Origin of the sequence: Methylocella sp., assembly GCF_041905455.1 — a bacterium.
In the GTDB taxonomy this organism is placed as follows: domain Bacteria; phylum Pseudomonadota; class Alphaproteobacteria; order Rhizobiales; family Beijerinckiaceae; genus Methylocapsa.
The window spans coordinates 55408-112647 of sequence record NZ_JAYRLA010000001.1 but is presented as its reverse complement, the minus strand read 5'-3'; the positions used below and the strand labels follow the sequence as shown (position 1 = coordinate 112647).

The window sequence follows — 57240 nt, the reverse complement described above, 5'->3', positions numbered from 1 at the left end:
TTGCCCTTGAGCTCCTCGGCGATCTCCTCGAGCGCGGGCGCGATCATCTTGCAGGGGCCGCACCATTCGGCCCAGAAGTCCACGACCACGGGGCCGTTGGCGCTCACCACGTCGGACTTGAAGTTCTCATCGGTGACTTTGACGGTCGACATCATCCATTCCCGCTTGCAGCGGCGTCCCCGCCCGGACTTCGGAGATCCGCATGATTTAGATCAATCAACCTAAGAACCGCCCCCACCTGCGTCAAGGAGCGGCCGCCCGCTACAGCGCCGCCAGAGCCGCGTCGAGCTCGGCGACGGCCAGCTCGTCCACGCGCGGCCCCTGCGTCCATACCAGGAGAAAGCGCGGCGCGAGGTTCGGCCAGAGCGGCGCCAGCGCGGCGCGATAGAGCGCCATCTGCGCCAGATAGGCGGGGGGCAAAGCCTCGCGCGGCGGCGGGGCGCCGGTCTTGTAGTCGGCGACGAACAGCGCGTCCGGCGTCGTCGCGAGGCGGTCTATGCGCCCGACGACGGCGACCTCGCGCCCGTCCGGCAGCGCCGCGGTCCCGGCGACCGCGGCCTCCGCGCGCGAGGACTCTCCGAACAGCGGCGCGAGGTCCGGCGCCTCGATCACCTTGAGCGCGTCGGCGACGAGCCGCGCGCGCGCTGCGCCCGAAAGGTCGCCGGCGCGCGCGTCGAGGAAGGCGCGGCCCGCCGCCTCCCGCTCCGCGCGGGGGAAACGCGGCAGATATTGCAAGAGGACATGGGCGAGCGCGCCCGCCCTCAGGCTCCTGCGCGCGCCGGCGTCGAGCGCGAGGCGGCGCGTCTCGGCGCTCGCCAGCGCGTTCGAGGGACGGATCGGCGGAGGCGCTTCGGTCGAGGCGTCGAGGCGCCGCGTCAGCCAGGCGGGCGCAGGCGTGTCGGGCGCAGGCGCGGACGCGGACGCCAGCGGCGCGCCGGCGCGGCCGGGATCGACGAAGCGCAGCACCTCCTCGCCCTCGCCCCACGGCGCCGGCGCCGGCGAAAAGCGCCCACGGTCGGCGCCGATCGTGTCCGCGACCATGGCGGCCCAGTTGAGCGCCGGCGGCGCCCGCTCGCCGTGGAAGCCGGCGACATAGAGCCGTTCCTCGGCCCGCGTCAGCGCGACATAGAGCAGGCGGCGATATTCGTCCTCGGCCAGGTCGCGCCCGCGCGCCCGCGCCTGCGCCGCGCGCGCGCAGTCGTCGGCCTTGCGCGGCGACCACAGCACGGCCCGCTCGCCGGGCGCCTCGGGCTCCAGCGCGAAGATCCTGGCGTCGTGCTGGGCGGACAGGCCGTTGCAGGCGTCGGGGAGAAAGACGACCTTGGCCTCGAGCCCCTTGGCGGCGTGGACGGTCATCACCCGCACCATGTCGGCGCCCGCGTCCATGTCGCGCTTGACCGAACGGTCGAGGGCGTCGAACTGGGCGAGGAAGCAGGAGAGCGAGGGCGCCGCCTCCCGCTCATGGTCGAGGGCGAGGCGCAGGAACTCGTCGATGGCGTCGGCCGCTTCGCCGCCGAGCCGCGCCTCGAAGGCGCGCCGGCCGCCCTCCTCCGCCAGCAGCGGCGCGTAGAAGTCGAACGGCCGCAGCGCCGACCGCCTCCGCCACGCGTCGATTTTTTCACGCGCCTGCGCATGCCTCGGCGCGGGCGAGGCCGCGAGCGCATCGTAGAGGGCGCCGGCGCGGGACGGAGCGAGCGCGATGAGATCGTCGTCGTCGAGGCCGACGAGCGGCGACTTCAGGACGCAGGCGAGCGAGAGGTCGTCCTGCGGCAGCGACGCCGCGCGCCCGGCCGCGGCGAGGTCCTGCGCGACGATGTGTTCGCCGAGCGTCAGGCGGTCGGCGCCCGCGACCGGCGCGCCAAACCGCTTCAAGGCGCGGATCACCGTCTCGAAGAAGGAGCCGCGGCGGCGCAGCAGGATCAGCACGTCGCCGGCGCGCACGGGCCGCGACGCGCCGTCCGGCCCCTCGTGGACGCGGTCGGGCGCGCCGGGCGCGATCATTCCGGCGACGCGGCGCGCGACGCGCTCGGCGACGATCGCCGCGGGCTCGCGCGCGCCGACCGCGTCGAGCGGCAGGCGCCAGTCCTCGCGCCCCTCCTCCTTCTTCGAACCGACGAGCGGCCAGATCTCGACGAGCGCCGGCAGCCGCGCCTTGACCGCCTCGTGGCCCATCCAGGGCTCGGCCGGCGCGACGAGGCCGCGCCGGTGGCCCTCCGGCTCGAACACGCCGTCGACGCAGGCGAGCACGCCGGGCGCGGAGCGGAACGAATGGGTGAGCCGCACATGATGGAACGCCTCGCCGCCGTCGCGGAATTTCTTCTCGAGCGCGCGCCGCGTCTCGTCGAAAAGATGCGGGGCCGCGCCCTGAAAGGAGAAGATCGACTGCTTCTCGTCGCCGACGGCGAAGAAGGTGCACTTGCCGGAATGCGCGCCGCGCCCGACGGCGAACTCGCTCATCAGGCTTTTCAGGATGGTCCACTGCGCCTCGCTCGTGTCCTGCGCCTCGTCGACGAGGATGTGGTCGATCCCGGCGTCGAGCTTGTAGAGCACCCAGCTCGGCCGCGAGCGGGCGAGCAGGGCGAGCGTCTTGCCGACGAGGTCGTCATAGTCGAGCAGCGCGCGCTCGGCCTTGAGGCGGCGGTAGCGCTCGCCGACGGCGTCGGCGAGGCCGGCGAGGGCGACCGAGCGGGCGAGCGCCCGCGCGGCGCGAAGATCGTCGCGCAGGCGCTCGAGCCGCGCCTGCTCGTCGTTCAGCGCTTCGAGAACGTCCGGCTTCCGTTTGGCGAGATCCCCGGTCAGCAGCTTCTTCCTCGGCTCGCCTTTCTCGGTGAAGAAAATCCGCAGATAGCCGTCGAGGCAGCCCTGCGCGTCGCCGGCGGAACGCAGCCGTTGCGCTTCGAGCAGACCTTGCGCCCGCTCGACGTCGCTCTTGAGGCCGGTCGCCAGAAACGCGGCGAGGTCGGGCCAGCGCGCGGGCGCGATCCCGTTCTCGACCATCTCGCGCATGACCGCCGTCTCGTCGCGGCCCGGCGGCAGCTTCAGCGCCGCGCGCAGCGCGCGTTCATGGTCGCGCGGCCAGTCCTCGCGCAGTTTTCCGCGCAGCGCGAGCGCCTCCTTCAAAAGCCGCTCGATCTCGTCCTCGGCGCAGTCGCGCGCCACGACGTCGACCCATGCGCCGAGGCGGGCGTCGTCCGCCGCCCGTTCGAGGACGTCGCGCCGCGCTGCGGCTAAAAGGTCGGCCTGGCGCTCCTCGTCGGCGACCTCGAAGCTCGACGGCGCGTTGGCCTCGAAGGGAAACAGATGCAGCACCCGCTCGCAGAAGGCGTGGATGGTCTGGATCTTGAGCCCGCCCGGCGTCTCGACCGTGCGGGCGAACAGGCGGCGCGCCTCCTCGAGATCGGCGCGGTCGGGCTCCGGCGCGCCCGTCTCGAGGACCGCGCGGCGCAGCGCGGCGTCGTCGAGGCGCGTCCATTCGGCGAGGCGGTCGAAGACGCGCGCCGACATGTTGGCCGCCGCCGCCTTGGTGAAGGTGAGGCACAGGAGGCGCGAGGGCGGCGTCCCGCGCAGCAGCAGGCGCAGCACGCGCTGCGTCAGCACGTGCGTCTTGCCCGAGCCGGCGTTGGCCGACACCCATGCCGAGGCGTCGGGATCGGAGGCGTCCTTCTGCCGCGAGGCCGTCAACGAGGGCGCGTTGAGGGTCATCACGCCTCCTCCTCGGCGCCCGCGGCCGCCCATTCGCGCACGCGCGCGAGATGGTCGTAGACGCCGTAGCGCGCCTCGAATTTCGGGAAGGGACGCGGCGGATAAGGCGTTTGCGGGTCGCGGAACTGGCTGAGCACGCCGACGAGGCTGTCGAGATGGCGCTCGCAGACCTCCTCGAGGCTTTCCGGCGATCCGCCCTTGTCGTCCTTGAAGATTTTGTGCTCCCGGACCTCGCCGCCGCCGCGCCCGCCGAGCTTGACGTAAAGCGCCTCGACCTCGCCGGCGCAGGCGGTCCCGAAGCCGCCGCGCCGGGCCATCGCCGCCTCGAGGGTCAGCTGCGGCGCGAAGCCGACGCGCATCTCCCTGACGCCGGGCAAGGCGCCGGTCTTGAAGTCGACGACGGCGAGCCCGCCGTCGGCGCGCAGCTCCAGCCGGTCGGCGCGCGCGGTGAGCCTGAACGGCGAGCCGTCCGCGAGCCGCAGCTCCAGCGCGCCCGACGCCTCCACGAACAGATCTTTCAATCCCTTCCGGCGATCCGCCTCGAAGGCGAGATAGACGTCGATCATGCGCGCGAGGCGCGGCGCGACGAGGGCGCGGAACTCGGCGTCGTCGAGCTGCGCGCCAAGCTCCTCCCCGATCAGCTCCTCGACCCGCGCGCGCGCGCGGGTCGGCAGCGGCCCGGCGCCGGCCTCGCGCGAAAAACGCTCGATCGCCGCGTGGATGGCCGAGCCGAGGTCGGCCCGCGTGAAGCCGAGGCCGACCGGCTCGAGCGGGACGAGGCGGAGTATCTTCTCGGCGTAGATGGCGTAGGGGTCGCGCCGCAGCGTCTCGATCCGCGTGACGCTGAGCGCGGTCGGACGCAGCTCCAGCGGCGGGCGAGGCTGCGGCCGCACGGGCGCCGGCGGCGCGCAAGAGGACGCGTCATGCGGGCGGTCGATCAGGCGCGCGAGACGCAGGAGCCTTCCTCCCCGCTCCCGGCACGCGTCCCATCGCGCGCCGCCGAGGGCGGCGAGGCGCTGCACGAAGCGCGAGGCGACCGTCGGCGCGCCCGCGCGCTTGGCGGCGCGGCTCAGCACCACCTCTCTCCGCCCGAGCGCCTGGGTGAAGTCATGCGCCGCCTGGCCGAGCCGGCGCTCGGGCGGAGAGAGGCCGAGCTCGGCGCGCATCGGCCTGTTGAGGAAGCAGTCGGCCCGGGCCTGCGGCGGCCAGACCGCCTCGTCGAGGCCGCCGAGCAGCATCACGTCGGCGTCCATCAGCCGCGCCTCGATGAGGCCGAGGATTTTCAGCCGCGGATGGGTCCGCCCCGCCGCCGCAAGCCGCGTCTCGCCCGCGACATTGGCGAAGAAGCGCAGATAGCTCTCGGCGGAGAACGTCATGCGCGCCGTCGCGGCGAGGCGCAATTCGTCGAACAACGCGAGGAGCGCGGCGTCGTCGTCGCCGAGCGTCTCGTCTTCGCCCCGCGCCTCGTCCGGCGCGCGCAGCGCCGCGACGGCGGCCTCGTGCGCGCCCGCCCACGCCGCGAGGTCATGCTCGCCGTCGAGCGCCAGCATCGGCGCGAGGGCGCGGTTGAGCCGTTCAAGGAAATCGCGCAGGGCCTCGCCCTCGGCGGGCAGGACGGCGCGGCGCGCCGGATGGGCGCGCGGCCCGGCGGCGAAGCTTTCGGCCGCCGCGATCGCCGCCGCAGGATCGGCGAGCAGCGCGCCTCCCGGCGAGCGCAGCACGGCGATCTCGAGCAGCGGCGCGCGGCGGCGGGCCTCCTGCGCGCCGAGGCCGAGCGAGACGGCGCGGTGGGCGGTCAGCGCGGCGACGCTTTGCGCGGAGAGGCGGCTCGCGACGCAGGCGCCGGCGTGGCGGGCGAGCAGCCCCGCTTCGCTGGCGCCGAGCGGCGCGCCGCCGGAATCGTCGACGCGCACGCCCCAGCGCATCAGCTCCGCGCCGACGCGCCGCGCGAGCTCGCGGTCGGGCGTGACGAGCGCCGCCGTCGCGTCGGGGCGCTCCAGCGTCTCGCGCATGGCGAGGGCGAGGGCGAGCGCCTCCTCGCGCTCGTCGGCGGCCTCGATCAGGCTGACGCCTTCAAGGCCGCGCGCGACCTCCTGCGCCTCAGCGCCTGCGCGCCAGGAGAACCAGCCCTGCGTCGCCTCGGCCGGCAGCAGCGCCTGCGACACGAATTTCTCGCGCGCGACGAGCGCCGGCGAGGGCGCGCCGAGCTCGACCACCTCCTCGCGCGGGACCTTCAGCGCGTCGAGGAGGCGCACGAGCGCGGCCTGCGGATGCGACTGGCCGCATTCGAGCCCCTGGCCGAAGCCTCGCCCGAACTCCCGCCCCCGCCCGACGCGCCCGATCGCCGAAAAAGCCGCGCCAGACATGTGAAGGTCGAGCCCGGGCAGCACCACCGCGCCGTTCGGGGCGCTGGCGATGGCGTCGACGAGCCGCGCGCCCGCCCGGCTGACGCCCGCGACGCCGACGGCGACGACCGGCCCCTCGCCGGCGCCGCGCAGCCGCTGCGCCTGCGCCTGCGCCTCGATCAGCGCGAGCTGGCGCTTGGCCCGGTCGACGAGGCCGAGCGCGCCGAGAATCTCCGGCCATTGCGTGATGGCGATGTCGAGGAAATTCAGGGTGACGCGCCAGTATTCGTCATGGTCGCCGGCGAGGCCGTCGAGCTTGCCCCAGGCGACGTCCTCATTGGCCAGCTCGTCGATGAGGCGGGCGAGCTCGCCGGCCAGCGCGAAGGCGTCGACCGGCGAGGAGGCGACGAGCGGCGGCTCGCTTTCGTCGCATTCGGGCGCGCCGTCCGCTCCGACCCGCACGATCGCCCCGCGCAGCGCGCCCGACCAGGCGAGGATCAGCTCGGCGAGCCGCATCCGCCGCGCGATCGCCCCGACCGCCGGCGGCGGCGCGAGCGGGTCGTCGTCCTCGGCGAGGCCGAGCGCGCCGGCCTCGAAGATCAGCTCGGTCTCGGTCTCCTCGAGCGCGCCGAGCGGCAGGATGCGCGGCAGCAGCGCGGCGGGGCCGGGCAGCGCGCGGCTCAACTCGTCCGCGAGCGCGCGCGCCGCGCGCCGCGTCGGCGTGTAGACCGTCGCCTGCGCCAGCGCGAGCGGCCCGAGCGCCGCCGAGAAGCCCTTCACGACGCGGCCCTCGACGAAGGCCTCCGCGAAGGTTTTCAGGAACGGCGCCCCCGGCGCGATGGTGAAGACAGTCTTGCGCAACGCGCGGCCCCCTCGGAGGGACGCTTATCATGAGGCGCGCGGCGGGGGGAGGCTATCGGGGCGCAGGGTTGTCCACAGGCGGAGGAATGGATCGAGCGGCCTTCGCGCCGATTCCAGCCGGTCCGCCTTTAGGGAAAACAATCAGGCGGCGGCCGTTCGCGGCGGCGGCGCGCGGACGCGCCGCGCCACAACGCCGTCGCCTACGCCGGCAGGATGATCACCTTCGTCTTGACCGGCGTTCGCGAATAGAGGTCGATCATGTCCTGGGTGAGGAGGCCGGTGCAGCCGCTTGTGACGCCCCTCCCGATCGACTCGGGGTCGCTGGTCGCGTAGATCGTGCAGACCGTGTACTTGCCGTTCTGGTAAAGATAGAGCGTGCGGGCGCCGAGCGGATTGTCGAGGCCTCCCGGCATGCCGCCGGCGTATTTGCGCGCCTCGGGCTGGCGCTCCATCATCTCCTTGGGCGGAGTCCAGATCGCCCATTCCGCCTTGCGCCCGACGTAAGCGTCGCCGTTCCACAGGAACCCTTTACGGGGGACATTGGCGCCATAGCGGGTGGCGTTTCCATCGCCTTCGATCCGGTAGACATAGTAATTGTTGGGATCGATGATGATCGTGCCGGGCGCTTCCTTGCTATCGTAGCGCACGGTCCGACGATAATATTTCGGATCGAGCTTGGCGACGTCGACCGCCGGTATCGGGAATTTCTTGTCGGGCGTCGGTCCGTAGAGCTTCGCCGCCTCGGCGCGGAGCATGGCGTCGTCGGTCGTCGCGCAACCGGCGAGCCCAAGCGCGCCGAGACTGACGGCGGAGCCGAACAGAAACGACCGGCGGTTGAGAAGCTCCGACCGAAGCCCGGGCGCAGCTGCGTCGTTTCTCCCGCCGGCGTCGGCGATCTTGCCGTCCATGATCATGGTTTTTAAGTTTCCAAACCTGTCGCCGCCCGGAGACGACTCCGGCATACGCCCGCTGAACGTCTTCAGCCCGGCCGAGACTGCCGTCGCGCGGCTCGATTGGCAAGCTCAAGCCGTCGCCGGGCGGGCTCGCCATGCGCTAAAATGCGTTTATGCGGCGGCGCGGCCACACATCGCGCCGGCGTCGACAAAACATGCGGACGCCCCGCTTCGCAGGAGCTCTCGCCCGCTCAATGGCCAGCTTGACGCCCCCTTCGCCCGAGCCTACCTATGGTCCAGCCTAGGGGAGCCCCGCCAGGGGGCTGAGAGGCCGGCGGCGCCAGCTCCATCAGCGAGCGGCGGCCCGGCGACCCTTCGAACCTGATCCAGCTCGCACTGGCGTAGGAACGGCTTTCATGACCCCTTCCCTTCCGCCTCGCCCTCCGGCGTCGGCGTCTTCGCAATCGCCGCGCGAAAACCTTTCGCGCGCCGCGCGCCCTTGTCGCAGGGCGCGCGCATGACCCGAGTCGCCGTCGTCGGCGCCGGCGTCGCCGGGCTTTGCGCCGCGCTCGCCTTCGCGCGGGCCGGAGCGCAAGTCGAGGTTTTCGAGCGCGCCGCGGGGCCGGGGCTCGGCTGCTCCTTCCTCGCCGGCGGCATGATCGCGCCCTGGTGCGAGGCCGAGAGCGCCGAGCCCGTCGTCGTCGAGCTCGGCGTGGAGGCGCTCGACTACTGGACGCGCGAGGTTCCCGTCGCGCTGCGGCGCGGCTCGCTCGTCCTCGCCCCCGCCCGCGAGCGCGGCGAGCTCGGCCGCTTCGCGCGGCGCACGCGCGAATTCGAGCGCCTCGACGCCAGGCGGCTCGCCGAGCTCGAGCCGGACCTTTCCGGCCGCTTCGACGAAGCCCTGTTCTTTCCGCAGGAGGCCCATCTCGACCCGCGCGAGGCGGTCGCCGCGCTCGCCGCGCGCCTTGAGGCGATGGAGAACGTCGCCCTTCGTTTCGGCGCCGAGCCGCCGGACGGCGCCGGTTTCGACTGGACCATCGACTGCCGCGGCTTCTTCGCCCGCGAAGACGTCGCCGGCCTGCGCGGCGTCAAGGGCGAGATGCTCGTTCTGTTCACCCGCGAGGTGTCGCTGTCGCGGCCGGTCCGCATGACCCATCCGCGCCATCCGGTCTATATCGTGCCGCGCGGCGACGGGCGCTTCATGATCGGCGCGACGATGATCGAGAACGAGGAGGCCGGCCGCGTCACGGCGCGGGCGATGATGGAGCTTCTGGGCGCGGCCTATACGGTGCATCCGGCCTTCGCCGAGGCCGAGGTCGTCGAGACCGGCGCCGGCGTGCGTCCGGCCTTCTCCGACAATCTGCCGCGCGTCGTCCGCGACGGGCGCGCGCTGTTCCTCAACGGCCTCTATCGCCATGGATTCCTGCTCGCGCCGGCGCTGGCGCGGGCGGCCGTCGAAGTCGCGCTCGAAGGCGCCGACCCGCGGACGGTTCTGCTCGGCGCCGCAGGAGAAACGCATGCGCATCGAAGTGAACGGCAGGACGCTTGAGACCTCGGCGCGCACGCTGAAGGAGCTCCTCGCCGAGCTCGACCATGACGAGCGCGCCGTGGCGACCGCGCTCAACCGCGACTTCGTGCGCCGCGAGGCGCGCCAGGCGGCGGCGCTCGCCGAGGGCGACGCCGTCGAGATCGTGAGCCCGAGGCAGGGAGGCTAGCATGCAGGCGCGCCCGCCGGCCGATCCGCTCCGCCTCTATGGCGCGACGGTCTCCTCGCGTCTCCTGATGGGCACCGCGCAATATCCCTCGCCCGCCGTCCTCGAGGCGGCGGTCGCGGCGGCGCGGCCGGACATCGTCACCGTGTCGCTGCGCCGCGAATCGGGCGCGGGCCGCGCCGGCGAATCCTTCTGGGCGCTGATCCGCGGCCTCGGGCTCAAGGCGCTGCCGAACACGGCCGGCTGCCGCACGGCGAAGGAGGCGATCGTCACCGCGCAGATGGCGCGCGAGGTGTTCGACACGCCATGGATCAAGCTCGAGGTGATCGGCGAGGACGACACGCTGCAGCCCGACGTGTTCGGCCTCGTCGAGGCGGCGCGCGCCCTCGTCGCCGAGGGCTTCAAGGTGTTTCCCTATACGACCGAGGACCTCGTCGTCGCCGAGCGGCTGCTCGCCGCGGGCTGCGAGGTGCTGATGCCCTGGGGCGCGCCGATCGGCAGCGGGCGCGGCCTCAACAACGTCTTCGGGCTGCGCGCGCTGAGGGCGCATTTCCCGGACGTCCCGCTCATCGTCGACGCCGGCCTTGGCGCGCCCTCCCACGCCGCGCAGGCGATGGAGCTCGGCTACGACGCCGTGCTGCTCAACACGGCGATCGCCGCCGCCGGCGATCCCGCAGCCATGGCGAAAGCCTTCGCCCTCGCCGTCGAGGCCGGCCGGCTCGGCCGCCTCGCCGATCCGATGGAGCCGCGCGACATGGCCGCGCCGTCGACGCCGGTCATCGGGCGCCCCTTCGCCGAGCCGCAGCTGGGAGCGCGGCGTGCTTGACCCTTTCTATCTCATCGTCGATTCGGCGGCCTGGGTGGCGCGGCTCCTGCCCTGCGGCGTCCGCCTCGCGCAGCTGCGCGTCAAGGACGCGCCGGACGAAATTCTGAGGCGCGAGATTCTCGCGGCGAAGGCGTTATGCGCGGCGGCGGGCGCGCAGCTCGTCGTCAACGACTACTGGCGCCTCGCCATCGACCTCGGCTGCGACTTCGTCCATCTCGGGCAGGAGGACCTCGAGACGGCGGACCTCGCCGCCATCCGCCGCGCCGGGCTGCGGCTCGGCGTCTCGACCCATGACGAGGCCGAGCTCGAGCGCGCGCTCGAAGCCGCGCCCGACTATGTGGCGCTGGGGCCGATCTGGCCGACGGTTCTCAAGGCGATGCGTTTTTCGCCGCAGGGCCTCGAGCGGATCGGCGAATGGAAGGCGCGGATCGGCGACGTTCCGCTCGTCGCCATCGGCGGGATCACGCTGGAGCGCGCCCCTGGCGTCCTCGCGGCGGGCGCCGACAGCGCGGCGGTGGTGACCGACGTTACGCTGAACGCCGACCCGCAGGCGCGGGCGCGCGGCTGGGCGGCGATGGCCGGGGAACGGCGCAGGGCGCTCGAAACGGCGGGCTCGCGCGGCTGAGCGGCGAAGCGCCGCGGCTCACATGCGCGCGACGACGACAAGGCGGCGGACCTGGCCGGTCTGGAACGCCCGCAGGAAGGCCGCGTAATTGCGGAACGACACGCAGCCGTTGGAGGCGCCGTTCGGCCCGAGCATGTAGGTGTGGGTGAGGAAGCCGTTGCGGCCATATTGGGGGCTTGCGCCGATCGGCGTCATGCGCAGGGCCTGCACGCCATGGAACAGCGCCTCGCGCATCGTCAGCTCGTAGACGTTGGGCGGCGTAGCGCCGCGCATCGGGATATGCACGGAGTTCGGATTGTCCATATGCTCGCCGAGCCCGGAATGGGCCTCGAGCCGCGTGCCGTCAGGCATGTAGACGGTGCGCGCCGAAATGTCGTAGATCGCCGTTCCGCCTTCGGCGCGGGGCGCGACGGTCGGGCCGACGCGCGGCGACAGGCGCGGCGCGTCGCTGACGACGCCGCCGTCGGCCGGCGCATAGGCGAGCACCGGCCCTGTGGGCTTGCCCGGCTGCTGGCCGAGCGACTTCAGGCCGCTGAACAGCTTGTCGAAGATCGAGCCGCCGTTCGGGGCGGCGTTCGCCTGCGCCGTCGAAGCCGGCGCCGCGCGCTGCTCGCGGGCGAGGCGCCGGTCGGGAATCTGCGGGACGATGCGCGGCGTGGGAGCGGCGGGGACGTCGAGGTCGCGCGGGCGCGGCGCGGGAAGCGGCGCGTCCTCGTTGAGGGCGAGCGCGCCGGGCGCCGCGAAGGGGGTTCGCGCGTCGGCGGCGTCAGGCTCGCGGATCGCCACCGTGGCGTTGGCGGCCGCGTCCGCTCCGTCCTGCGGCTCGAGCTCGGCCTGCATCGTGAACAGGGAGGAGAGCGGCCCCATCGCCGCGACCGCCGGGCGCGGATCGAACAGCCCGCCATAGACGGCGGAGCCGTCGTCCGCCTGCGCGGTCCGCGACATGGCGTCCGCAGCCGTCTGCGGTCCTTGAGCGGCCTCGCGCCATGGCGACAGCGCGCCGTAGACGCCGGCCTCGCCGCCCGTGCGCGTCATCTGCGCGCCGACGAGCGTCACGAGGGCCAGGATCGCGGCGCCGGGCAGCGTCCGCGCGGCGATCTTGCGGGCCGGCGAGCGGCGGCGGCGGCGGCCGCGGGGCGAGGCGAAGGCGGCGAGCGGCGGGCTGAGGTTGCTCATGGGTCCGGGCTTCCAAAAGTCGTCGCTGGCTTCGCCGCGTCCGGGCGCCGAAAGGGGCGCGCCGCGGAACCTGAAGCAAAGCCGCGATCGCCTTGCTGATGGCCCATTGAGGCGAATTTTGGTTAACGGCCCGTGAAGCGGCCATTTCTTTGTTTTGCCGGACGGTTTGCGCTTTACTGTGGCGCCGGAGACGCAGGCCCCGGCGCGCTCTTGCGGCTTCAGGATGGCCGACGAGCCTTGCCTCGCGCTCGCCGTCCGTTCCCTATTCGCCGCGCTTCTGGGCGAGCTTGAAGCTCCAGCTCACCTCGAGCCCGTCGCGCGTCTCGCCCTCGATCACGATCTGCGCGCAGGCGCGCGGCCCGTCGGGGGCGGCGAAGAAGATGCTTTCCTCGACGTCGGCGATCCACGGCGTCTCGAACAGCCAGCGCGTTCCGTCGGGCGGCGCGAGCAGCACGGCGTGGCCGTCGCGCACACGCTTCAGGCGCACGTTGGGATGAATATGGAAGCGCAGCGCGAAGGGCCGCGCCTCGATCGCGTCGCCGGGGACGGCGGCGCGCAGCCGATCGACGCCGTCGAGGCGCTTGCCGTCGTCCTGCAGGGTCAGGCGGCGCTGGTGCAGGAGGCCGAAGCGCGGCGCGTAGCCGTCGTGCTGGATGGCGAGCGTCGCGCTCCCCGCGTCCTCCCGCCGTTCGGCGAGCGCCTCGCGCGGGCCCGAGACGATGGCGTCGCCGAGCCATTTGCGCGCGCCGAGGTGGAAGGCGAAGCGGCAGGACGAAGTGTCGTCGATGACGAGCGTAGAGTGCGCCGCGCTCATGCGCGCCGCCTCGGCGGCGGCGGCGCGATTGGGGTCGGGCGCGCCGCAGTTGATGACGAGGCGCTGCGTGCCGACCGAGAATTCGAACGAGCCGCAGCCGGCGTGCGCCTCGCCGGAGAACTCCGGCGGCGGCGGCCGTCCGGCGTCGGCGACGAGCGCCGCCGCGCCGTCCTTGGCCTCGAGCCGCTGATAGCCCGAATGCGGCGCGTTGAGCAGCGCCCGCGCGCGGCTGTCGTCATAGGCCAGCACGGTGGCGAGCTCTTCGGGCGGCGTCACGCCCATGCCGTTGAACAGGGCGAGCGCGCCGTCGCCGTGGCGGAACAGGCGCAGCATCGGCATCATGCGGTCGATGGCGTTGAGCAGCTGCGGCGGCGCCTGCGCGCCGCGCGCGGCGTAGGCCTGGCGCAGCGGCAGGAGGTCGAGAAGCAGGTCGATCAGGATACGCGGGTTGCGGCTGACATGGCCGCCGTCCGGCAGGATCTGGCGCTGCAACTCCTCGTTGAGCAGGCGTCCGGCCCGCTGCGGCAGCTTGCCGGTCCCCTCGGCGCACAAGCCGAGCTCGGTCAGGGCGATCGCGGCGAGCAGGCGGTCGTCGCCGGAAAGGCCCTCGGCGACGGCGCGCTCGAGGAACTGCTGGGCGCGGCCGATCCCCTTCATGAAGCGCTTGTAGAAGGCGCGGTCGGCGCCGTGCAGGATGATCGGCGACTGCGACAGGAAGGCGATGAGGCGGCGCGCGACGACGCGCGGCTCCCAGGCCGGGTTCTGGCCCGGCCGCCCGTAGACGGTCAGGAAATCCTCGACGAGCGCCCGCGCGTTGGCTTTCGAGATCGCCGTGTCGGCGGCGCGCAGATGGCGCAGCCAGCTGAAGCTCGACAGGGCGCGCGCCCAGGCGTCGGACTGCGGCTCGAGCTCGAAGGGCGAGCGTCCGTGCGCGTTGACGATCTTGCCGGCGAAGGCGAAATAGCCGGCGTAGATGTCGGCGGCGAGCGTCGGGTCCGAGGTGCGGATGTCCTGCGGCGCGATCAAGAGCCGCTCCGGCGGGCGCTGGCGCCAGCCCTTGAGGGCGCGGACCGGCGAGGCCGCGAGGCGCCAGCCGGAGGCGAGCGCCCGGCCGGCGACGAGGCGCGCCACATGCAGCCGATCCTTCAATCCCGCGCCGGGCAAAGAGCTCGCCCCCCCGAGGCCCCGCGGCGCTCGCTCCGCCTTCGCGAGCGGGTCGGCGCCGTCGGAAAATCTAACGTTCATCGCCGCGTCCCCGGACAGGCCCCCGACCCCGCCGCCGCGCGCTCGCGCGGGCGCCCGCCGTCCCCTGCGCACAATCGAGGAAAAACGTCTGCGCTTTGTTAACCGGACCGCGCCCGGCGCGTCACAGCCGCCGCAGGCGGGCGGCGAAGAAGCCGTCGAGGCCGCCGGCGCGCGGATCCTGCGCCGGCAGATGGAAGGGCAGCGTGCGCAATTCGCCTTCCGGCGTCAGCGCCTCTGCGAGGCCGCCGATCTCGTCCGCGCCGATCGGCGAGCGCTCGACCTCGCGATTGCGCCGCAGCAGGGCGGCGATCTGGGCCTCGCCCTCCTCCGGCTCGAGCGAGCAGGTGCAATAGACGATCTCGCCGCCCGGGCGGGTCAGCTCGACCGCCCTGTCGAGCATGCGCGCCTGCGTCTCGACGAGCCGCGCGAGGTCGGAGGGCTTCTTCGTCCAGGCGACGTCGGGATGGCGGCGGATGGTGCCGGTCGAAAGGCAGGGCGCGTCGAGCAGCACGGCGTCGAAGGGCTGCGCCTTCAGGCTCGCGACGTCGGCGACGACGATCTCGGCGTCGACGCCAAGCCGCGCGAAATTGGCGGCGAGCCGCTTCAGGCGTTCGGCCGAGCGGTCGATCGCCGTGACCTTCGCCCCGCGGAAGGCGAGCTGGGCGGCCTTGCCTCCGGGCGCCGCGCAAAAATCGGCGATTCTCGCGCCGGGCTCTATACGCAAAAGCCGCGCCGGCAGGGCGGCGGCGGCGTCCTGCACCTGCCATAGCCCGTCCCCGTAGCCTTCGAGCTCGGCGATCGGCGCATGGGTGAGGAGGCGCACCGAGCCCGTCGGCAGGACGAGGCCGCCGAGCCGAGCCGCCCAGCCCGCAGGGTCCGACTTCACGGTGAGGTCGAGCGTCGGCTCGTCGCGGTTGGCGCGCGCGATCCTTTCCGCCGCCTCCTCGCCATAGGTCTTGATCCAGCGCGCGGCGAGCCAGACGGGGACGTCGTCGCGCAGCGGATCGGCGCCGGCCAGAATCTCCTCGCGCGCGCGGGCGATGTTGCGCAGCACGGCGTTGACGAGGCCGGCGAAGGGCGTCGACTTCGCCTCAAGCCGCGTCGCGCGGACGGCGAGGTCGACGGCGGCGTGGTCGGGAACGTCGAGGAACAGGATCTGCGCCGCGGCGGCGATCAGCGTCCATTCGAGATGGGCGACGGATTTCGGCAGGCCCTTCTCGAGGCGCTGCGCCAGCGCCTTGCGGATCGTGCCGAGCCGGCGCAGCGCGGCCGTGCAGATCGAGCGCGTCAGGGCGACGTCGCGCGGGTCGAGGCCACTGATGCGCGAGGGCACCGCCTGCGGCGAGAAGCAGTCGTCGAGCGGATGCGCCTTGGCGACGACGTCGGAGAGGATCGCCGCCGCCGCGAGCCGCGCCGGCAGGCCGGGGCTGCGTTCGGCCTCCTCGCGCGCGGCCTGAGCCGATTGTCCGGGCCGGCGCTGGCCCGGCTTGCGGTTCGACTGGCGCGGGGGTGCTGTCAAGCGGCGGCTCCTCATCCGGCGCGAGGCCGGTCGGCGCGCTTATATCATGGCCGATGGCCCCGCGCGCGCGGGGATTTACCGCGCTCCAAAAGCTTTTAGATTGGCCGCCGGAGCGGCTGACGACGCGAGGACGGATGACCGACGAAGACAAGGCGCAGACGCCGAAGGCCGGCGAAGCGGCGCCGGCGCGCGAGCTTCCCGCCGCGGCGCGGCGCGCGCTGGCCGAGGCGGAAGAACGCCGCCGCCTCGCCGACGCCGCGCGCGTCGAGCGCCCGAAGGAGATCGACGGGCGCGACGGCCCGGAGCCGGTGCGCTACGGCGACTGGGAGGTCAAGGGAATAGCCAGCGATTTTTAGAGGGCGGCGTCGACCCGGCGGCTACGCGCTGGTGGGTTAAGGCGCCGAGAGCCCCCCCGCCAGCGTCGGGAAGTCGAGCGGCCGAAAACCGTAGTGCTTCAGCCAGCGCACGTCGGCCTCGAAGAAGGCGCGCAGGTCCGGCAGGCCGTATTTGAGCATGGCGAGGCGGTCGATGCCGACCCCCCAGGCGAAGCCCTGATATTCCGCAGGATCGAGGCCGCAGTTGCGCAGCACGTTCGGATGCACCATGCCGCAGCCGAGAATCTCGAGCCAGTCGTCGCCCTCGCCGAAGCGGATCTCGCCGCCCTTGCGCGAGCAGCGCACGTCGACCTCCATCGACGGCTCGGTGAAGGGGAAATAGCTCGGCCGGAAGCGCAGGCTGACGCTCTTCGTCTCGAAGAACGCCTTCAGGAACTCCTCCAGAATCCATTTCAGATGGCCAAGGTGCGACGAGCGGTCGACGACCAGCCCCTCGACCTGGTGGAACATCGGCGTGTGGGTCTGGTCGCTGTCGCAGCGATAGGTGCGGCCGGGGCAGATGACGCGGATCGGCGGCGCCTTGGTCAGCATGGCGCGCACCTGCACCGGGCTCGTGTGCGTGCGCAGCAGCTTGCGCCGGCCGTGCGCGTCGGGCTCGAAGAAGAAGGTGTCGTGCATCTCCCGCGCCGGATGGTCGGGCGGGAAGTTCAGCTTGGTGAAATTATAGTCGTCGGTCTCGATGTCCGGCCCTTCGGCGATCGAGAAGCCCATGTCGGCGAAGATCGCGGCGAGCTCGTCCATCACCTGCGAGATCGGATGGACGCGCCCGAGGCTCGCCCCCTGCTCGCGCGCCGGCAGGGTGACGTCGAGCCTCTCGCCGGCGAGCCGCGCCTCGAGCGCCGCCTCCTTCAGCGCCGCGCGGCGCTGCGCGATCGCGCCCGCCACCGCGTCCTTGACGAGGTTGATCTTCGCGCCTTCGCTCTTGCGCTCGTCCGGCGACATCTTGCCGAGCCCGGCGAGCAGCGCGGAGACCGAGCCCTTCTTGCCGAGCGCGCCGACGCGGACGGTTTCGAGCGAAGCTTCGTCGGCGGCTGCGGCGACGTCGGCGAGGATGCTCGCCTGGAGCGCGGAAATATCTGTCATCGAAGCTCGGCCGGGGCTCGTTAGGAAGGCGCGTCGAGAGCGGTTGCGCCGCCTTTTAAATCATTTCGCGCCGCGCGAAAGCAGCAAAGCGCCGGCGCGCCTCACAGCGGCGCCGTCGCTTCGGCGAGCCAGCGCTTCTCAGCGCGCGAGAGAAAGGGCGAGAGCGCCTTGCGCACGCGCGCGTGATAGGCGTCGATCCACGCCTTCTCCTCATCGTCGAGCAGCTTCGTCTCGATCAGCGCGCGGTCGTAGGGCGCGAGCGTGATCGTCTCGAAGCCGAGCATCTCGCGCTCCGCGCCCCTGATCTCGCGCGGCTCGACGACGACGAGATTTTCGATGCGGATTCCCCAATGGCCGCCCTTGTAATAGCCGGGCTCGTCGGAGAGGATCATGCCCGGCTCGAGCGGCGTCGTCCCGAGCTTCGAGATGCGCTGCGGCCCCTCGTGCACCGAAAGATAGGCGCCGACGCCATGGCCGACGCCATGGTCGAAGTCGAGGCCGGCGCGCCACAGCGGCAGCCGGCCGAGCGCGTCGATCTGAGCGCCGCTGACGCCCCTGGGGAAGACCGCCCGCGCGATGGCGACATGGCCCTGCAGCACGCGGGTGTAGCGGTCGCGCATTTCGGCGCTCGGCCGGCCGACGGCGAGCGTGCGCGTGACGTCGGTGGTGCCGTCCTCGTACTGGCCGCCGGAGTCGATGAGGTAGAGGCCCCGGCCGATCCGGGCGTTGGTCTTCGTCGTGACGCGGTAATGCGGGCTCGCCGCGTTCGGCCCGGCCGCCGAGATCGAGGGAAAGGACAGGTCCTTCAGCGCGCCGGTCTCGCGGCGGAAGGTTTCGAGCGCCTGCGCCGCCTCGATCTCGGTGAGGCCGCCCTTGGACGCGGCCTGCGCGAACCAGAACAGGAAGCGCGTCAGCGCCGCGCCGTCGCGCAGCTGCGCGGCGCGCGCGCCGGAAAGCTCCGCCGCGTTCTTCTTCGCCCGCATCAGCGCGGACGGGTCGGCGCCGACCTCGACGCCGCCGCCGGCCTCGCGCGCGAGCGCGACGAGGCGCGAAGGCGCCGTCGCGGCGTCGAAAACGATCTTGCGCCCCTCGCCGGCGAGGATGGAAAGGTCGCGCTCGAGCGCGTCCGGCGCCTTGAGCTTCGCGAGCGCCGCCAGCGCCTTGCGCGGCGCGGCCGCGAGCTTGCGCGGGTCGAGGTAGAGGCTCGGCGCTCCGGCGCGCGGGATCAGCGCGAAGCCGAGCGGCAGCGGCGTGTGCGAGACGTCGGCGCCGCGGATGTTGAAGATCCAGGCCAGCGAATGCGGATCGCTGACGAGCAGCGCGTCGGCGCCCTTCAGCGCCTCGCCGACGCGGGCCAGCTTGGCGCCCGCGCTCTCGCCGGCGAGCTTGCGCGGATAAAGAACGATCCTGCCGAGCGGCTCAGGGGGCCGGTCGGTCCACAGCGCGTCGACCGGATTGGCGTCGAGCGCGACGAGCTCCGCGCCGGCGTCGGCCGCGGCCCTCGCAAGGCGCTCGACCTGCGCGGGCGTCGCGAGCCATGGGTCGTAGCCGACGCGCGCGCCGCGCGGCAGATTGGCGCGCAGCCAGTCGGCGACGCTCGTCGTCCCGACGTCGACCGGCTCGAACACGGAAACGTCGACCTGGCCGCGCACGGCGAGGGCGTAGCGCCCGTCGACGAAGATCGCCGCCCTGTCGGCCAGCACGACCGCCGTTCCGGCCGAGCCCGAGAAGCCGGTGAGCCAGGCGAGGCGCTCCTCGCTCGGCGGCGCATATTCGTTCTGGTGGCGGTCGGCGCGCGGCGCAAGGAAGCCGTCGAGCTTCAGGCGGGCGAGCTTTTCGCGCAACGCCGCGACGCGGGCTGCGCCCTGCGTCCCGTCCGCCTGCTCGTCGAAGGACTGGAAAACGCTCTCGAACATCGGCGCAGTTTAAAGGATTTCCCGGGACGAGGCGATGAGTTTCGCAACAGGAAATTTTCTTCACCCTTCCGCGTCGAGGCACGCATGGCCCGGCCGCGCGCGCGCCGACCAGCGCTCGCCGCGGTCGGCGAGCCGCGCCTCGAGGCGCGAAACCTTGAGGCGCAGGCCGCAGCCGCCCGAGAAGACGAGCTCGACCAGGCCGCCGCCGTCCGCGGCTTCCGTGAAGCCGACGCGCAGGAGATTGAGGATGCGCCCCTTGTCGGCGCGCGAGAAGCCGGACAGGAAGACCTGCTCGACGGCCTCGAACGCGAGCCCGGCGCGGCAACGCTCCAGCGCGCCGGCGGCCGCCTTCTCCCAGTCGAAGCGACAGGCGAGGAAGGCGAACTGCTTCGACCGCGGCAGATAGGCCATGTCGCCGACGAGGACGAGCGCGTCCTGCAAATTCGCGGAGACGACGTCGAGGTCCTCCGCGTCCCGCGCGAGCAGCTTGAGCCCGCTGGCCGTCTGCGTTTGCGTCATCGCTTGCGCGAACTCCTGCGCTGCGTCGCGCGCCGCCGCGTCGACGCGCTGCTTGAAATGATGCGCGCGCCGGCGCGTTAAAAGACGCGCGGCGATTTTTTTAAGGGTCCGTCAGGACGACAGGCGCTCGATGACCGCGCCGCAGCCAGAGAGCTTGGCCTCCAGCCGCTCGAAGCCGCGGTCGAGGTGGTAGACGCGGTTGACCATCGTCTCGCCCTCGGCGGCCAGCGCGGCGATGACGAGCGAGACCGAGGCGCGCAGGTCCGTCGCCATGACGGGGGCGCCCTCGAGCCGCTCGACCCCCTCGACCAGCGCGACGTCGCCCTCGAGCCTTATGCGCGCGCCGAGGCGCGCCAGCTCCTGAACGTGCATGAAGCGGTTCTCGAAGATCGTCTCGGTGATCCGCGAATCGCCCTTCGCGCGCGTCATCAGCGCCATGAACTGCGCCTGCAGGTCGGTCGGAAAGCCCGGGAAGGGCGCCGTCTCGACGTCGACGGGGGAGAGGCCCGCGCCGTTGCGCTTGACCCGCACGCCCTCGTTGGAGACGGCGACCTGCGCCCCGGCGGCGACGAGCGCGTCGAGCGCGTTCTGAAGCGCGCCGGCCTCGGCGCCGGCGAGCAGCACGTCGCCGCCGGCCATCGCCGCGGCGATGGCGTAGGTGCCGGCCTCGATGCGGTCGGGCAGGACGCGATGGCGGGCGCCGTTGAGCCGGCCGACGCCCTCGATCTCGATCTCGGAGCGGCCGGCGCCGGAGATTTTCGCGCCCATCTTGTTGAGGCAGGCGGCGAGATCGACGACCTCGGGCTCGCGCGCGGCGTTGAGGATGCGCGTCGCGCCCTGCGCCGTCGCCGCCGCCATCATCGCCGTATGGGTGCCGCCGACGGTGACCTTGGGGAACTCGATCTCGGCGCCGCGCAGGCCTTTCGGCGCCGTGGCGTGGACGTAGCCGGCCTCGATCTCGACCTTCGCGCCGAGCTTTTCGAGCGCCATGATGAGCAGGTCGACCGGGCGCGTGCCGATGGCGCAGCCGCCGGGCAGCGAGACCTTGGCCTCGCCCATGCGCGCGAGAAGCGGCGCCACCACCCAGAAGCTCGCGCGCATCTTGGAGACGAGCTCGTAAGGCGCGGTGGTGTCGACGATGTCGCGGGCCGAGAGGCGGATGGTGCGGCTGGCGTCGGGGGAATCGCCGAAGCGGCGGCCTTCGACCATATGGTCGACGCCATGGTTGCCGAGGATGCGCAGCAGGCGGTTGACGTCGGCGAGGTCGGGGACGTTCTCCAGCGTCAGCGTCTCGGGCGTGAGCAGCGAGGCGATCATCAGCGGCAGCGCCGCGTTCTTCGCGCCCGAGATCGGAATGACGCCGTTGAGCTCACGGCCGCCGACGATGCGAATGCGATCCATCAATCCCCCGTTTTCCCGGATGGCGCGCCGCCGTCCGCCAGAAAGCCGTTCGGGCCGTCTTCCGACGCGCCCGCTTTCGCAGCCTCCCCTTGCGCTTCCCCTCGCGCCTCGCCCTGCGCCAGCCTGGCGCGGCTTTGCGCCTTGCGCCGCGCGAGGTTCTGGCGCAGCGCCTGCGCAAGCCGCGCCCGCCTGTCGTCCCGCCCGCCCGCGCCGTCGCCGGAAGAGGACGGCTTTTCGATCATGGCCCGAAACCTTAAGGAAATACTTCATTGCGTCCGCGGCGGGCGCAGGGGCAAGCTTTAGTTGCGGCGCGGCGCGCAGACAAGAGAAGAGCGGCGCGCGCATTCCCCGCTTGCCTCCCCAGGCCGACTATGCCAATACGCCGGTCCAGTCCGCTGGCGGTTCGTCCCCGCCGGCGTCGCTGCGGTAGCTCAGTGGTAGAGCACTCCCTTGGTAAGGGAGAGGTCGAGAGTTCAATCCTCTCTCGCAGCACCATTAAAGTCTGTTTGACCGCAGCAACTTGCGGATTTAATTAGCCTAAGTGCCTTGGCGGTGGTCCGTCAAGGTGGTCCTTTGCCCTCCTATTTCCACGTGCCTTACCGCCATCCGAAGACCGGCGTTTTCTGGATCAAGGGGACCGTGCCTTCGGCCGTCCGCGACGCGCCCGGCTATGGCGGCCCGAAGCAATACAATCGCTCGCTCAAGACGCGCGATCCGAAGGAAGCCGAGACGGCTGCCGCCAAGGTTCGGCTTGATCTCGATGCCGAATGGAAGGCGGCGCTCGCCGCTTCTCCGCCTCCACCATCGCCAGCTATCGCCAACTCCGTCAGCCTGTCGGACGCCCGTATCGAGGCCCTTGCGGCGCGATGGAGCGAGCGGCGGGAATGGGAGGAAGAAGGCTATCGCGAGCCAGCGGAGAGCCACGCGCGCGCCTTGGAGATGTTCTCGGCGGCGGGAATGGGGGAGGACGCGCAAGGGATCGTCGAGGCCCTGATAGACAAGGCGGCGGCGGAGCTTCTGGCGGAGGACGGGGGCGACTGGGCGGCGTGCGACGGGCGGAGCCGGGTTCGCCTAAGGAACGCCTTGCGGGCGGCCCATAAGGCCGTCTACAGGGCCATGCTGGCGAGGGCGCAGGGAAACCACCTCGCGGCCGTCAAGGGGCCTCCAAGAGCGCCGCTGAAGACGAATGGCGCATCGGGAATTTCCAGCGCTGGGGCTTATCCTGTCCCCGCCGCCCCGTCAGCCGATAGGTCCGCGCCGACGCCCGCCTCCGGCCTCCCCGCTCTTGCTGGCCCCAGCGTCCCGCTCATGAACCTCTTTGAGGCCTATGCGAAGGCGAGCGCCCTCGCCCCCAGCACGGTCCAGCAGTTCCGCAGCATCGTCGGCAAGTTTGTCGAATGGCTCAAGCGCAAGCGCCGCAGCACGGACGCCCGCGAGGTCACGCGCAAGGACGTTCAGGAATGGCTCGACGAATTGCGGGAGACGCAAAAGCTGAGCGCCAAGAGGCTCAAGGAGGGCTACCTCGCGGGCGTCCGTGCGACGTTCGGATGGGCGGTCAAGAAGGGGCGGCTTGACGCCAATCCGGCGCGCGACGTTTACGTGGAGGCCGACAAGCGCAAGGCGGCGGGGAGGCTGAGGCGCGACCTTAGCCTTGACGAAGCGGCGACGATCCTGAGGGCGAGCCTCGCGGTTGACCTTGTGCGGGACGGCGTGAACGCCTCGACGTGGCGCTGGGTGCCTTGGCTCTTGGCATACTCCGGCGCGCGGGTGGCGGAGATAACCCAGCTTCGGAAATGCGACGTGCTTCGGGAGAAGGGTGAGGATGGCCAGACCTATGACGCCATTAGGATCACGCCCGAGGCCGGCTCCACGAAGACAGGCGGCGAGCGACTTGTCCCCCTCCACCCGCATTTGATCGAACAGGGCTTCTTGAAGTTCGTCGCGGCGAGGCCGGAGGGGCCGCTGTTCTTTGGCGAGGGCGAGGGGCGGGAAATGCCAGCCACGCGGGCGAAGCGGCTGGCGGTTTGGGTGCGAGAACTTGGCGTGACGGACGTGCCCCAGCCAAATCACGGATGGCGTCATCGCTTCAAATCGGAGGCCCGGCGGCTCAACATGCCGGCCGACGTGAGGGATTACCTGCAAGGCCACGCGCCGAGGTCGGAAGGCGAGGCTTATGGTCACATGCCGATTGAGCTTCTCGTCGAATGGGTTGCCAAGTTGCCGCGGTATGAGGCTGACGGATAATCCAAGGAAGCGGCCTCCTGCCTATCCCTAGCGGACGGCATGATGGCCATCATTGAGAAGGCGCAAGGGTGGCAGGAAGGCGGGCCTTGAGGTTGAGGACGGAGCGCGCGGTCCAACTCCTTCCCCGCGCCGAGGGGACGCCACGGGAATTCAGGGCGGCGGCCGTGGCGGTTGCGGACTGGCCGGAGAACTCGGCGAGGATCGGGGCGAGCTTGGCGGCGAATGCGTCGGCTTGGACGTGCACGGCTTGAGCGGCTTCGGCGTTCCCCCGCCCCTTGAGATGCGCCGCGCCGTTGGGGTTGCCGAGCTTGACGCCGCGTGCCTTGGCGGCCTTGAGGGCGGCCTTGGTGCGGGCCGAGATGGCTTCGCGCTCTTGCTCGGCGACAAGGGCCAGAATGCCGATGGTGAGGCGATTGGCTTGCGGGTTGTCGCACGCGCGGAACTCGACCCCGGAGCGCTCAAGGCCGATGAGGAAATGCGCGTCGCGGCTGAGCCTGTCCAGCTTGGCGATGAGAAGGATGGCCCCATAGGCGCGGGCTTCGGCGATGGCGGCGGCGAGCTTCGGGCGATCATTGGCCTTGCCGCTCTCGACTTCGATGTGCTCGCCGTGAAGGATCGCGCCAGGGACGCCAGCGAGGTAGGCCCGGCACGCCTCGCGCTGCGCCTCAAGGCCAAGGCCCGACTGCCCTTGCTTGGCAGTGGAAACGCGGAGGTAGGAGACGAAGCGGCGGGGGCGGGCGGCGTTCATGGGAGGCCTCAAGGGGAAGATCGGTAGGGCTACCGTGCTGTGCATGATTGCCTAACGAACGTATGGCAGATTTGCACGGGGGATGCAAGGGCCTTGGGGCTGCTCGATGGGACGGCTCAAAGGGGAGCTTCAAGGGCGGCGTCATGCCATGGGGTTCCGCTCCGCTCCCGCTCCCCCTGCCTTTGCGGCGTCGAGGGGGCGGGGCCTAGTGGCGGGCTTTCAGGACGCCATCCTCGCGAGCGCGCGGGCTGAAATGGGAGGGGGGCCTTGAAGGCCGGGCCACGGGGGGATTTTGCCTGAAAATTGCCTAATAAACGGTCTTCGAGACGTTTGCGACGGGCGGGCCTTTTGGAGGTTTCCGCTCCCGCTCCCCCTCGCCATAGGGCCGGTCTATTGAAGCATTGCGCGGAGCCTTGAAGAAGGTGCTCTGGGAGAGGCCGGGGGTTAATATACCGCCTAATTGCCAACCCATTGATTTCCTTGAAGGCGAAGGCCCGCTGTCCAGCCATAAGGAGAAGGGGGCGGTGGAGGTTCTCCCCTGCCACCCCTCCGCCTGTATGGCCTCCCTGGCGTCAGGCTCGATGAGAGCCTTTAAGACGACCGGGGGGGTAAGCACACACGGAAATTCTAACCGACTGATTTCGCTCATGGGGATGGCCTGAAGGACAGGCCGGGGGTTAGCACGCTACCAAATGGCGAGGGCGGGATGGAAGGCGCTAAGACAGGCCGGGGTTAGTATGCACGCCTAATTGCCGGCAAGGGGTGGAAGGGCGAGATGGGAGGCCGGGGTTAGTATGCTGTGAAATGGCGAGGGCGGGGATGGGAGCCTTTAAGACGGCCGGGGGTAAGAACGCTCTGTAATTGCCAATGCCTCTAGGAGGCCCGTAGAAGGCCGCCGGCTGGCCTCATGGCGTTTCGGCTGGGATAGAGCGGAGAAAGCCGCAGAGGCCGTCCTTGGGCTTCCCTGCGGCTTCTAGGGGCTATGGCCTGTCTAGCTCGCGGCTTCGGGCGGGCGTTCCGGCAAGGGCGGCAGTATTCCCGCGCGCCGGGCGGCCGATCCCTTCAGGGCGGTTTCCAGATTGTCGCGACAGAGGTTCAGGCGGTTCCCGTCCTTGTGGCGGACTTCGCGGCCGGCTTCAGGCCAGAGGTCGAGCATCTGCCATGCGACTTGAACATATGCGTTTCCCCGACGCTCGCTGACGTTGCGGACATACTCCGGCCCCTCTCCCGCCTTGGTCCGGCTATTGAGACGCCAGTCGAGGAACGGGCCGCCGCCCTTGGCTTGCTGGACGGCGACGAGCCTGTCGTAATCCTCCGCCCAACAGATGGCCTCAAGGGGCGAGTTGGTGAGCTTCACGGCGACGAGCGGCTTTCCGTCCGCCTCCCGGATGAAGCGGCGAGGGGCCTCCGGCTCGGGGAGCTTGCGTTTCCTCTTTGTCGTCATTGCAGGGCCTCATGGGCAGGGACGGGGGCGGCGGGCTTCAGGGGCGGCCGGGCAGGATAAATGGCGGCCGGCTCAAGGATGACGCCAAGCGGGCCAAGGCGCATCGCGTAGAGGCGTCCCCGGATATCGCGGCGGACGGCGAACCAGAGCGGGCCGCGAGGCGGGGAGCGGGGATCGGGGAGGTTGTTCATCACGTCGAGGAGCTGGGCGGCCCCGGCGAGCATGAGGGCGCGACCTCGGGCGGTCGAGGCGAAAATGCCGTGGCGTTCGATTTCGATGATGGCGAGTGACATGGGGAGCGCTCCTGTTAGCGTTGGCTCGCGCGCGGAGGGAAGGCTTGCTTTGGAGGCCTTGAGGTGGTCCTAATGGTGATCCGTCAAAGCAAATCCGTCTCGGCACGAAGCTAGTTAAATCAACGGGATAGGGTCAGAACTCTAAAATTCAATCCTCTCTCGCAGCACCATTTATCTCGCTGATTTCACTGCTCTATTCCCACTTCGCCCGCATGCGGATGAATGCGGGACGATGTGGCTGTTTCGGCGCGTTTCTGACGCGCGCTTTCGCCGTCCGGTCTGGCGCCGCGGCGGCGCGTCGATGTCCTCAAGGGTCGCCGTCAGGTCGCGGCGGGCCTGCGGGACGGCCGATCAGTTCGGCGGCGGCGTCACGCCAAGAACTGCGGCCGCGGCGAGAACGAGCGCGCCGATCGCGAGCTCCGCCGCGACGCTGACGCGCAAAGCGCGTGCGTAGCCCGTTTCGCGCAGTCGTGGCATGCACGCGAAGCGATTGAAGGCCGCGAGCGTCAGCATGGCGGCGACGAGAACGATCTTGACGAGAAGGACGCGCCCGTAACCGCTGGCGGCGGGGCTCGCGAGCGCGTCGCCCAGGCGAAACCACGCGTTGACGGCGCCTGCGCCGGCGGCGAGCGGCGCAGCGACGCCGGCCATGACCGAAAAGCGCTGAAGGATCGCCAGCGCCTCGCCGCCGCGGCCGCGTCGGGGAGAGCGCCAAAGCTCCGTCAGGGCGAGGAGCAAAGGCGGCAGGCCGCCGGCCCAGGCCGCGGCGGCGCAAAGGTGGGCGGCGTAGGCGCCGAGCATGGCGAGGCCGCGCGGGCCGAGCTTCCCTTGCGCCGCGTGGCCGAGGAACGCTTGCGAGACGAGAAGCGCCGCGCCTGCGGCGGCGAGCGCGCGCAGCCTTGGCGTCTTGCCGCCCCAGGCTGCGGCGAGCGCCGCGCCGAACAGGACGATCCGCAGCGCCCATGGCGGACCGAAGCCGGTTTCGAGAAAAAATATCCGCCAGTTTTCAGCTTCGGCCAACCCCGAGACGTCGATCCCGGCGCCTTCGCTGGTCATGTTGGCGAGCATGGCGGCGAGCCAGAGGAGGCCCGACGCCGCTGCGACGAGGGCGGCCGCTCGAAGCAGCGGCCGCGTCGCGGCGAAGCTGATCGGAAGCGCCGCCGCGCCGCGCTCCGGAGAGGGGACGGCGTAGAGCCAGAACAGCGCCGTTCCGAACAGGATGAAGACAGCGACGAAATGGACGAAGCGGACGACGACGAGGCAATCGAACATGCGGCGTTCGCTCCGTCCAGCGTGGTCAGCGGCCGACGGTGAAGGAGAACGAACCTTCCGTCCGGTGCGTGTCGACGGAGACCGCGCGCCAGCTCACCTTGTAGCGGCCCGCAGCGAGCTCGCGCCCGATAGGCACGACGAGCGTCTTCCTGTCCGCCGGATCGACGGAAGGGCGCCCCAGCGGGATCGCCGCTCCGGCCTCGGCCGCGAGCTGCGCGCCGGAGAACTGCGGCACGACGTCCTCGCTGAAGGTGAGCCGAATCTGCGACGGCGAATTCGCGACCGAGCCGCCGACGGGCGGCGACGCCGACTCGAGCAGCGCATGCGCTTGCGCGGACTGCGACGCGAGCGCGAACGCCGCCGCCATAAGGCCGATCCTGAAGGATGAAGTCATGCAACCCTCCTAGAACGCCGCCTGCGGCCCGTCGAACAACGGCTTCCCGAGGACGCCGTCAGGGAACAGGTCGTCGAGAAACAGATGAAGCTGCGCGATGGCGCCGACGTGCTTGCCGCTCGCGGAATTGATCGGGATCTGCGCCTCGGCGCCGATCTGGAAGCCCTGCCCGACATAGATGACGCCCGGGTTGACGAGGCCCGTGGCGACATGGCTGTTTCCGGCGTCGACGGGCCCGATGTTGGCGACAGGGCTCGAGAAGGCGACCTCGACGAGCGGAATGAGCCGCTTCAGGACCTCGTTGTCCACCGCGCTGACGTTGGCGTTGAGATAGGGCAGGCTGTACTGGAGCGAGAAGCCCCAGTTGAAGAAGGTCGGATCGTAGTCGACGTCCGTGACGTTGGCGCGCTCGTGACGGTCCCATGTCGTCGTGACGGTCACGGGATGCGTCGAGAATGACGCGCCGAGCTGCCCGGTGACCGCGAAGGGCTTCAGAATGTTCAGGCTGTCCGGCAGGTCGCCGAAGCCCTTGCCGAAATAGACGCTCGGCCCCCAGCTCGTGAACTGGTCGGCGCCGACGCGCGCATTGCCGGTGCCGCCCCATTCGAAGCCGACCCCAGTCGCGAGGATGAATTCGTGTTCGGGATTGCGGAAAAGGACGTATTTGACGTCGCTTTCGAGATTGTCCCAGCCGTTGGCGCGCGGATTGTTCTGGTGGATGTAGCCGTCGCCGATCGAAAAGCCGAGATCGGGCGTGACGCGCTTGTCCCATTCGAACGAGAACGCATAGGACTGCGATCCGTCGGGGCCTGTGAGATAGGCGAACGTCGGCAGCGACAGCTCATCGTTGACGCCGGGGTCGTCGATGAGCAGCGTCGCGGGGAAGAAGCGGTTTCCGACGATGACGTGGGCGAGCGCGATCTGCGGGAGCAAGCCGCAGGCGAGCGTCGCCGCAAGCCCGCATGGGGCTGCGAGAGCCTTGATGGACATGGAGATTCCTTGGTCTGAGAGGGCGAGCCGGCGCCGGCTTCGGCGACGCCGGAAGAGCTTGTTCAGATCAAGGACGGCGGCGCGCGCGGTCGTCCTGCGAGCGCGCGCGGACGTGCGGCGAAATGGAGGCTGTCGACCGGCGCGGGAATGGCCGCCGGCCGCCATGCGGGAGCGGCGGCCGTCGTCGGCGTCCAGTCGGGCGTGAGCGCCAGCTCCGCCGAGGCGCAGCAGCCGGGGCAATCGTCGTGCGAGGACTGGCCGCCGTCGGGCGCGTGATCGCCGTCATGGCCGCGAGACGAGCAATGGACGACCGGCGCGCCATCGCCCAGAAGGGACGACAGCGCCGCCGCGGCGTCAGCCTCGCCTCCGGCGGCGCAAACGCGCAGCGGCGCGAGAAGGATCGCGATCCAGGCGACGAGCGCCAGCGCGAGGGCTGCGACGCTCTTGCGTCGGGGCGAGCCATGCGCGCGTCGAGCTGCGGCCACGTCCGTTTCCCGGAAAGCGAAGATCGCTTCAGCGCGAGCCTACGATCAGCGACGCCGCCAGTTCAATCCGCCGCGCCGGATTCTCTCGCGAGGAGACCTTTTCGCCACAGCGCGCGTCGTTCGCCGGATCCGGACGGCTCGCTTCACAGGGCGTTCCCGCGCCTTTTCGTCGCACTGCGACGAAACTCGGGATCGCTTGACCAGATCGATCGCCTGACTGCGCAAGGCGTGCTTTTTCGTTCTCGCAGGCGCCGGCTATGACCTCTTCTCTCTTAGAGAGAGCGCCGAGCGCGCGCAGGCTCCTGGGATAGGCCGCCTCTATGTAAAAGCGCTTTCCTATGAGTTAAATTCGACGCATTCTCCGCAGCCTGACAATCACAAGAGTCAAGGAGGAAATTTTGTACACCCACATCCTGATCCCAACCGACGGATCCACGCTCGCCGGCCAGGCCGTCGGCCATGGCGTGGAGCTCGCCAAGGCGATCGGCGCAAAAGTCACGATCGTCACCGTCACTCGTCCGTTCCGGGATTTCCCGCCCGCCAGAACGCCGGTGATCCGGGACACCCCGGAGTTCTATGATCAGCACGTGGTCAAACCGGCGACGGAGATCCTCGACGCCGCCGCGGCTGTCGCAAAGGCGGCCGGCGTTTCCCCCGAGACCCTCCGGGTTGAAAACGACGACCCCTATCAAGCGATCATCGACGCGGCCACGGCGAAGGGCGCCGATCTGATCGTCATATCCTCCCACGGACGAAAAGGCGTCTCGGCGCTGATTCTGGGCAGCGTCACGATGAAAGTGCTGACGCACTGCAAGATTCCCGTCCTCGTTCATCGCGACTAGGCGCGGATCGTCCCCTCTGTCGTGGCGTCGCTGATTCAGGCCGTCGCGGCCGATAGGGGACAGGCGCAGGCCGCCTCAGGCGGCGGGCGGACGAGCCCCGGTTGAGGCGGCGATCGTCCCCGGCGTCATATGGCTGGCGCGCCGCACGGGCGCCCTGAGCTTGCGCGCCTCTCGCGCCGCGCTCGGGGCGAGGCGGCCCGCCCGCCGCGCCGCCGCTCTCGAATCTCGTCGGCGCTTGAGCGCGTCGGCGACGGCCCGACGAGCGAGCGCCCCGATCCCGTGCGCGACGGCACCGCTTCGTCAGGCTCATTGAGACACGCTCGCGACCAGCCAATCCGCAACCGCGTGTCGAGTGCGCAGCGATGTACATACGTCCGGACGACAGCAAGAAATTTCCCGATCTGGCCGTCATTATTCAGCGCATGTTTTTCACGGTCGCCAGCAAGCCGAAACTGAAAGAGGCGCTTGAACGCTATGCGGGCGATCCCTATGCGCTGGCGATATTGTACCCGCAGGGGCCGACGGTCAGGATCGATCCCGACTTCTTCAGGTGCGAGGAGGATGGGCCTCCAGAAAAGCAGCCCGACGGCTCATATCTCCAGAAGTTCAGGATGAAGGCCGGGTTCACGGCGCCTTCCGCCGCCGCGAACGAGATTTACGTGGCGCCGGACATCGCCCAGAACGCCGGAACCGCCGATGGCCGGCTGATGGCCGAAGCGACGCTCCTGCACGAATGCGTTCACTGGTGCAGGTTGATAGACGACAAAGACGTATGGAGCGAGAAGGAGCCATACGCTTTTGAAACCGCGGCGTATGGCAAGGTGATGAGCAGGAGCTACGACATCTGTCCGCCGGGCAAAGCGGCGAAGTAGCGCGATGGAGGGCTTGCGCGCGTGACGACCAAGGCGCGCCGAGTGGGAAACGGATCGGGACGTCCGCCCTCAAGCAGCCCTGCGTTCGCGCAGGTCCGGCAGAAACATCGTCAGCACGCCGAGCGCGGGAAGGAACGAGCAGAGCAGGAACACGAACCGGATTCCCCGCCAGTCCGCCAGCGCCCCGAGCATGGCCGCGCCGACGCCGCCGACGCCGAAGATGAATCCGAAGAACAGCCCCGACACCATGCCGACGCGGCCCGGCATCAACTCCTGCCCGTAGACGACGATCGCGGGAAAGGCCGAGGCGATGACGAAACCGATCACGACGCTCAGAACGCCCGTCGCGGCCGGTCCGACGTGCGGCAGAAGCAGGGCGAACGGCAGCACGCCCAGGATCGAAACCCAGATCACCGGCTTGCGGCCGACCCTGTCGCCGATCGGCCCGCCCGCGACGGCGCCCGCCGCGACGGCGGCGAAGAACGCGAACTGATAAATCTGCGCGTCCCTGGTCGAAAGTCCGAACTGGTCCATCAGATAGAAGACGTAATAGCTCGTGAAGCTCGCAAGGTAGATATATTTCGAGAAGAGCAGCGCGATCAGGACCGCCATCGCCTTGCGCACCTGCCCGGAGGTCAGGGTCGGGGCGATGCGGCGCCCGCCCGCCGGCCGCCTGGCGTGTCCGTTGACTTCGTACCAGCGGCCGAGCGCGGTCATGACGACGATGCCGGCGAGCCCGGCGAGCGAGAGCCACGCGAGGCCGCTGCGCCCGCGCGGAAGCACGAAGAACGCGGCCGCCAGAGGCCCGAGAGCGGTGCCGAAATTGCCGCCGACCTGAAACAGCGACTGCGCCAGGCCGTGCGCGCCGCCGGAGGCGAGACGGGCGATGCGCGAGGCCTCCGGATGGAAGATCGACGAGCCGAGCCCCAGCATGACCGCGCCGGAGAGCAGCGTTCCGTAACTCGGCGCGAAGGCGAGCGTCGTCAGCCCCGCCATCGAAGCGGCCATGCCGAACGGCAGCGAGTACGGCGCCGGCCGACGGTCGGTGTAGTGGCCGATGAAGGGCTGCAGCAGCGAGCCCGTCAGCTGGTAGACGAACGTCAAAAATCCGACCTGCGCGAAGCTCAGGTCAAATCCCTGTTGCAGGATCGGATAGGCGGCGGGCAGCAGAGCCTGCAGCATGTCGTTGAGCAGATGACAGAAGCTCGTGGCCCACAAGACGGGGAAGACCGTCTTCGCTTTGCTCTGGGCGAGATGAAGGGCCTGGGTGGACACATCCTGTTCCTTGACGGTCGCCGGCGGCGGGCGGAGCGGAAATGTTGCTTTCGACGTCGCGCCAGGCTAGAGGACGGCGTTTCGTCCCGCCACCGTAGTCGGGCCTTATTATTACGAGAGCGGGCCAATGGCGCGGGACATCCATATCGACGACGTGGATCATGTCGCCCGCCCGATCGTCGCGATCGGCAAAAACTACCCCGACGGGCATGTCGTCGCGCCGCATCGGCATCGGCGCGGCCAGCTGATTTCCGGCGCGTCGGGGCTCGTCGTGGTGGCGAACCCGACGGGCGCATGGGTGATGCCGCCGCAACGCGGAATGTGGATCCCGCCCGCCACCGAGCACCATGTGCGCGTGGTGGGCGCGGTCGGCATGCAAAGCCTCTATGTCGAACCCGGCTCCGTCCCGGGCATGCCGGCCGCCTGTCAGGTGGTCGGCGTCTCAGCCTTCATGCGCAGCCTCATGACGGAGGCGCTCGACCTTCCGCTCGAATATGAGCTGACCGGGCGGGACGGGGCGTTGATGGAGCTGATCCAGCACGAAATGCCGCGGCTCCCGGCGCTGACGCTGTCCTTGCGCCATCCTGCGCATGGGCCCCTTGCGAAGCGCTGCAGGCGGTTCGTCCTGCGCCCTCGGGTCCATGAGACGATCGACGACTGGAGCGGCGAGCTCGGGATGAGCCGCCGCGCCTTCACCCGTCTCTTCCGGCGCGAAACCGGCCTCAGCTTCCAGGCGTGGCGGCAGCAGGCCTGCCTTTTGTGCGCGCTGCCGCGGCTGGCGGCCGGCGAGCCGGTGACCTCGGTGGCGATCGACCTCGGCTATGAGAATCCCGCCGCCTTCACGATCATGTTCAAGCGCGCTTTCGGCAGCCCGCCGCTGACCTATCTCGGACTCAGAAACGGCCGCGGCTGAATTTTGCGGCCGCGACGGCGGGCGGCGCGCCTCGAATCTCGCGATGAGCGTCACGCCGAGGGATGGGCCCGGACCGCGTTCATGCGAGGATCGTTTCAGCCGATCAAAAGCCGCGCGGCGAGCGCCGCCGCGAGCGCCGTCGGAGCCGCGACGAGGCCGATCTTGAGAAAACGCCAGAAGCTCATGTCCTCTCCTTCGCGCCGGATCGCCTGGAGCCACAGGATGGTGGCGAGCGAGCCGGCGACGGACAGGTTGGGTCCGAGGTCGACGCCGATCAGGAGCCCGTCGACGACGAGTTGCGGCGGATGCGCCTGCCCGATCGCGGAAGCCGAGACCAGCCCGACGGGTAGGTTGTTCATGAGGTTGCAGGCGACGGCGACGATCGCGCCGGCCCAGGCCGACGCGGACGCCGGATTTTCGAGCGAGGCCGCGCGCAGCGCCGCGGCGAGGGCGCCGATGACGCCGGTGCGCTCGAGCGCCTCGACGACGACGAACAGCCCGGCGACGAGCGGCAGCACGCCCCAGGAGATTTCGCGCGCCAGCGCGAGCGGCGAGCGCCGCGCGAGGAGCGATGCGAGGAGCGCCGCGCCGGCGCCGGCGAGCGCCGTCGGCGGGCCGAGCGGCCGGTCGAGCGCCGACATGACGAGGAGCAGGGTCGCCGCGGCGAGGACGCCGCCGAGCGCGGCGACGCCTCCCGCCGACAGCGGGCCGCCGGCCTCGCTCGGCGCGCAAGGCGCCGAAACGCGCCGGCGCTCGACGATCCTCAGAACCGCGAAGGTCACGAGGATCGAGGCGACTGACGGGAGCAGAAACGCGCCGAGCCAGGGCCAAAGTGCGGGCATGTGGCCGCCGTAAAGGACGAGATTGGCCGGATTGGAGATCGGCAGGACGAAGCTCGCGGCGTTGGCGACGAGGGCGCAGGCGAGCAGCAACGGCTCGGGATCGGCTTTCGCCTTCCGCGCGGCGGCGAAGACGGCGGGCGTCAGCACCACCGCGGTCGCGTCGTTCGAAAGAAAGGTCGTGACTGCGACGCCCGTCAGATAGACGAGGAGAAAGAGGCGCGGCCCCGATCCGCCGGCGCGCCGGACCGCGGCGGCGGCGATCCAGTCGAACACGCCTTCCGCGCGCGCGGCTTCGCTCAGCAGCATCATGCCGGCCAGGAACAGGTAGACGTCCGCGCCCTTGGCCACGGCGGCGGCGGCGTCGCCCGGCGAGACGAGGCCGCTTGCGAGAAGCAGCGCCGCCGCGCCGACGGCCCACGCCCATTCGGGCGAGCGAAAGGGACGCACGACGACGCCCGCCGCGGAAGCGGCGGCGATCGCCCATATCGCCGCCGAGGCGTTGGTCAATGTCGCCCGCCCTCGCCGGCGGAGCGGCCGACGCCACGGCGCGCTGCGTGAGCCGCGGCGCGCCCGGTCGCGCGTTGGTGGTTCTTCATGTCGTCGCGTCAGGGAGCCATGGAGCGGATCGGCGCGCGCCTGAGGCCGTCAACTCGCGTCGCGCCGAAAGGTTGAGCCGAGCGCCGGCGAAGGTTCGGATTCGGCGCGGCGCGTCAAACGCAGGGACTGAACAGCTAGGTCGAGCCGCGCCTCGGGGCGGCGCGCAGGAGGGCGGAGGCGGAAAGGAGAATGGCCGAAACGGCGATCGCCGCGCAGATGAGGCCCGCCGGCGTCGTCCGCGCCGAGGCGCTCATGGCGAAGCCGCGGCCGATCCGAAGCTCGACGCCCGCCTTCATCTCCTCAGGATGCGGCGCCGCGCTCGACGAACCGCCGAGCGCCGCCAGCCCGATTTCGAGCGGGACGTCGCCTGAACGGAACGATTGAAGGGCGGAGCTCACGGCCGATCTTTACGTTCGACGGCGCCTCAAGTCACGTCTTGAAGAAATTCGTCCTGACGATCCCGACGAGCGCGGTGACGATCGCGCCGGTGACGCCGCCGCCGACCGCCTGTCCCAGCAACACGCCGATGTCGACGCCGCCGGCGCCGGACAGCGCCGGAATGAGCGCCGAGAGAATCTGTCCTCCAAGGCCGCCGCCGATCGCGCCGCTGATCGTGCTGCCCGTCGGGCCGAGGCCGAAATCCTTGAATTTCGAAAGCAGGTTGCCGCCTGCGCCGCCGGCGATGACCTGAATAAGGAAACTGATGATGGCCCCGGACATGGACTGACCTTTCCGCGCCTGCGGCGACGTCTCATGCGTCGCCCAAGTCGAGATTGCGTCCGTCGACGGCGCAGTTCAAGCGATTTCGAGCTTCGGCGCGGCGACGCCGGGCGCGTCAGTCCGGCGTCGCCTTTCGCCCGGCCTGCCGCTCGATCTGGGAGTTGAGCTCGCCGCCGAGCAGCACGACCGTGATGGAGAGCCAGATCCAGGTCATGAAGCCGATCACGGCGCCGAGCGAGCCATAGGTCGCGTTGTAGCTGCCGAAATGGGCGACGTACCAGGAGAAGAGGATCGACACGACGAGCCAGAGCGCCGAGGCGCTGGAGCTGCCCCAGGTGATCCAGCGCCAGCGCGCCGTCGGGTCGCGGCTCGGCCCGTAGCGGTAGAGCACGGCGAGCGCCAGCACGAGGCCGAAATAGAGCAGCGGCCAGCGCGCCGCGGCGACGAGCGCCGCGCCGATGGTCTGCAGTCCGAAGTAATTCAGCACGAGCGGCGCGACGATGATGGCGCCAAGCGCGAAGAGCGCGAAGAGAAGCGCCGCGAAAGTGAAGCCGAGCGACTGCAGGTTCAGCCGCAGGAAGCTGCGCTTCTCCTCCTCCTCGTAGACGACGTTCATCGCCTCGAAGAGACCCTTCATGCCGGCGTTGGCGCTCCAGATGGAGACGGCGAGGCCGACGAGGAACGCCACGCTGAGCGCGCTCTGTCCGCTCGCGGCGATGCGCGCCGTCTCGTCGCGCAGCAGCTCGACTCCGCCCTCGGGCAGCACGCCCTGCAGCAGCGCGGTCTGCTGCGTCAGCGTCGCGCGGTCGGCGAAGAAGCCATAGAGCGCGACGAGCGCCGAGATCGCCGGAAAGATGGCGAGCAGCAGATAGAACGTCACCCCGGCCGAGACGAGCAGAATGCGGTCGCGGCTGAAGCCGTCGAAGGTGCGCCACAGGATGCTTTTCCACCCGGCCGCCGGGATCTGCGCCGGATGGGAGGCCGGCTGCGGCGGCGGAAAGCCGGCCGGAAGCGGCGCCTCCGGCGCCTTGCGCTGCAGCGCCGATTGCGCCTCCCGGCGCTCCTCGCCGCCGGAGCCGCGCAGCGCGGCGACGACGAGAACCGCCGTCACCGCGAGCGCCGTCGCAACGCCGGGGCGCGCGCCGGCGCGCCGGCCGGCCGCCGCGTCGGTCGCCTTTTCGTCTTCACGACGCAGCATCGTCCGCCTCCCTCGGCGTCGGCGCGCCGCCGCGGCCTAAACGGCGCGTCCGCCTCTTTGGTTGCGGCGCGGGCGGCGGAGCGCCGTCCTTGCGCCCTCAAACGTCAATAATAACGTTTCAAGCATCAACTCTTATTGGAAAAATCATAATTCTAGCATATCAGACATGCGCCATGATGACGTCAGCGCAGATGCGGGCCGCGCGCGCCCTGCTCGGCATAGACCAGAGGCGGCTCGCCGAGATGAGCGGGCTTTCGCTGCCGACCATCCAGCGGATGGAGGCGAGCGACGGCAATGTGCGCGGCGTCGTCGACACGCTGACCCGCGTCGTCGAGGCGCTGCGGCGCGCCGGCGTCGAGCTCATCGGCGACGATGACCAGAGCCTGTCGGGCGGGCGCGGCGTGCGGCTCCGGGAAAGCGCGCGCGAGCGGGAAGACAAGAGAAACGAGGAGCCCGGCTGATGAGCGACGCGCTCGCCGCGCGCCGGCCGGCGGACTCCGCCTTCACCCCCAAGTTCGTGACCGTCCTGCGCGAAGGCTACGGGCTCGCCGACCTGCGCGCCGACGCGGTCTCCGGCCTGACCGTCGCCATCGTCGCCCTGCCGCTGTCGATGGCCATCGCCATCGCCTCCGGCGTCACGCCCGACCGCGGCCTCTACACGGCGATCGTCGGCGGCTTCCTCGTCTCGGCGCTCGGCGGCAGCCGCTACCAGATCGGCGGCCCGGCCGGCGCCTTCATCGTGCTCGTCGCCGCGACCGTCGCGGCGCACGGCGTCGAAGGGCTTTTGCTCGCGACCTTCCTCAGCGGGCTCATGCTGGCCGCGATCGGCGCGCTGCGGCTCGGCGCCTTCGTCAAGTTCATCCCCTATCCCGTGACCGTCGGCTTCAGCGCCGGCATAGGCGCGATCATCTTCGCGAGCCAGATCAAGGATCTGCTCGGGCTTCACCTTTCCCGCCCCGAGCCGGGCCCGCTGCTCGAAAAGCTCGGGACGCTCGGGCCCGCCCTGCCGAGCGCGACGCCGGCGGCGGTCGCCGTCTCGCTCGGCGCCGTCGGGGTCATCCTCGCCCTGCGCCGCTTTCGGCCGAAGTGGCCGGGAATGCTGATCGCGGTGGTCCTCGCCTCGGCCGCCGCCGCGGCGCTCTCCCTGCCGGTCGAGACCATCGGCTCGCATTTCGGCGGCGTCCCGCGCAGCCTCCCGGCGCCCGCCCTGCCGCCGCTGAGCCTCGCCAAGATCCTCGACGTCCTGCCGGCGGCGGCCTCCTTCGCGCTGCTCGGCAGCATCGAGAGCCTGTTGTCGGCCGTCGTCGCCGATTCGATGTCGGGCCGTCGCCATCGCTCCAATTGCGAGCTCGTGGCGCAGGGCGCGGCCAACGTCGCCTCCGCCCTGTTCGGCGGAATCTGCGTCACCGGGACGATCGCGCGCACCGCGACCAACGTGCGCTCGGGCGCGCGAAGCCCCGTCGCGGGGATGCTGCACTCCCTGTTCCTTCTCCTGTTCATGCTGCTCGCGGCGCCGCTCGCCTCCTACATCCCGCTCGCCGCCCTCGCCGCCGTGCTCGCCGTCGTCGCCTGGAACATGGCCGAGACGCACGCCTTCGCGAGCCTCATGCGCGCCTCGCGCGCCGACGCGGCGACCGTGCTGTCCACCTTCCTCTTGACCATCTTCCGCGACCTCGTGACCGGCATCCTCGTCGGCTTCAGCGTCGCCTCCCTCGCCTTCATGCGGCGCATGTCGCGCACGCTGGAGGTCCGGACGCTCGACGGCCTCGAGGCGGAGGACGCGGACATCGGCTTCGACCCTTCCGTGACGAACGACGGCGACATCGTCGCGCTGAAGATTTCGGGAGCGTTCTTCTTCGGCGCCGCGGCCGGAGTCGCCGCGGCGCTCGACGAGATCGCGCAGAAGCCGAGGGCCTTCATCCTCGACCTGTCCGGGCTGCTTGAGCTCGACTCGACCGCCGCCGCCGCGATCGGCAATTTCGCCGCCAAGGCGCATCGCAACGGCGCGCTCGTCTATGTCAGCGGCGCGCATCGCGAGGTGCGGCGCGCGCTGATCATGTCGACGCACGGGGTGCGCCACGTCCGCTTCAGGGACGACGCCGCCTCGGCCGCCGCCGCGGCGAGGGCGGCGATCGCGGCGCAAAACAAGGCGGCGTAAGACAAGGCGGCGTGAGCGCGATGCGCGCCGCGCGCCGGCGCGCTATGATCGAAGCATGAAACGAGTCCGGCGCCCCGATCCGAAGCGCGCGGCGTCCATCGCGGCCGCCCTGGCGGTCCTGCTCGCCCTGCCTTTTCTTCTCCTCGCGCCGGCGCGGGCGCAGGACTTCAATCCGTTCAACTGGATCAGCGATCTGTTCAAGCCGCACGAGGCGCCAGCGGCCAAGCGCGCGCCCGAGATCAGGCGCCCAGGCGGCTCGGCGGCCAAGCCGAAGCGCGCGGCGAAGCCCGAGGCCGCCCGCGCCGCCCAGAGCGCGAAGCCTGCGCAGCCGCCGGTCGAGCCCGCCTATTTCGTCGCCGTGCTCGGCGACAGCCTCGGCCAGATGCTCGGGCAAGGGCTGGCGGAGGCTTTCGCCGACCGCCCCGACGTCGCGATCCGCCGCAAGGCCAAGGAGAACACCGGCCTCGTGCGCGACGACTACTACGACTGGCCGAAGGCTGTCGACGAGCTGCTGGCCAGCGGCGAGAAGATCGACGTCGCCGTCGTCATGATCGGCGGCAACGACAGCCAGACGCTGCGCGACGGCGCGGGCGGCGCCTTCGAGCCGCGCACGCCGCAATGGGAGGCGGCCTACGCCGCGCGCGTCGAGCGGATCGCCGCGGCTTTCCGGGACCACGACATCCCGCTGCTGTGGGTCGGGCTGCCCGTCATGAAGAACGAGCGGCTTTCCGCCGACGCCTCCGCCTTCAACGACCTCTACCGCGCCCACGCGGGCGCCGCGGGCGCGAAATTCATCGACGTGTGGGAGGCCTTCGCCACCGAGGGCGGCGCGTTCAGCGCGAGCGGGCCCGACGTCAACGGCGAGATCGTCAAGCTGCGCGCGACCGACGGCGTGCATTTCACGAAGGCCGGCGCGCGAAAGCTCGCCCATTTCGTCGAGCCGGACATCCGCCGCCGCCTCGACGAGCTCGCGCGCCTCAGGAGCCCGGAGAGCCCCGGCGTGCCGGCGCCGGCGGAGGCCAGGGCGCCGGGGGACGAGACGCCCGCCGCTCCGGTCGAGAAGCCGATCGCCGGACCCGTGCTGCCGCTGACCGGCCCCGCCCGCGCGCCCGGCGGCGAGCTCGCCTCGCGCTCGCCCGCCCTCGCCCGGCGCAACCCGCTGCAGGGCGCGCCGGAGCCCGGACGCGCCGACGATTTTTCCTGGCCGCGCTAAAGTGGGTTATAGGGGTTATCGCGCCACGTCTCCTCAACAGACATATAAGACGCTGATTGATGCATTGGACACATATTCAGCAGTAAAAAATAACGCTTATGTCGGTTATTCAGAAACAACAGATATATTAATGGGAATGGGCTGCCCGTTTGGAGTTTGCGATCCTGTCGTATTATCGAAGTATATCTCACGAATTGTTTCTGCGATTCCATTATCATCACGAACAAAAAACTGAAATGTCACTGAATACGCTGGCGATTTTGGGTAAATTAAAAATGTAAATACGTTTGTCCCAATAACCACCGAACTTCTGAGCGCAGTTGTGTGACTTTCAGACTTTCCGGCTATTGCCGCAATATCTTGCACGAGCTCCTGCAATAAAATAGAATTTTGCTCATCTACCTGATGATTTATCTCTGCATTTCCAGCATGCAACAGTATCGACCCAAGCTGATCGGTACTTTTATGGGCAGCGCCATTATATAATTTCCAAATATAATCTGAAGCAGCACCGTTCGGTGGCAACGATAAATCCTTATTCGATAATTGAGCGTTAGATATGAAAATATTTCCATTTGAATAGACACTAAATCCTAAAGAACCAGAATATCCGCTTACTTTAAACCACAAATTTGAACGGGTAACGTTCATAGCCGCCCGAGCTTGTGTAAAATATAATAAAATTCCACAAGCCATTACAAAAATCATTATTTTAATACGACCCATTCTATCTCTCCGCCCCACACGAACAATATTTAAAATCCATAATTATATAAAATGCAGTAGATTTTGGCACAACAGCAATTTATTATTTGATAATTGCGACAAATTTTTTATATAATTAAAATATTTTAAATCTATTTACGCAATTAATCCAGAGCTATAGATCAATACATTACATTCAATAGAATAGCACGCCCCGCATGATCTGCAACCAAATTTTAAGGTTAATCAGGAACAAATCGCACGGACCAGCGTTGCCTTGGCAGGCAGCTTGAGCACGACGATCCGAGCGGGGATTTTGATCATGTCGTTCCTGAAATGCGCGTTCGCAGCATCCGTTTTCGCGCTCGCCGCGGCGCCGGCCGCCCTCGCGTTCGACAGCCCGTCCGATCTCGCGGAAGGCCGTTCGACGGCCGGCCAGCAGACGGCGAGCCTCTCCATCGACGACGCCGCGCTCGGCCGCGCCGCCCGCCCGACCCGCGCCCTCGTGCCCGACCCGACCGAGGAGAAGCCCGGCACGATCACCGTCGACACCAAGAACCGCTATCTCTACCTCTCGCTCGAGGGCGGCCAGGCGATGCGCTACGACGTCGGCGTCGGCCGCGAAGGCTTCGCCTGGCAGGGCAAGGCCTATGTCGGGCGCAGGGCGCAATGGCCCGGCTGGACGCCGCCGGCCGAGATGCTCAAGCGCCGTCCCGACCTGCCGAAATATATGGCCGGCGGCGTCGCCAATCCGCTCGGCGCGCGGGCGATGTATCTTTACGGCAAGCGCGGCGACACGATGTTCCGCATCCATGGCACGAACGAGCCCGACACCATCGGCCAGGCCGTGTCGTCGGGCTGCATCCGCCTGCTCAACGAGGACATCGTCGACCTCTACGACCGCGTGAAGGTCGGCGCGCCGGTCAACGTCCTCTAGCCGGAATCTGAAGGCGCCTTCCGCTCGCCTTCCATGCGCGGGCGCGGGGCGTCCGGCCCCGGAATGAAGGCGTCGAACGCCGCCCAGAACTGGCTGCGCACGGCGTCGCGCTCCATCAGGATCTCGTGGCGCGCATGCGGCAGCGTCACGAAGCCGCCGGCCTTCAGCCGCCTCGCGAAAGCCTCGATCGCCGGCGTGTCGACGACGCGGTCCTCGCCGGCGGCGACGATCAGCGCCGGAGTCGCGATGCGGGCGGAAAATTCCGGGTCCTCGAAGCGGCGCATCAGCTGGAAGGCGGCGTCGACCCAGCCGATCGTCGGCGCGCCGATCGCGATCTCCGGCGTCTGCGCGACGCATGCCGCCATGCGCGCGTAGCGCGCGGGGTCCGAGGTTAAGAGATTGCCGGCGAACGGCTTTCTCAGATAGGGCTTCGCGCCGCCGGCGCCGGGCGCGAAGGCGGTCGAGAGGCCGGAGAGGCAGAGGCTGCGCGCGAGCTCGCGCAGCCCGCGCGCATAGCGCAGCCGGCACAGGTCGATCATCGGCGCGGTGGCGACGAAGCGCTCGAACCAGCAGGCGCCGTCATGCGCCGCGTCGAGCAGGATCGCCCCGCCCATGGAGTGGGCGAGCGCATAATATGGCTTGCGCAGGCAAGGCTCGAGCGCCTGCGCGCGCAGCGCCTCGAGGTCGGCCCGATAGGCCGAGAAATGGCCGACGTGGCCCTTGGCCGGATTGCCCGCCTGCCGGCTGGAGCCGCCCTGCCCCCGCCAATCCATGACCGCGACGTCGAAATCGCGCGCCAGCAGCTCGGCGACCACCTCGTAATATTTCTCGATGAACTCGGCGCGTCCGGGCAGCACCGCGACGGTCCCGGCGCAGTCGCCTTCCGCGCGCCAGACGGCGACGCGCAGCACCGCCCCCTCGCCGGCGCGGATGCGCCCGAAGCGGGCGCCGGGCGGGCAAAGGCCCGGATCCTCGAATCGTTCGACGCTGATCGCCACCCTCCCCGAGCATGGCCGCGAATTGAAAATTTCGCCGGCCGGAGCCTGGCGGCCGTCTTGCAGGGCCGTCCTTATCGCCTACATCATTTTTGCGCGGGCCGCATGACGGACGCGCGAGGCAGGCCAGCGCGGCGAAGGGTCCCAGCGAGGATCGGGCGCGCGAGCCGCTTCATCAAAAGTGTCGCTTCAGCTTTGGAGGATGCAAATGCGTCAGTACGATCTCTCCCCTCTCTATCGCTCCACCGTCGGCTTCGACCGGCTGTTCAACATGCTCGACCAGGCGCCGGGCTACGATTCCGCGCCGAGCTATCCGCCCTACGACATCGAGCGGACCGGCGAGGACTCCTACCGCATCTCGATCGCCGTCGCCGGCTTCGCCGAGCAGGACCTCTCCGTCGAAACCCGCGAGAACACGCTGAGCGTGCGCGGCGCGCGCGGCGCCAAGGTCGAGGAGCAGGAGCCCAAGCCGGAGGTGCTCTATCGCGGCATCGCCTCGCGCTCCTTCGAGCGCCGCTTCCAGCTCGCCGAGCATGTGCATGTGACGAGCGCAAGCCTTGAGAACGGCCTCCTGCACATCGACCTCGTGCGCGAGATTCCCGAGGCGCGCAAGCCCCGCCAGATCCCGATCGGCGGCGCGGGCGCCGGGCCGCGGGAGGTTCCCGCGCAGAAGGCCGCCTGACCCGGCCCTGCGGGGACGGAACGAGGCGCCTCGCGAGAGGCGCCTTTTTTGTGGCCGCCTGTGCGGCGCGCTCTTCGGTCGCGCGGCGACGGCGCGTAATTTGCTTGCCTCGCGTTTACGCGTCAAAAACGTCCGACGCCGCGTCGCTCCCGCCGCCGCGCCGCGCGTCTGGCGCGCGGCCAATTCGCAGGAGGAGCGAAAGCGGCGCAAATCTTTCAAAACGCAGGCGCCGCTCTTTGGAACGGCTCTTGTTAGCCAGCTTCAAATAGCTTAATTTCCGCGTTTGGATAGGACAGCGATACTGACGTTTCCGGCGACGCCCAGACCGTGGGCGCGTCGCGATGATCTGCGCCGCGCTTGCGCGGCTGGTCCGAGGTTCGTCTTCCTTCCCCGGATTTTGGCTCCCGGACTTCCGACGCGGACGCGCCCAAGACCAGGCGTCGGCGCCGCCGGCGCCCGCCTGCGAACGGCGCGGACCCGTCCGCGCCAGGGCGGCGCGAGGGTTGAGGCGAGGCTCGGCGGGCGCCGCCGGCCGCGCCCGCGCTCCTGTAACGAGAGGGTTTAGACGATGACCGATCCCGCCGCCGCGCCGGCCGCCTCCAGCCCCGCCCTCTCCCACATCGATTCGTCGCGACGCGCCGTCAGGGATCCGGCGCTTCCGCCGCCGCAGGGGCTCTACTCCCCGACGCGCGAGCACGACGCCTGCGGCGTCGGCTTCGTCGTGAACATGCACAACAAGAAGTCGCACGAGATCGTCGAGATGGGTCTGCAGATCCTTCTCAACATCGACCATCGCGGCGCCGTCGGCGCCGATCCCAAGGCCGGCGACGGCTGCGGCATGCTGGTGCAGATCCCGCACGATTTCTTCGCCGCGCGCCCGCTCGGCTTCGCGCTGCCGGCGCCTGGCGACTACGCCGTCGGCGCGCTGTTCCTGCCGCGCGACCCGGAAGGGCGCAGGATCGTCGAGGACGTCATCGAGAAGGTCGTCGCCGAAGAAGGCCAGATCCTGCTCGGCTGGCGCGACACGCCGGTCGACAATTCGGGCCTTGGCGAGAGCGTGCGCCCGAGCGAGCCGCGCCATCGCCAGATCTTCATCAAGCGCGGCGAGGGCTGCGCCGACCAGAACGAGTTCGAACGCCGCCTTTTCGTGCTGCGCAAGGTGATCTCGAACAAGGTTCACGCGCTCGCCGCGAGCGATCCGCGCGTCGAGGGCTTCTATCCCGTCTCGCTGTCCTCGCGCACGCTGGTCTACAAGGGGCTGCTGCTCGCCGGCGGCCTCGCCCCCTATTACAAGGACCTGCAGGAGAATGACTTCGCCTCGGCGCTCGTCCTCGTGCACCAGCGCTTCTCGACCAACACCTTCCCGACCTGGCAGCTGACGCACCCCTATCGGCTCGTCGCCCATAACGGCGAGATCAACACGCTGCGCGGCAACGTCAACTGGATGGCCGCGCGCCAGGCCTCCGTCGCCTCCGATCTGTTCGGCGACGACATCTCGAAGCTCTGGCCGATCTCCTACGAGGGCCAGTCCGACACCGCCTGCTTCGACAACGCCCTCGAATTTCTGGCGCAGGGCGGTTATTCGCTTGCCCATGCGATGATGATGCTGATCCCCGAGGCGTGGGCGGGCAATCCGCTCATGGACGAGAAGCGGCGCGCCTTCTACGAATATCACGCCTCGATGATGGAGCCGTGGGACGGCCCGGCCGCCGTCTGCTTCACCGATGGACGCCAGATCGGCGCGACGCTCGACCGCAACGGCTTGCGGCCGGCGCGCTATCTCGTGACCGACGACGGGCTCGTCGTTCTCGCCTCCGAGGCCGGCGTGCTGCCGATCCCCGAGGAGAAGATCGTCGCCAAATGGCGTCTGCAGCCCGGCAAGATGCTGCTCGTCGACCTCGAGCAGGGGCGCATCGTCTCCGACGACGAGATCAAGACCTCGCTCTCCGCCGCCCATCCTTACGCGCAATGGCTCGAGAACACGCAGATCGTCCTCGAGGACCTCGCCCATGTCGAGCCGCGCTCGACCCGCACCGACGTCGCGCTGCTCGACCGCCAGCAGGCCTTCGGCTACACGCAGGAGGATCTCACGCTCCTGATGGAGCCGATGGCCGTCACCGGCCAGGAGGCGGTCGGCTCGATGGGCACGGACACGCCGATCTCGGCGCTGTCGTCGGCCGCAAAGCCGCTCTACACCTATTTCAAGCAGAATTTCGCGCAGGTGACGAACCCGCCGATCGACCCGATCCGCGAGGAGCTCGTGATGAGCCTCGTGTCGTTCATCGGGCCGCGGCCGAACATCCTCGATCATGACGGCGCCGCCAAGCGCAAGCGGCTCGAGGTGCGCCAGCCGATCCTGAGCAACAGCGACCTCGAGAAGATCCGTTCGATCGGCCATTTCGAGGAGAGCTTCGACACCAAGACGCTCGACATCACCTATAAGGCCGAGCTCGGCGCCGACGGCCTCGAGGAGGCGCTCGAGCGCCTGTGCGGCCGCGCCGACCGGGCGGTCAAGAGCGGCTTCAACATCATCATCTTGTCCGATCGGCTCGTCGGCCCCGACCGCATCCCGATCCCGGCGCTGCTCGCCACGGCTGCGGTGCATCACCATCTGATCCGCAAGGGCCTGCGCACTTCGGTCGGCCTCGTCGTCGAGACCGGCGAGGCGCGCGAAGTGCATCACTTCGCGCTGCTCGCGGGCTACGGCGCGGAGGCGGTCAACCCCTATCTCGCCTTCGAGACGCTCGCCGCCATGGCCGACGATTTCCCCGAGGAGATCGACGGTTACGAGGCGTGCAAGCGCTTCGTCAAATCGGTCGGCAAGGGCCTGCTCAAGGTCATGTCCAAGATGGGCATCTCGACCTACCAGTCCTATTGCGGCGCGCAGATCTTCGACGCGGTCGGCCTTTCCGACGCATTCGTCGCCAAATATTTCACCGGCACCGCGACGCATATCGGCGGCGTCGGCCTGCCCGAAATCGCGAAGGAGACGGTGCGCCGGCACGAGGACGCCTTCGGCGACTCGCCGGTCTACCGCAACGCGCTCAGCGTCGGCGGCGAATACGCCTTCCGCATCCGCGGCGAGACCCATTCCTGGACGCCGCAGTCGGTGTCGCTGCTCCAGCACGCGGTGCGCGGCAACGCCGCCGAGACCTACAAGGCCTACGCCAAGCTCCTCAACGAGGAGACGGCCAATCCGCTGACCATCCGCTCGCTGTTCCGCGTCAAGAGCGCGGAGGAGGACGGCCGCGCGCCCGTTCCGCTCGAGGAGGTCGAGCCCGCGGCCAAGATCGTGCGCCGCTTCGCGACCGGGGCGATGTCGTTCGGCTCGATCTCGCGCGAGGCGCACACGACGCTCGCGATCGCCATGAACCGCATCGGCGGCAGATCGAACACCGGCGAGGGCGGCGAGGAGGCCGACCGCTTCAAGCCGCTGCCGAACGGCGATTCGATGCGCTCGGCGATCAAGCAGGTGGCGTCCGGCCGCTTCGGCGTGACGACCGAATATCTCGTCAACGCCGACATGATCCAGATCAAGATGGCGCAGGGCGCAAAGCCCGGCGAGGGCGGGCAATTGCCCGGCCACAAGGTCGACGCGGTGATCGCCAAGGTGCGCCACTCGACGCAAGGGGTGGGCCTCATCTCGCCGCCGCCGCATCATGACATCTATTCGATCGAGGACCTCGCCCAGCTCATCACCGACCTCAAGAACGTCAATCCGGCGGCCTTCGTCTCGGTCAAGCTCGTCTCCGAGATCGGCGTCGGCACGGTGGCCGCCGGCGTCTCGAAGGCGCGCGCCGACCATGTGACCATCTCCGGCTTCGAGGGCGGCACGGGCGCTTCGCCGCTCACCTCGATCAAGCACGCCGGCAGCCCGTGGGAGATCGGCCTCGCCGAGACGCAGCAGACCCTCGTGCTGAACCGCCTGCGCACGCGCATCGTCGTCCAGGTCGACGGGGGGCTGCGCACCGGCCGCGACGTCGTCGTCGGCGCGCTGCTCGGCGCCGACGAGTTCGGCTTCGCCACCGCGCCGCTGATCGCGGCGGGCTGCATCATGATGCGCAAGTGCCATCTCAACACCTGCCCGGTCGGCGTCGCCACCCAGGATCCGGTGTTGCGCAAGAAGTTCGTCGGCCTGCCCGAGCACGTCATCAACTTCTTCTTCTTCGTCGCCGAGGAAGTGCGCGAGCTGATGGCGCAGATGGGCTACCGCAACTTCGACGAGATGATCGGGCAGATGCAGATGCTCGACAAGCAGAAGGCGATCGCCCACTGGAAGGCGCGCGGCCTCGATTTCACCCGCCTGTTCCACAAGCCGGAGGCCGCGCCGGGCGAGACGATCCGCCGCTCCACCGGGCAGGACCACGGCCTCGACAAGGTGCTCGACCGGACCCTGATCGAGAAGGCCGCGCCGGCGCTCGAGCGGGGCGAGAAAGTCGTCATCGAAACGCCGATCCGCAACGTCGACCGCACCACCGGCGCCATGCTGTCGGGCGAGATCGCCAAGCGCTACGGCCACGCCGGCCTGCCGGACGACACGATCAGCGTCGTCGCCAAGGGCACCGCCGGCCAGAGCTTCGGCGCCTGGCTCGCCGCCGGCGTGACGCTCGAGCTTCGCGGCACCGGCAACGACTACGTCGGCAAGGGGCTGTCGGGCGGGCGCATCGTCATCAGGCCGGCGCCCGAGTCGCGCGTTCCGGCCGAGGAGGCGATCATCGTCGGCAACACGGCGCTCTACGGCGCGATCAGCGGCGAGTGCTACTTCTCCGGCGTCGCCGGCGAGCGCTTCGCCGTGCGCAACTCCGGCGCGACCGCGGTGGTCGAGGGCGTCGGCGACCATGGCTGCGAATACATGACCGGCGGCGTCGTCGTGGTGATCGGCCGGACGGGACGCAATTTCGCCGCCGGCATGTCGGGCGGCGTCGCCTACGTCCTTGACGAGGACGGCGGCTTCGCGCAGCGCTGCAACATGGCCATGGTCGAGCTGCAGCCTGTCGAGGCCGAGGAGGAGGCGATGAACGACGCCTACCATCAGACGGGCGACCTCGATTCGCACGGCCTCGTCGAGATCATGAGCGACATGACCCGCTTCGACGACGAGCGCCTGCGCCGCCTCATTTCCCGTCACGCGGACTTCACGGGATCGAAGCGCGCGAAGCATATCCTCGACAAGTGGTGCGAATACCGCGGCAAGTTCCGCAAGGTCATGCCGATCGAGTACCGTCGCGCCATCGAGGAGATGAAGCTCGAGCGCCGCGGCGCGCTCGCCGCCGTCGGCATGTAGCCCGGCGCGGCCGCGTAGAAACAGACAGCGCGCGCCGGGCGGTCCGGCGCCCGACGCCAACACACCGCCGTCAAGGGGCTTTTATGGGCAAGGTGACTGGATTCCTGGAGATCGACCGGCGCGACCGGCGCTACGCGCCGGCCTCCGACCGCATTCGCCATTACCGCGAATTCGTCATCCCGCTGTCGGAGGAGGCGACCAGGGATCAGGCCGCGCGCTGCATGAACTGCGGCATCCCCTACTGCCATGTCGGTTGCCCGGTGAACAACCAGATCCCCGACTGGAACGACCTCGTCTATCATTCCGACTGGGAGGAGGCCTCGCGCAACCTCCACTCGACCAACAACTTCCCGGAGTTCACCGGCCGCGTCTGCCCCGCGCCGTGCGAGGCCTCCTGCACGCTGAACCTCGGCGACCAGCCGGTGACGATCAAGACGATCGAATGCGCCATCGTCGACCGCGCCTGGCTGAACGGCTGGCTGCCGCCCGAGATCGCCGCGAAGAAGACCGGCAAGAAGATCGCCGTCGTCGGCTCCGGCCCCGCCGGCCTCGCCTGCGCGCAGCAGCTCGCGCGCGTCGGCCACGACGTGCATGTCTACGAGAAGAACGCCAAGCCCGGCGGGCTCCTGCGCTACGGCATCCCCGACTTCAAGATGGAGAAGCACCTGATCGACCGCCGCGTCGACCAGATGCGGGCCGAAGGCGTCGAATTCCACGTCAACGTCAACGTCGGCGTCGACCTCCCCGTCGCGAGCCTGATCGCGGACCATGACGCCGTGGTGCTCGCCGGCGGCGCCGAGAAGCCGCGCGACCTGCCGATCCCCGGCCGCGACCTCGCCGGCGTCCATTTCGCCATGGAGTTCCTGCCGCAGCAGAACCGCCGCGTCAGCCGCGAGCCGGTGCAGAGCAACGAGCCGATCCTCGCCGGCGCCAAGCATGTCGTGGTCATCGGCGGCGGCGACACCGGCTCCGACTGCATCGGCACCTCGATCCGCCAAGGCGCCCTTTCGGTCACCCAGCTCGAGATCATGCCCATGCCGCCGGAGAAGGAGAACAAGCTCCTGACCTGGCCGAACTGGCCGCTGAAGCTGCGCACCTCATCGTCTCAGGAGGAAGGCGCGAAGCGCGAGTTCTCGGTCATCACCAAGGCGATCCACGGCGAGGACGGCGTCGTCAAGAAGATCGTCTGCGCCCAGGTCGACGACAGACTGAAGGAGATCCCGGACTCGGCCTTCGAGCTGCGCGCCGACCTCGTCCTGCTCGCCATGGGCTTCGTCTCGCCGACGCATGACGGCCTGCTCGACGGGCTCGGCGTCGCCTACGACCCGCGCGGCAACGTCGCCGCCGACGTGACGAGCTACAAGACCTCGCTCGACAAGGTGTTCGCCTGCGGCGACATGCGGCGCGGCCAGTCGCTGGTCGTCTGGGCGATCCGCGAGGGCCGTCAGGCGGCGCAGTCGGTCGACGCATATCTGATGGGCTCGAGCGTCTTGCCGCGCTGAGCTCGTCGCGGCGGCGCATGGTCCACGAAAAGGGCGAGCCAAGGCTCGCCCTTTTCGTTTCGGCGCGTAAACAGACCTACAGCACCACCACCCGCGTCCCGACGCCGACCCGCTCGTAGAGGTCCATGACGTCGGCGTTCATCATGCGGATGCAGCCGGACGACACCGCCTGGCCGATGGTGTTCGGCTCGTTGGTGCCATGGATGCGAAACAGCGTGTCCCTGTTGCCCTGATAGAGATAGAGCGCGCGGGCGCCGAGCGGATTCTCGAGCCCGCCCTCCATCGACTCCGGCAGGTCCGGACGGCGCGCGATCATCTCCTTCGGCGGAATCCAGCGCGGCCATTCCGCCTTGCGTCCGACGCGCGCGTTTCCCTTCCACTCAAAGCCCTGGCGGCCGACGCCGATGCCGTACTGGATCGCCTTGCCGCCGGACTGCACCAGATAGAGATGGCGCGAGCGCGTGTCGATGACGATCGTGCCCGGAGGCTCGTTCGTCGGATTGGGCACGACCGCGGCGGTGCGCTGATAGGGATCGACGCTGAGCTCGTGCGAGCGTCGGTCGCCGCCGCCCGAGGGCGCATAGGCCTCGCCGCGCGGCTCGGCGTCGGGATAATAGCCGCCGTAATAGGGATCGGACGAATAGGCCTGCGACCCGTAGGGCCGCGCGCCGGGGCGAGGCGGAGCATCCGGATAGGCCGGCAGGGGCGCGCCCGGATAGTAGGGATAGGCCTGATAGCCGTCATAGCCGCGCCATTGCGCGGCCGCCGGCCCCGCCGCGACTGCGCCCAGACCGGCGGCGAGCAGGGCGAGGCCGGCGAGCCTGGGGCCGAAATCTTGTGGTTTCATGAGTTGGGCTCTGAACTTGCGCGCCGGCGAGCATGCCACGCCGGCGCGCCCGAGAAAACGGCTAAGGCCGCGAACCTGCGCGCGAGCGCGATCCGGCCGGTTCAAACTGTCGCGAAACGGGCAAAAAAAGAGCATGGCCGCGAGGCGGCCATGCTCCAGATCGTCGTCTTGCGCCGGCGCGCGTCAATCCTGCGCCGTCGGAACCTCGTCCTGCGGGACGGGCTCCTCGGCCGTCGCGGCGGGGAGCAGCGCCGGGGCCGGCGCCGCCTCGCCCTTCTGGGCGACGATGAGATCGTCGCGGCGCAGCGCCACCGAGCGCAGCTTGGCCATGGCGGCGCCGGTGCCGGCCGGGATCAGCCGGCCGACGATGACGTTCTCCTTGAGCCCCTCGAGCGTGTCGGTCTTGCCGTTGACCGAGGCTTCGGTCAGCACGCGCGTCGTCTCCTGGAAGGAGGCGGCGGAGATGAAGGAGCGCGTCTGCAGCGACGCCTTGGTGATGCCGAGCAGGACGGGCGTGCCGGTCGCGGGCTTCCCGCCGGCCTCGACCGCGGCGGCGTTGGCTTCGTCGAACTCGATCTGGTCGACCTGCTCGTTGGCGAGGAAGTCGGTGTCGCCCGGATCGACGACGTCGACCTTCTGCAGCATCTGGCGGACGATCACCTCAATGTGCTTGTCGTTGATGGCGACGCCCTGCAGCCGGTAGACCTCCTGGATCTCGTTGACGAGATAGGCGGCGAGCTCCTCGACGCCCTTGATCGCCAGGATGTCGTGCGGGGCCGGGTTGCCGTCGACGATGTAGTCGCCCTTCTCGACGACGTCGCCGTCCTGCAGATGGATGTGCTTGCCCTTCGGGATCAGATACTCGACGGGCTCGGCGCCCTCCTCGCTGGGGACGATGGCGATGCGGGTCTTGTTCTTGTAGTCGCGTCCGAACTGCACCGTGCCCGAGATCTCCGCGATGATCGCGTGGTCCTTGGGACGGCGCGCCTCGAACAGCTCGGCGACGCGCGGCAGACCGCCGGTGATGTCGCGCGTCTTGGCCGAATCCATCGAGATGCGGGCGATGATGTCGCCGGCGCGCACGGCGCCGCCCGGATCGACGCCGATGATCGACTCGACGGGAAGCGTGTAGCGCGCCTCGCCGCCGCGCTGCAGCTTGGCGATCTTGCCGTCCGCCGTCTTGATGACGATGGCCGGCTTCAGCGTCGCCGAGCGCTGGTTGAGGCGCCAGTCGATGACCATGCGCTTGGCTATGCCCGTCGCCTCGTCGATCGTCTCGGTCATCGAGGCGCCCTCGACGAGGTCCTCGAAGCCGATCACGCCGTCGACCTCGGTGAGGATCGGACGCGTGTAGGGGTCCCACTCGGCGATGCGGTCGCCGCGGCGGATGCGGTCGCCCTCGTCGACCTTGAGGCGGGCGCCGTATTGCACGCGGTGCACCGCGCGCTCGGTCCCGTCCGGCCCCTCGATGACCACGGCGACGTTGCGCGCCATGACCATCAGGTCGCCGTCGCTGTTGCGCGCCACGTGCCGGTTGCGGACCTTGATCGTCCCGTCGAAATTGCTCTCGATGAAGGACTGGTCGGCGATCTGCGCGGCGCCGCCGATGTGGAAGGTGCGCATGGTGAGCTGGGTGCCCGGCTCGCCGATCGACTGCGCGGCGATGACGCCGACCGCCTCGCCCATGTTGACCGGCGTGCCGCGCGCGAGGTCGCGCCCGTAGCAGGTGGCGCAGACGCCGTTCTTGGCCTCGCAGGTCAGCACCGAGCGGATCTTCACCTCCTGGATGCCGGCGGCGTTGATGCGGTCGATGTGCCACTCCTGGATCATCTCGCCCGCGGGCACGATGATCTCGCCGTTGAGGTCCTTGAGGTCCTCCGCCGCCGTGCGCCCGAGGATGCGGGTGGCGAGCGAGGCGACGATCTGGCCGGCGTCGATGATCGCGCGCATGCGGATGCCGCCGGTCGAGCCGCAGTCCTGCTGCGTGATGATCGAGTCCTGCGCGACGTCGACGAGGCGGCGCGTCAGATAGCCGGAGTTGGCCGTCTTCAGCGCCGTGTCGGCGAGTCCCTTGCGGGCGCCGTGCGTCGAGTTGAAGTACTCGAGCACGGTGAGGCCTTCCTTGAAGTTCGAGATGATCGGGCTCTCGATGATCTCGCCCGAGGGCTTGGCCATCAGGCCGCGCATGGCGGCGAGCTGCTTCATCTGCGTCGGCGAGCCGCGCGCGCCCGAGTGGCTCATCATGTAGATCGAGTTGATCGGCTTGTCGCGGCCGGCGTCGTCCTTCTGCACCGACGAGATGCGCGCCATCATTTCTTCGGCGAGCTTGTCGGAGCACTTCGCCCAGGCGTCGACGACCTTGTTGTATTTCTCGCCCTGGGTGATGAGGCCGTCGTTGTACTGCTGCTCATACTCCTTGGCGAGCGCCGAGGTGTCGGCGATGATCCTCGGCTTCGTCTCGGGCACGACCATGTCGTCCTTGCCGAAGGAGATGCCCGCCTTGAACGCCTCGCGGAAGCCGAGCGCCATGATGCGGTCGCAGAAGATCACCGTCTCCTTCTGGCCGCAGTTGCGGTAGACGACGTCGATCATGTTGGAGATCTCTTTCTTCGTCATCAGCTTGTTGACGACGTCGAACGGGATCTTCGGGTGCCTCGGCAGCAGCTGGCCGAGGATCAGGCGGCCGGGCGTCGTGTCGTAGATCTTCGACACGCGATTGCCCTCGCCGTCGTAGCTCCACGCCCGGCCCTTGATCTTGGTGTGCAGCGTGATCGCCTTGGCGAACAGCGCGTGCTCGATCTCGCCGATGTTGGCGAAGGCCATGCCCTGCCCCGGCTCGCCGTCGCGCATCAGCGAGACGTAGTAGAGGCCGAGCACGATGTCCTGCGAGGGCACGATGATCGGCAGGCCGTTCGCCGGATGCAGGATGTTGTTGGTCGACATCATGAGGACGCGCGCCTCGAGCTGCGCCTCGAGCGAGAGCGGCACGTGCACGGCCATCTGGTCGCCGTCGAAGTCGGCGTTGAACGCCGCGCAGACGAGCGGATGCAACTGGATCGCCTTGCCCTCGATGAGCTTGGGCTCGAACGCCTGGATGCCGAGCCGGTGCAGCGTCGGCGCGCGGTTCAGCATGACGGGGTGCTCGCGGATCACCTCGTCGAGGATGTCCCAGACTTCCGGCTTCTCCTTCTCGACCAGCTTCTTGGCCTGCTTGACGGTGGCCGACAGGCCCTTGGCGTCGAGGCGCGAATAGATGAACGGCTTGAACAGCTCGAGCGCCATCTTCTTCGGCAGGCCGCACTGGTGCAGCTTGAGGTCGGGGCCGACGACGATGACCGAGCGGCCGGAATAGTCGACGCGCTTGCCGAGCAGGTTCTGGCGGAAGCGGCCCTGCTTGCCTTTCAGCATGTCGGCGAGCGACTTCAGCGGCCGCTTGTTGGCGCCGGTGATGACGCGCCCGCGCCGGCCGTTGTCGAACAGCGCGTCGACCGCCTCCTGCAGCATGCGTTTCTCGTTGCGCACGATGATGTCGGGCGCGCGCAGCTCGATGAGACGCTTCAGGCGGTTGTTGCGGTTGATGACGCGGCGGTAGAGGTCGTTGAGGTCGGAGGTCGCAAACCGGCCGCCGTCGAGCGGCACCAGCGGGCGCAGATCCGGCGGGATCACCGGCACTTCGGTAAGGATCATCCATTCGGGCTTGTTGCCCGAATGCATGAAGGCCTCGATGATCTTGAGCCTTTTGGCGAGCTTCTTCGGCTTGAGCTCGGTGGTCGACTGGGCGATCTCGATCTTGAGCTTCTCGGCGATCGCCGGCAGATCCATGTTGCGCAGGATCTCGCGGATCGCCTCGGCGCCGATCATCGCGGTGAAGCTGTCCTGGCCGTACTCGTCCTGGGCGCGCAGATAGTCCTCCTCGCTGAGGAGCTGGCGGTCCTTCAGCGGGGTCAGGCCCGGATCGAGCACGATGTAGGATTCGAAGTAGAGGATGCGCTCGAGGTCCTTCAGCGTCATGTCGAGCAGAAGGCCGATGCGCGAGGGCAGCGACTTCAGGAACCAGATGTGGGCGACGGGGGCGGCGAGCGAGATGTGGCCCATGCGCTCGCGGCGCACGCGCGACAGCGTGACCTCGACGCCGCACTTCTCGCAGATGACGCCCTTGTACTTCATCCGCTTGTACTTGCCGCACAGGCACTCGTAGTCCTTGATCGGACCGAAGATGCGCGCGCAGAACAGGCCGTCGCGCTCGGGCTTGAACGTGCGGTAGTTGATCGTCTCCGGCTTCTTGATCTCGCCGAAGGACCAGGACAGAATCTTCTCCGGGCTCGCGATCGAAATCTGGATCTGGTCGAACGTCTGCGGCTGCACGACCGGATTGAAGAGATTCATGACCTCTTGATTCATTGCCGTCTCCTGATGCGGCGGGCGGGCGCCTGAACGATGGGCCCTGCCCGCGCCGGAAAATCGAAAAGGGCGCGCGGCGCGGGAACAGCCCGCGCCGCCGCGTCCTGCGCGTTACTCGGCGGCCTCCGCCGGCGGCGCCAGCTTCTCGGCCGTGGTCAGCTCCACGTTGAGGCAGAGCGAGCGCATCTCCTTGACGAGCACGTTGAAGCTCTCGGGGATGCCGGACTCGAAGGCGTCGTCGCCGCGCACGATCGACTCATAGACCTTGGTGCGGCCGGCGACGTCGTCCGACTTCACCGTCAGCATCTCCTGCAGCGTGTAGGCCGCGCCATAGGCCTCGAGCGCCCAGACCTCCATCTCGCCGAAGCGCTGGCCGCCGAACTGCGCCTTGCCGCCCAGCGGCTGCTGCGTGACGAGGCTGTAGGGGCCGATCGAGCGCGCATGGATCTTGTCGTCGACGAGGTGGTGCAGCTTCAGCATGTAGATGTAGCCGACGGTCACCTTGCGGTCGAAGGCGTCGCCCGTGCGCCCGTCATAGAGCGTCACCTGCCCCGAAGGATCGAGCCCGGCGCGCCCCAGGAGCTCGACGATGTCGTGCTCATGGGCGCCGTCGAACACCGGCGTCGCGATCGGCACGCCGCGGCGCAGGTTCTCGCCGATCTCGACCACCGCCTCGTCCTCGAGCGCGTCGAGCTGGCCCTTCGCCGCCTCGCCGTAGATCTCGATGAGTTTTTCGCGCAAGGGCTCGGCGCCGCGGTCGCGCTGATAGGCGTTGACCGCCGCCGCGACCTGCTTGCCGAGGCCGGCGCAGGCCCAGCCGAGATGCGTCTCGAGAATCTGGCCGACGTTCATGCGGCTCGGCACGCCGAGCGGGTTCAGCACGATGTCGACCGGCGTGCCGTCGGCGAGGAACGGCATGTCCTCCTGCGGCACGATCTTGGAGACGACGCCCTTGTTGCCGTGGCGTCCGGCCATCTTGTCGCCGGGCTGGATCTTGCGCTTCACCGCGACGAAGACCTTGACCATCTTCATGACGCCGGGCGACAGCTCGTCGCCGCGCTGCAGCTTCTCGACCTTGTCGAGGAAGCGGCTCTCGAGCCCCTTCTTCGATTCGTCGTACTGCTTGCGCATCGCCTCGAGCTCGGCCATCGTCTGGTCGTTCTCGATCGCGAACGCCCACCACTGCGAGCGCGGATATTCGTCGAGGGTCTCGCGCGTGAGCTCGGACTCCTTCCTGAAGCCCTTGGGCCCGGCGACCGCCTGCTTGCCGACGAGCACGTCGGCGAGACGGGCGTAGACGTTGCGGTCGAGGATGGCGAGTTCGTCGTCGCGGTCCTTGGCGAGCCGCTCGATCTCCTCGCGCTCGATCGCCTGCGCGCGCTCGTCCTTGTCGACGCCGTGGCGGTTGAACACGCGCACCTCGACGATGGTGCCGGTGACGCCCGGCGGCACGCGCAGCGAGGTGTCGCGCACGTCGGAAGCCTTCTCGCCGAAGATGGCGCGCAGCAGCTTCTCCTCCGGCGTCATCGGGCTCTCGCCCTTCGGCGTGATCTTGCCGACGAGGATGTCGCCCGCCTGCACTTCGGCGCCGATGTAGACGATGCCGGCCTCGTCGAGATTCTTCAGCGCCTCCTCGGAGACGTTCGGAATGTCGCGGGTGATCTCCTCCGGTCCGAGCTTGGTGTCGCGCGCCATCACCTCGAATTCGTCGATGTGGATCGAGGTGAACACGTCGTCCTTGACGATCCGCTCGTTGAGCAGGATCGAGTCCTCGAAGTTGTAGCCGTTCCACGGCATGAAGGCGACGAGGACGTTGCGGCCGAGCGCGAGGTCGCCGAGGTCGGTCGAGGGGCCGTCGGCGATGATGTCGCCCTTGCGCACGAAGTCGCCGACGCGCACCAGCGGCTTCTGGTTGACGCAGGTCGACTGGTTGGAGCGCTGGAACTTCATCAGCCGGTAGATGTCGACGCCGGGCTTGCTCGGATCGGCCTCCTCCGTCGCGCGCACGACGATGCGGGTCGCGTCGAGCTGGTCGACGTAACCCGTGCGGCGCGCGGCGATGGCCGCGCCCGAATCGCGCGCCACCACCGACTCCATGCCGGTGCCGACGAGCGGCGCGTCGGCGCGCACCAGCGGCACCGCCTGGCGCTGCATGTTGGAGCCCATCAGCGCGCGGTTGGCGTCGTCGTTCTCAAGGAACGGGATCAGCGCCGCGGCGACCGAGACGAGCTGCTTGGGCGAGACGTCCATGAAATCGACGCGCTCGCGCGGAACCATCACCACGTCGCCGGCGTGGCGGCAGACGACGAGGTCCTCGGAGAGCCGGCCCGCGCCGTCGAGCGGCGCGTTGGCCTG

The 57240-nt window shown here is 69.4% G+C and carries 45 protein-coding genes, 1 tRNA gene and 1 riboswitch (2 of these 47 cut by a window edge); of the genes, 17 read left to right on the top strand and 29 right to left on the bottom strand.

The annotated features are described in order from the left end of the window. The 4 genes from trxA to ACE3OG_RS00500 form a co-directional block, all read right to left on the bottom strand. Window positions 1–152: the 5' end (the start) of a thioredoxin TrxA gene (gene trxA, locus ACE3OG_RS00515; protein WP_374305015.1), read on the bottom strand. It extends 169 nt beyond the left edge of the window; only the first 152 of its 321 coding nucleotides appear in the window; the start codon lies at window positions 150–152; its stop codon lies off the left edge, out of view. A 109-nt stretch (window positions 153–261) separates the two neighbouring features. Next, a complete protein-coding gene (addA, locus tag ACE3OG_RS00510) occupies window positions 262–3702 on the bottom strand; it encodes a double-strand break repair helicase AddA (protein ID WP_374305013.1) in 3441 nt (1146 codons plus the stop codon). Next, complete coding sequence (addB, locus tag ACE3OG_RS00505; RefSeq protein ID WP_374305011.1) at window positions 3702–6908, bottom strand: double-strand break repair protein AddB; 3207 nt, start codon at window positions 6906–6908, stop codon at window positions 3702–3704. Before addB ends, addA begins: the two co-directional genes overlap by 1 nt. A gap of 200 nt (window positions 6909–7108) precedes the next feature. Then, complete coding sequence (locus ACE3OG_RS00500) at window positions 7109–7822, bottom strand: L,D-transpeptidase (RefSeq protein ID WP_374305009.1); 714 nt, start codon at window positions 7820–7822, stop codon at window positions 7109–7111. A gap of 272 nt (window positions 7823–8094) precedes the next feature. Beyond that, window positions 8095–8226: riboswitch (TPP riboswitch) on the top strand. A 92-nt stretch (window positions 8227–8318) separates the two neighbouring features. Between ACE3OG_RS00500 and ACE3OG_RS00495 the strand changes: the two genes are divergently transcribed. Genes ACE3OG_RS00495 through ACE3OG_RS00480 form a run of 4 tightly spaced genes read left to right on the top strand, consistent with a single transcriptional unit; the run spans window position 8319 to window position 10964 of the window. Then, complete coding sequence (locus ACE3OG_RS00495) at window positions 8319–9350, top strand: FAD-dependent oxidoreductase (protein ID WP_374305007.1); 1032 nt, start codon at window positions 8319–8321, stop codon at window positions 9348–9350. Next, window positions 9319–9516 (top strand): sulfur carrier protein ThiS, encoded by a 198-nt coding sequence (thiS, locus tag ACE3OG_RS00490; protein ID WP_374305005.1) that lies wholly within the window; start codon window positions 9319–9321, stop codon window positions 9514–9516. Before ACE3OG_RS00495 ends, thiS begins: the two co-directional genes overlap by 32 nt. A gap of 1 nt (window position 9517) precedes the next feature. Beyond that, a complete protein-coding gene (locus ACE3OG_RS00485) occupies window positions 9518–10339 on the top strand; it encodes a thiazole synthase (protein WP_374305003.1) in 822 nt (273 codons plus the stop codon). Continuing rightward, the gene (locus ACE3OG_RS00480) at window positions 10332–10964 is read left to right on the top strand and encodes a thiamine phosphate synthase (protein WP_374305001.1); all 633 of its coding nucleotides are present in this window, start codon (window positions 10332–10334) and stop codon (window positions 10962–10964) included. Before ACE3OG_RS00485 ends, ACE3OG_RS00480 begins: the two co-directional genes overlap by 8 nt. Before the next feature lie 18 nt (window positions 10965–10982). Here ACE3OG_RS00480 and ACE3OG_RS00475 read toward each other — a convergent pair whose 3' ends face one another. From ACE3OG_RS00475 to ACE3OG_RS00465, 3 genes are all read right to left on the bottom strand, one after another. Then, on the bottom strand, window positions 10983–12140 hold the full coding sequence (locus tag ACE3OG_RS00475; protein ID WP_374304999.1) for a tlde1 domain-containing protein: 1158 nt from the start codon (window positions 12138–12140) through the stop codon (window positions 10983–10985). 262 nt (window positions 12141–12402) lie between these two features. Then, window positions 12403–14199, bottom strand: a complete 1797-nt coding sequence (locus ACE3OG_RS00470; protein ID WP_374304997.1) for a heparinase II/III family protein — start codon at window positions 14197–14199, stop codon at window positions 12403–12405. Between the two features lie 121 nt (window positions 14200–14320). Then, window positions 14321–15718 carry an RsmB/NOP family class I SAM-dependent RNA methyltransferase gene (locus tag ACE3OG_RS00465; RefSeq protein WP_374304995.1) on the bottom strand — a complete coding sequence of 466 codons (1398 nt, stop codon included), beginning with the start codon at window positions 15716–15718 and terminating at the stop codon, window positions 14321–14323. Window positions 15719–15852: 134 nt separating this feature from the next. On the opposite strand from ACE3OG_RS00465, the gene ACE3OG_RS00460 reads away from it, so the two are divergent. After that, window positions 15853–16074, top strand: a complete 222-nt coding sequence (locus ACE3OG_RS00460) for a DUF1674 domain-containing protein (protein ID WP_374304993.1) — start codon at window positions 15853–15855, stop codon at window positions 16072–16074. Between the two features lie 36 nt (window positions 16075–16110). Here ACE3OG_RS00460 and pheS read toward each other — a convergent pair whose 3' ends face one another. From pheS to ACE3OG_RS00435, 5 genes are all read right to left on the bottom strand, one after another. Then, window positions 16111–17196 (bottom strand): phenylalanine--tRNA ligase subunit alpha, encoded by a 1086-nt coding sequence (gene pheS / locus ACE3OG_RS00455; RefSeq protein WP_374304991.1) that lies wholly within the window; start codon window positions 17194–17196, stop codon window positions 16111–16113. A gap of 101 nt (window positions 17197–17297) precedes the next feature. Next, on the bottom strand, window positions 17298–19112 hold the full coding sequence (locus ACE3OG_RS00450; protein ID WP_374304989.1) for an aminopeptidase P family protein: 1815 nt from the start codon (window positions 19110–19112) through the stop codon (window positions 17298–17300). Window positions 19113–19172: 60 nt separating this feature from the next. Next, window positions 19173–19631, bottom strand: coding sequence for a DUF2948 family protein (locus ACE3OG_RS00445; RefSeq protein ID WP_374304987.1), 459 nt, complete (start codon window positions 19629–19631; stop codon window positions 19173–19175). A gap of 111 nt (window positions 19632–19742) precedes the next feature. Then, a complete protein-coding gene (murA, locus tag ACE3OG_RS00440) occupies window positions 19743–21032 on the bottom strand; it encodes a UDP-N-acetylglucosamine 1-carboxyvinyltransferase (RefSeq protein WP_374304985.1) in 1290 nt (429 codons plus the stop codon). Next, window positions 21032–21274 carry a hypothetical protein gene (locus ACE3OG_RS00435; protein ID WP_374304983.1) on the bottom strand — a complete coding sequence of 81 codons (243 nt, stop codon included), beginning with the start codon at window positions 21272–21274 and terminating at the stop codon, window positions 21032–21034. The genes murA and ACE3OG_RS00435 overlap by 1 nt, the downstream gene beginning before the upstream one ends. Window positions 21275–21452: 178 nt before the next feature. Here ACE3OG_RS00435 and ACE3OG_RS00430 point away from each other — a divergent pair. Continuing rightward, window positions 21453–21527: transfer RNA gene (locus ACE3OG_RS00430), tRNA-Thr, on the top strand. A gap of 78 nt (window positions 21528–21605) precedes the next feature. Further along, entirely contained in the window at window positions 21606–23276 is a 1671-nt protein-coding gene (locus ACE3OG_RS00425) for a DUF6538 domain-containing protein (RefSeq protein WP_374304982.1), read from the top strand. Between the two features lie 49 nt (window positions 23277–23325). Here ACE3OG_RS00425 and ACE3OG_RS00420 read toward each other — a convergent pair whose 3' ends face one another. The 7 genes from ACE3OG_RS00420 to ACE3OG_RS00390 all read right to left on the bottom strand — a co-directional run bounded on the left by ACE3OG_RS00420 (window position 23326) and on the right by ACE3OG_RS00390 (window position 28902). Continuing rightward, complete coding sequence (locus ACE3OG_RS00420; protein ID WP_374304980.1) at window positions 23326–24024, bottom strand: recombinase family protein; 699 nt, start codon at window positions 24022–24024, stop codon at window positions 23326–23328. A gap of 991 nt (window positions 24025–25015) precedes the next feature. Continuing rightward, window positions 25016–25381, bottom strand: a complete 366-nt coding sequence (locus ACE3OG_RS00415) for a hypothetical protein (protein ID WP_374304978.1) — start codon at window positions 25379–25381, stop codon at window positions 25016–25018. 83 nt (window positions 25382–25464) lie between these two features. After that, window positions 25465–25761 carry a hypothetical protein gene (locus tag ACE3OG_RS00410; protein WP_374304976.1) on the bottom strand — a complete coding sequence of 99 codons (297 nt, stop codon included), beginning with the start codon at window positions 25759–25761 and terminating at the stop codon, window positions 25465–25467. 351 nt (window positions 25762–26112) lie between these two features. Continuing rightward, window positions 26113–27033 carry a CopD family protein gene (locus ACE3OG_RS00405; protein ID WP_374304974.1) on the bottom strand — a complete coding sequence of 307 codons (921 nt, stop codon included), beginning with the start codon at window positions 27031–27033 and terminating at the stop codon, window positions 26113–26115. Window positions 27034–27058: 25 nt separating this feature from the next. Then, the gene (copC, locus tag ACE3OG_RS00400; protein WP_374304972.1) at window positions 27059–27427 is read right to left on the bottom strand and encodes a copper homeostasis periplasmic binding protein CopC; all 369 of its coding nucleotides are present in this window, start codon (window positions 27425–27427) and stop codon (window positions 27059–27061) included. Between the two features lie 9 nt (window positions 27428–27436). Continuing rightward, window positions 27437–28417 carry a hypothetical protein gene (locus ACE3OG_RS00395; RefSeq protein ID WP_374304971.1) on the bottom strand — a complete coding sequence of 327 codons (981 nt, stop codon included), beginning with the start codon at window positions 28415–28417 and terminating at the stop codon, window positions 27437–27439. Window positions 28418–28479: 62 nt separating this feature from the next. Continuing rightward, window positions 28480–28902: a DUF2946 family protein gene (locus ACE3OG_RS00390; RefSeq protein WP_374304969.1), complete on the bottom strand. Its 423-nt coding sequence runs from the start codon at window positions 28900–28902 to the stop codon at window positions 28480–28482. A gap of 398 nt (window positions 28903–29300) precedes the next feature. On the opposite strand from ACE3OG_RS00390, the gene ACE3OG_RS00385 reads away from it, so the two are divergent. Both ACE3OG_RS00385 and ACE3OG_RS00380 read left to right on the top strand, forming a co-directional pair. Continuing rightward, the gene (locus ACE3OG_RS00385; protein WP_374304967.1) at window positions 29301–29744 is read left to right on the top strand and encodes a universal stress protein; all 444 of its coding nucleotides are present in this window, start codon (window positions 29301–29303) and stop codon (window positions 29742–29744) included. Between the two features lie 362 nt (window positions 29745–30106). Beyond that, window positions 30107–30616, top strand: a complete 510-nt coding sequence (locus ACE3OG_RS00380) for a hypothetical protein (protein ID WP_374304965.1) — start codon at window positions 30107–30109, stop codon at window positions 30614–30616. Between the two features lie 69 nt (window positions 30617–30685). Here the strand turns inward: ACE3OG_RS00380 and ACE3OG_RS00375 are convergent, their stop codons facing one another. Continuing rightward, window positions 30686–31891 carry an MFS transporter gene (locus ACE3OG_RS00375; RefSeq protein WP_374304963.1) on the bottom strand — a complete coding sequence of 402 codons (1206 nt, stop codon included), beginning with the start codon at window positions 31889–31891 and terminating at the stop codon, window positions 30686–30688. Window positions 31892–32018: 127 nt separating this feature from the next. Between ACE3OG_RS00375 and ACE3OG_RS00370 the strand changes: the two genes are divergently transcribed. Continuing rightward, the gene (locus ACE3OG_RS00370; RefSeq protein WP_374304961.1) at window positions 32019–32804 is read left to right on the top strand and encodes a helix-turn-helix domain-containing protein; all 786 of its coding nucleotides are present in this window, start codon (window positions 32019–32021) and stop codon (window positions 32802–32804) included. Window positions 32805–32899: 95 nt separating this feature from the next. On the opposite strand, the gene ACE3OG_RS00365 is transcribed toward ACE3OG_RS00370, so the two are convergent. The 4 genes from ACE3OG_RS00365 to ACE3OG_RS00350 all read right to left on the bottom strand — a co-directional run bounded on the left by ACE3OG_RS00365 (window position 32900) and on the right by ACE3OG_RS00350 (window position 36161). Beyond that, the gene (locus ACE3OG_RS00365; RefSeq protein ID WP_374304959.1) at window positions 32900–34153 is read right to left on the bottom strand and encodes an SLC13 family permease; all 1254 of its coding nucleotides are present in this window, start codon (window positions 34151–34153) and stop codon (window positions 32900–32902) included. 224 nt (window positions 34154–34377) lie between these two features. Further along, window positions 34378–34641 (bottom strand): hypothetical protein, encoded by a 264-nt coding sequence (locus tag ACE3OG_RS00360; RefSeq protein ID WP_374304957.1) that lies wholly within the window; start codon window positions 34639–34641, stop codon window positions 34378–34380. A 31-nt stretch (window positions 34642–34672) separates the two neighbouring features. After that, entirely contained in the window at window positions 34673–34963 is a 291-nt protein-coding gene (locus tag ACE3OG_RS00355) for a hypothetical protein (protein ID WP_374304955.1), read from the bottom strand. 115 nt (window positions 34964–35078) lie between these two features. Continuing rightward, window positions 35079–36161, bottom strand: a complete 1083-nt coding sequence (locus ACE3OG_RS00350) for a YihY/virulence factor BrkB family protein (RefSeq protein WP_374304953.1) — start codon at window positions 36159–36161, stop codon at window positions 35079–35081. Between the two features lie 173 nt (window positions 36162–36334). Between ACE3OG_RS00350 and ACE3OG_RS00345 the strand changes: the two genes are divergently transcribed. From ACE3OG_RS00345 to ACE3OG_RS00335, 3 genes are read left to right on the top strand one after another with little or no spacing between them, the layout of a single operon-like run. Next, complete coding sequence (locus ACE3OG_RS00345) at window positions 36335–36622, top strand: helix-turn-helix domain-containing protein (RefSeq protein ID WP_374304951.1); 288 nt, start codon at window positions 36335–36337, stop codon at window positions 36620–36622. After that, on the top strand, window positions 36622–38319 hold the full coding sequence (locus ACE3OG_RS00340) for a SulP family inorganic anion transporter (protein ID WP_374304949.1): 1698 nt from the start codon (window positions 36622–36624) through the stop codon (window positions 38317–38319). The genes ACE3OG_RS00345 and ACE3OG_RS00340 overlap by 1 nt, the downstream gene beginning before the upstream one ends. A gap of 55 nt (window positions 38320–38374) precedes the next feature. After that, complete coding sequence (locus ACE3OG_RS00335) at window positions 38375–39532, top strand: DUF459 domain-containing protein (RefSeq protein ID WP_374304947.1); 1158 nt, start codon at window positions 38375–38377, stop codon at window positions 39530–39532. Window positions 39533–39637: 105 nt separating this feature from the next. Here ACE3OG_RS00335 and ACE3OG_RS00330 read toward each other — a convergent pair whose 3' ends face one another. After that, a complete protein-coding gene (locus ACE3OG_RS00330; protein ID WP_374304945.1) occupies window positions 39638–40258 on the bottom strand; it encodes a hypothetical protein in 621 nt (206 codons plus the stop codon). 301 nt (window positions 40259–40559) lie between these two features. On the opposite strand from ACE3OG_RS00330, the gene ACE3OG_RS00325 reads away from it, so the two are divergent. Next, window positions 40560–41174, top strand: a complete 615-nt coding sequence (locus tag ACE3OG_RS00325) for a L,D-transpeptidase (protein WP_374304943.1) — start codon at window positions 40560–40562, stop codon at window positions 41172–41174. Here the strand turns inward: ACE3OG_RS00325 and ACE3OG_RS00320 are convergent. After that, complete coding sequence (locus tag ACE3OG_RS00320) at window positions 41171–42172, bottom strand: alpha/beta fold hydrolase (RefSeq protein WP_374304941.1); 1002 nt, start codon at window positions 42170–42172, stop codon at window positions 41171–41173. The two genes, ACE3OG_RS00325 and ACE3OG_RS00320, sit on opposite strands and share 4 nt — an antisense overlap. 205 nt (window positions 42173–42377) lie before the next feature. Here ACE3OG_RS00320 and ACE3OG_RS00315 point away from each other — a divergent pair, with 205 nt between their 5' ends. The 3 genes from ACE3OG_RS00315 to ACE3OG_RS00305 all read left to right on the top strand — a co-directional run bounded on the left by ACE3OG_RS00315 (window position 42378) and on the right by ACE3OG_RS00305 (window position 49637). After that, window positions 42378–42851: an Hsp20 family protein gene (locus tag ACE3OG_RS00315; RefSeq protein ID WP_374304939.1), complete on the top strand. Its 474-nt coding sequence runs from the start codon at window positions 42378–42380 to the stop codon at window positions 42849–42851. A gap of 568 nt (window positions 42852–43419) precedes the next feature. Continuing rightward, window positions 43420–48135 (top strand): glutamate synthase large subunit, encoded by a 4716-nt coding sequence (gltB, locus tag ACE3OG_RS00310; protein ID WP_374304937.1) that lies wholly within the window; start codon window positions 43420–43422, stop codon window positions 48133–48135. Window positions 48136–48218: 83 nt separating this feature from the next. Next, window positions 48219–49637, top strand: coding sequence for a glutamate synthase subunit beta (locus tag ACE3OG_RS00305; protein ID WP_374304935.1), 1419 nt, complete (start codon window positions 48219–48221; stop codon window positions 49635–49637). 76 nt (window positions 49638–49713) lie between these two features. On the opposite strand, the gene ACE3OG_RS00300 is transcribed toward ACE3OG_RS00305, so the two are convergent. The 3 genes from ACE3OG_RS00300 to rpoB form a co-directional block, all read right to left on the bottom strand. Further along, window positions 49714–50484: a L,D-transpeptidase gene (locus tag ACE3OG_RS00300; RefSeq protein ID WP_374304933.1), complete on the bottom strand. Its 771-nt coding sequence runs from the start codon at window positions 50482–50484 to the stop codon at window positions 49714–49716. A gap of 183 nt (window positions 50485–50667) precedes the next feature. Beyond that, window positions 50668–54885 (bottom strand): DNA-directed RNA polymerase subunit beta', encoded by a 4218-nt coding sequence (gene rpoC, locus ACE3OG_RS00295; protein WP_374304931.1) that lies wholly within the window; start codon window positions 54883–54885, stop codon window positions 50668–50670. Between the two features lie 111 nt (window positions 54886–54996). After that, window positions 54997–57240: the 3' portion of a DNA-directed RNA polymerase subunit beta gene (gene rpoB, locus ACE3OG_RS00290; protein WP_374304929.1), read on the bottom strand. 1887 nt of this gene lie beyond the right edge of the window; 2244 of the gene's 4131 nt are visible here — the last part of the coding sequence; its start codon lies off the right edge, out of view; the stop codon is at window positions 54997–54999.

Excerpts from the sequence above, each read along its gene's own strand:
- ACE3OG_RS00395 (WP_374304971.1), bottom strand. The coding sequence starts at position 28,417 with ATGTCCATCAAGGCTCTCGCAGCCCCATGCGGGCTTGCGGCGACGCTC.
- pheS (WP_374304991.1), bottom strand. The coding sequence starts at position 17,196 with ATGACAGATATTTCCGCGCTCCAGGCGAGCATCCTCGCCGACGTCGCC.
- ACE3OG_RS00420 (WP_374304980.1), bottom strand. The coding sequence starts at position 24,024 with ATGAACGCCGCCCGCCCCCGCCGCTTCGTCTCCTACCTCCGCGTTTCC.
- ACE3OG_RS00325 (WP_374304943.1), top strand. The coding sequence starts at position 40,560 with ATGTCGTTCCTGAAATGCGCGTTCGCAGCATCCGTTTTCGCGCTCGCC.
- ACE3OG_RS00485 (WP_374305003.1), top strand. The coding sequence starts at position 9,518 with ATGCAGGCGCGCCCGCCGGCCGATCCGCTCCGCCTCTATGGCGCGACG.
- ACE3OG_RS00355 (WP_374304955.1), bottom strand. The coding sequence starts at position 34,963 with ATGTCCGGGGCCATCATCAGTTTCCTTATTCAGGTCATCGCCGGCGGC.
- ACE3OG_RS00475 (WP_374304999.1), bottom strand. The coding sequence starts at position 12,140 with ATGAGCAACCTCAGCCCGCCGCTCGCCGCCTTCGCCTCGCCCCGCGGC.
- ACE3OG_RS00495 (WP_374305007.1), top strand. The coding sequence starts at position 8,319 with ATGACCCGAGTCGCCGTCGTCGGCGCCGGCGTCGCCGGGCTTTGCGCC.
- ACE3OG_RS00330 (WP_374304945.1), bottom strand. The coding sequence starts at position 40,258 with ATGGGTCGTATTAAAATAATGATTTTTGTAATGGCTTGTGGAATTTTA.
- ACE3OG_RS00305 (WP_374304935.1), top strand. The coding sequence starts at position 48,219 with ATGGGCAAGGTGACTGGATTCCTGGAGATCGACCGGCGCGACCGGCGC.
- ACE3OG_RS00470 (WP_374304997.1), bottom strand. The coding sequence starts at position 14,199 with ATGAACGTTAGATTTTCCGACGGCGCCGACCCGCTCGCGAAGGCGGAG.
- ACE3OG_RS00445 (WP_374304987.1), bottom strand. The coding sequence starts at position 19,631 with ATGACGCAAACGCAGACGGCCAGCGGGCTCAAGCTGCTCGCGCGGGAC.
- ACE3OG_RS00340 (WP_374304949.1), top strand. The coding sequence starts at position 36,622 with ATGAGCGACGCGCTCGCCGCGCGCCGGCCGGCGGACTCCGCCTTCACC.
- ACE3OG_RS00450 (WP_374304989.1), bottom strand. The coding sequence starts at position 19,112 with ATGTTCGAGAGCGTTTTCCAGTCCTTCGACGAGCAGGCGGACGGGACG.
- ACE3OG_RS00335 (WP_374304947.1), top strand. The coding sequence starts at position 38,375 with ATGAAACGAGTCCGGCGCCCCGATCCGAAGCGCGCGGCGTCCATCGCG.
- copC (WP_374304972.1), bottom strand. The coding sequence starts at position 27,427 with ATGACTTCATCCTTCAGGATCGGCCTTATGGCGGCGGCGTTCGCGCTC.
- ACE3OG_RS00300 (WP_374304933.1), bottom strand. The coding sequence starts at position 50,484 with ATGAAACCACAAGATTTCGGCCCCAGGCTCGCCGGCCTCGCCCTGCTC.
- ACE3OG_RS00345 (WP_374304951.1), top strand. The coding sequence starts at position 36,335 with ATGATGACGTCAGCGCAGATGCGGGCCGCGCGCGCCCTGCTCGGCATA.
- ACE3OG_RS00500 (WP_374305009.1), bottom strand. The coding sequence starts at position 7,822 with ATGATCATGGACGGCAAGATCGCCGACGCCGGCGGGAGAAACGACGCA.
- ACE3OG_RS00315 (WP_374304939.1), top strand. The coding sequence starts at position 42,378 with ATGCGTCAGTACGATCTCTCCCCTCTCTATCGCTCCACCGTCGGCTTC.
- murA (WP_374304985.1), bottom strand. The coding sequence starts at position 21,032 with ATGGATCGCATTCGCATCGTCGGCGGCCGTGAGCTCAACGGCGTCATT.
- ACE3OG_RS00435 (WP_374304983.1), bottom strand. The coding sequence starts at position 21,274 with ATGATCGAAAAGCCGTCCTCTTCCGGCGACGGCGCGGGCGGGCGGGAC.
- gltB (WP_374304937.1), top strand. The coding sequence starts at position 43,420 with ATGACCGATCCCGCCGCCGCGCCGGCCGCCTCCAGCCCCGCCCTCTCC.
- ACE3OG_RS00370 (WP_374304961.1), top strand. The coding sequence starts at position 32,019 with ATGGCGCGGGACATCCATATCGACGACGTGGATCATGTCGCCCGCCCG.
- addA (WP_374305013.1), bottom strand. The coding sequence starts at position 3,702 with ATGACCCTCAACGCGCCCTCGTTGACGGCCTCGCGGCAGAAGGACGCC.
- ACE3OG_RS00405 (WP_374304974.1), bottom strand. The coding sequence starts at position 27,033 with ATGTTCGATTGCCTCGTCGTCGTCCGCTTCGTCCATTTCGTCGCTGTC.
- ACE3OG_RS00410 (WP_374304976.1), bottom strand. The coding sequence starts at position 25,761 with ATGTCACTCGCCATCATCGAAATCGAACGCCACGGCATTTTCGCCTCG.
- ACE3OG_RS00350 (WP_374304953.1), bottom strand. The coding sequence starts at position 36,161 with ATGCTGCGTCGTGAAGACGAAAAGGCGACCGACGCGGCGGCCGGCCGG.
- ACE3OG_RS00380 (WP_374304965.1), top strand. The coding sequence starts at position 30,107 with ATGTACATACGTCCGGACGACAGCAAGAAATTTCCCGATCTGGCCGTC.
- rpoC (WP_374304931.1), bottom strand. The coding sequence starts at position 54,885 with ATGAATCAAGAGGTCATGAATCTCTTCAATCCGGTCGTGCAGCCGCAG.
- thiS (WP_374305005.1), top strand. The coding sequence starts at position 9,319 with ATGCGCATCGAAGTGAACGGCAGGACGCTTGAGACCTCGGCGCGCACG.
- ACE3OG_RS00460 (WP_374304993.1), top strand. The coding sequence starts at position 15,853 with ATGACCGACGAAGACAAGGCGCAGACGCCGAAGGCCGGCGAAGCGGCG.